Origin of the sequence: Amycolatopsis sp. NPDC051903 (genome assembly GCF_044452505.1) — a bacterium.
GTDB lineage: Bacteria > Actinomycetota > Actinomycetes > Mycobacteriales > Pseudonocardiaceae > Amycolatopsis.
Genome location: NZ_JBITBT010000001.1, coordinates 519,925 through 569,550, shown reverse-complemented (window position 1 = coordinate 569,550; position 49,626 = coordinate 519,925). Strand labels below are relative to the sequence as shown.

At 72.1% G+C, this 49,626-nt stretch carries 45 protein-coding genes (1 of these 45 only partly in view); 18 read left to right on the top strand and 27 right to left on the bottom strand.

Features of this window, described 5'->3' with window-relative positions; genetic code table 11:
* Positions 1 to 581 precede the first annotated feature (581 nt).
* Complete coding sequence (locus tag ACIA77_RS02895; protein WP_395884044.1) at positions 582 to 1,094, top strand: GNAT family N-acetyltransferase; 513 nt, start codon at positions 582 to 584, stop codon at positions 1,092 to 1,094.
* Positions 1,095 to 1,156: 62 nt separating this feature from the next.
* Here ACIA77_RS02895 and purH read toward each other — a convergent pair whose 3' ends face one another.
* The 7 genes from purH to ACIA77_RS02860 form a co-directional block, all read right to left on the bottom strand.
* On the bottom strand, positions 1,157 to 2,719 hold the full coding sequence (purH, locus tag ACIA77_RS02890; RefSeq protein WP_395884043.1) for a bifunctional phosphoribosylaminoimidazolecarboxamide formyltransferase/IMP cyclohydrolase: 1,563 nt from the start codon (positions 2,717 to 2,719) through the stop codon (positions 1,157 to 1,159).
* Positions 2,716 to 3,333, bottom strand: coding sequence for a phosphoribosylglycinamide formyltransferase (gene purN / locus ACIA77_RS02885; protein WP_395884042.1), 618 nt, complete (start codon positions 3,331 to 3,333; stop codon positions 2,716 to 2,718). The genes purH and purN overlap by 4 nt, the downstream gene beginning before the upstream one ends.
* Positions 3,334 to 3,407: 74 nt before the next feature.
* Positions 3,408 to 5,009 carry a DUF6350 family protein gene (locus tag ACIA77_RS02880; RefSeq protein WP_395884041.1) on the bottom strand — a complete coding sequence of 534 codons (1,602 nt, stop codon included), beginning with the start codon at positions 5,007 to 5,009 and terminating at the stop codon, positions 3,408 to 3,410.
* Between the two features lie 154 nt (positions 5,010 to 5,163).
* Positions 5,164 to 5,919, bottom strand: a complete 756-nt coding sequence (locus tag ACIA77_RS02875; protein WP_395884040.1) for a DUF5336 domain-containing protein — start codon at positions 5,917 to 5,919, stop codon at positions 5,164 to 5,166.
* 212 nt (positions 5,920 to 6,131) lie between these two features.
* A complete protein-coding gene (sucD, locus tag ACIA77_RS02870; protein ID WP_395884039.1) occupies positions 6,132 to 7,019 on the bottom strand; it encodes a succinate--CoA ligase subunit alpha in 888 nt (295 codons plus the stop codon).
* Position 7,020: 1 nt separating this feature from the next.
* Positions 7,021 to 8,190, bottom strand: a complete 1,170-nt coding sequence (gene sucC / locus ACIA77_RS02865; protein WP_395884038.1) for an ADP-forming succinate--CoA ligase subunit beta — start codon at positions 8,188 to 8,190, stop codon at positions 7,021 to 7,023.
* A gap of 145 nt (positions 8,191 to 8,335) precedes the next feature.
* Positions 8,336 to 10,837 (bottom strand): hypothetical protein, encoded by a 2,502-nt coding sequence (locus tag ACIA77_RS02860; protein ID WP_395884037.1) that lies wholly within the window; start codon positions 10,835 to 10,837, stop codon positions 8,336 to 8,338.
* A 705-nt stretch (positions 10,838 to 11,542) separates the two neighbouring features.
* On the opposite strand from ACIA77_RS02860, the gene ACIA77_RS02855 reads away from it, so the two are divergent.
* On the top strand, positions 11,543 to 12,226 hold the full coding sequence (locus tag ACIA77_RS02855; RefSeq protein ID WP_395884320.1) for a M23 family metallopeptidase: 684 nt from the start codon (positions 11,543 to 11,545) through the stop codon (positions 12,224 to 12,226).
* 288 nt (positions 12,227 to 12,514) lie between these two features.
* Here ACIA77_RS02855 and ACIA77_RS02850 read toward each other — a convergent pair whose 3' ends face one another.
* Together ACIA77_RS02850 and pcrA are read right to left on the bottom strand one after the other, a co-directional pair.
* Positions 12,515 to 12,880: a hypothetical protein gene (locus ACIA77_RS02850; protein ID WP_395884036.1), complete on the bottom strand. Its 366-nt coding sequence runs from the start codon at positions 12,878 to 12,880 to the stop codon at positions 12,515 to 12,517.
* A 105-nt stretch (positions 12,881 to 12,985) separates the two neighbouring features.
* A complete protein-coding gene (gene pcrA, locus ACIA77_RS02845; protein ID WP_395884035.1) occupies positions 12,986 to 15,397 on the bottom strand; it encodes a DNA helicase PcrA in 2,412 nt (803 codons plus the stop codon).
* 160 nt (positions 15,398 to 15,557) lie between these two features.
* Here pcrA and ACIA77_RS02840 point away from each other — a divergent pair, with 160 nt between their 5' ends.
* From ACIA77_RS02840 to ACIA77_RS02810, 7 genes are all read left to right on the top strand, one after another.
* On the top strand, positions 15,558 to 15,992 hold the full coding sequence (locus ACIA77_RS02840; RefSeq protein ID WP_395884034.1) for a DUF1707 domain-containing protein: 435 nt from the start codon (positions 15,558 to 15,560) through the stop codon (positions 15,990 to 15,992).
* 165 nt (positions 15,993 to 16,157) lie between these two features.
* Positions 16,158 to 16,454 (top strand): chorismate mutase, encoded by a 297-nt coding sequence (locus tag ACIA77_RS02835; protein WP_204091619.1) that lies wholly within the window; start codon positions 16,158 to 16,160, stop codon positions 16,452 to 16,454.
* 63 nt (positions 16,455 to 16,517) lie between these two features.
* Positions 16,518 to 16,823 (top strand): hypothetical protein, encoded by a 306-nt coding sequence (locus ACIA77_RS02830; RefSeq protein WP_395884033.1) that lies wholly within the window; start codon positions 16,518 to 16,520, stop codon positions 16,821 to 16,823.
* A 335-nt stretch (positions 16,824 to 17,158) separates the two neighbouring features.
* On the top strand, positions 17,159 to 18,958 hold the full coding sequence (locus ACIA77_RS02825) for a hypothetical protein (RefSeq protein WP_395884032.1): 1,800 nt from the start codon (positions 17,159 to 17,161) through the stop codon (positions 18,956 to 18,958).
* Between the two features lie 289 nt (positions 18,959 to 19,247).
* Positions 19,248 to 20,141: a hypothetical protein gene (locus ACIA77_RS02820; RefSeq protein WP_395884031.1), complete on the top strand. Its 894-nt coding sequence runs from the start codon at positions 19,248 to 19,250 to the stop codon at positions 20,139 to 20,141.
* Positions 20,142 to 20,353: 212 nt separating this feature from the next.
* A complete protein-coding gene (locus ACIA77_RS02815) occupies positions 20,354 to 21,973 on the top strand; it encodes a serine/threonine-protein kinase (RefSeq protein ID WP_395884030.1) in 1,620 nt (539 codons plus the stop codon).
* 13 nt (positions 21,974 to 21,986) lie between these two features.
* Positions 21,987 to 23,174, top strand: coding sequence for a protein kinase (locus ACIA77_RS02810; protein ID WP_395884029.1), 1,188 nt, complete (start codon positions 21,987 to 21,989; stop codon positions 23,172 to 23,174).
* A 15-nt stretch (positions 23,175 to 23,189) separates the two neighbouring features.
* On the opposite strand, the gene ACIA77_RS02805 is transcribed toward ACIA77_RS02810, so the two are convergent.
* Entirely contained in the window at positions 23,190 to 24,092 is a 903-nt protein-coding gene (locus ACIA77_RS02805) for a LysR family transcriptional regulator (RefSeq protein WP_395884028.1), read from the bottom strand.
* A gap of 104 nt (positions 24,093 to 24,196) precedes the next feature.
* Between ACIA77_RS02805 and ACIA77_RS02800 the strand changes: the two genes are divergently transcribed.
* Positions 24,197 to 25,117, top strand: a complete 921-nt coding sequence (locus ACIA77_RS02800; RefSeq protein WP_395884027.1) for a DMT family transporter — start codon at positions 24,197 to 24,199, stop codon at positions 25,115 to 25,117.
* On the opposite strand, the gene ACIA77_RS02795 is transcribed toward ACIA77_RS02800, so the two are convergent.
* Positions 25,114 to 25,827, bottom strand: a complete 714-nt coding sequence (locus tag ACIA77_RS02795; RefSeq protein ID WP_395884026.1) for a response regulator — start codon at positions 25,825 to 25,827, stop codon at positions 25,114 to 25,116. The two genes, ACIA77_RS02800 and ACIA77_RS02795, sit on opposite strands and share 4 nt — an antisense overlap.
* Positions 25,828 to 25,834: 7 nt before the next feature.
* The gene (locus ACIA77_RS02790; RefSeq protein ID WP_395884025.1) at positions 25,835 to 27,193 is read right to left on the bottom strand and encodes a PspC domain-containing protein; all 1,359 of its coding nucleotides are present in this window, start codon (positions 27,191 to 27,193) and stop codon (positions 25,835 to 25,837) included.
* 125 nt (positions 27,194 to 27,318) lie between these two features.
* Between ACIA77_RS02790 and ACIA77_RS02785 the strand changes: the two genes are divergently transcribed.
* Together ACIA77_RS02785 and ACIA77_RS02780 are read left to right on the top strand one after the other, a co-directional pair.
* Entirely contained in the window at positions 27,319 to 28,626 is a 1,308-nt protein-coding gene (locus ACIA77_RS02785; protein WP_395884024.1) for a PspC domain-containing protein, read from the top strand.
* Entirely contained in the window at positions 28,619 to 28,852 is a 234-nt protein-coding gene (locus ACIA77_RS02780) for a hypothetical protein (RefSeq protein WP_395884023.1), read from the top strand. Before ACIA77_RS02785 ends, ACIA77_RS02780 begins: the two co-directional genes overlap by 8 nt.
* A 64-nt stretch (positions 28,853 to 28,916) precedes the next feature.
* Here the strand turns inward: ACIA77_RS02780 and guaA are convergent, their stop codons facing one another.
* Complete coding sequence (guaA, locus tag ACIA77_RS02775) at positions 28,917 to 30,473, bottom strand: glutamine-hydrolyzing GMP synthase (protein WP_395884022.1); 1,557 nt, start codon at positions 30,471 to 30,473, stop codon at positions 28,917 to 28,919.
* A gap of 119 nt (positions 30,474 to 30,592) precedes the next feature.
* Between guaA and ACIA77_RS02770 the strand changes: the two genes are divergently transcribed.
* Positions 30,593 to 31,141: a DinB family protein gene (locus ACIA77_RS02770; RefSeq protein WP_395884021.1), complete on the top strand. Its 549-nt coding sequence runs from the start codon at positions 30,593 to 30,595 to the stop codon at positions 31,139 to 31,141.
* 79 nt (positions 31,142 to 31,220) lie between these two features.
* Here ACIA77_RS02770 and ACIA77_RS02765 read toward each other — a convergent pair whose 3' ends face one another.
* Entirely contained in the window at positions 31,221 to 31,838 is a 618-nt protein-coding gene (locus ACIA77_RS02765) for a rhomboid family intramembrane serine protease (RefSeq protein WP_395884020.1), read from the bottom strand.
* Between the two features lie 136 nt (positions 31,839 to 31,974).
* Here ACIA77_RS02765 and ACIA77_RS02760 point away from each other — a divergent pair, with 136 nt between their 5' ends.
* A complete protein-coding gene (locus ACIA77_RS02760) occupies positions 31,975 to 33,009 on the top strand; it encodes a zinc-dependent alcohol dehydrogenase family protein (protein WP_395884019.1) in 1,035 nt (344 codons plus the stop codon).
* A 73-nt stretch (positions 33,010 to 33,082) separates the two neighbouring features.
* Entirely contained in the window at positions 33,083 to 34,528 is a 1,446-nt protein-coding gene (locus ACIA77_RS02755) for an aldehyde dehydrogenase family protein (RefSeq protein WP_395884018.1), read from the top strand.
* Here the strand turns inward: ACIA77_RS02755 and ACIA77_RS02750 are convergent.
* From ACIA77_RS02750 to ACIA77_RS02725, 6 genes are all read right to left on the bottom strand, one after another.
* Complete coding sequence (locus tag ACIA77_RS02750) at positions 34,525 to 35,991, bottom strand: FAD-binding oxidoreductase (RefSeq protein ID WP_395884017.1); 1,467 nt, start codon at positions 35,989 to 35,991, stop codon at positions 34,525 to 34,527. The two genes, ACIA77_RS02755 and ACIA77_RS02750, sit on opposite strands and share 4 nt — an antisense overlap.
* 154 nt (positions 35,992 to 36,145) lie before the next feature.
* On the bottom strand, positions 36,146 to 36,706 hold the full coding sequence (locus ACIA77_RS02745) for a hypothetical protein (RefSeq protein ID WP_395884016.1): 561 nt from the start codon (positions 36,704 to 36,706) through the stop codon (positions 36,146 to 36,148).
* Positions 36,707 to 36,758: 52 nt separating this feature from the next.
* A complete protein-coding gene (locus tag ACIA77_RS02740) occupies positions 36,759 to 37,454 on the bottom strand; it encodes a maleylpyruvate isomerase family mycothiol-dependent enzyme (RefSeq protein WP_395884015.1) in 696 nt (231 codons plus the stop codon).
* A gap of 17 nt (positions 37,455 to 37,471) precedes the next feature.
* Positions 37,472 to 39,178, bottom strand: a complete 1,707-nt coding sequence (locus ACIA77_RS02735; RefSeq protein ID WP_395884014.1) for an FAD-dependent oxidoreductase — start codon at positions 39,176 to 39,178, stop codon at positions 37,472 to 37,474.
* A gap of 60 nt (positions 39,179 to 39,238) precedes the next feature.
* On the bottom strand, positions 39,239 to 39,421 hold the full coding sequence (locus tag ACIA77_RS02730; RefSeq protein WP_395884013.1) for a hypothetical protein: 183 nt from the start codon (positions 39,419 to 39,421) through the stop codon (positions 39,239 to 39,241).
* Positions 39,422 to 39,561: 140 nt separating this feature from the next.
* A complete protein-coding gene (locus ACIA77_RS02725; protein ID WP_395884012.1) occupies positions 39,562 to 40,701 on the bottom strand; it encodes a GuaB3 family IMP dehydrogenase-related protein in 1,140 nt (379 codons plus the stop codon).
* A 183-nt stretch (positions 40,702 to 40,884) separates the two neighbouring features.
* On the opposite strand from ACIA77_RS02725, the gene ACIA77_RS02720 reads away from it, so the two are divergent.
* Positions 40,885 to 42,162, top strand: a complete 1,278-nt coding sequence (locus tag ACIA77_RS02720) for an MFS transporter (RefSeq protein ID WP_395884011.1) — start codon at positions 40,885 to 40,887, stop codon at positions 42,160 to 42,162.
* Here ACIA77_RS02720 and ACIA77_RS02715 read toward each other — a convergent pair.
* Both ACIA77_RS02715 and guaB read right to left on the bottom strand, forming a co-directional pair.
* Positions 42,065 to 42,562 (bottom strand): hypothetical protein, encoded by a 498-nt coding sequence (locus tag ACIA77_RS02715; RefSeq protein ID WP_395884010.1) that lies wholly within the window; start codon positions 42,560 to 42,562, stop codon positions 42,065 to 42,067. The two genes, ACIA77_RS02720 and ACIA77_RS02715, sit on opposite strands and share 98 nt — an antisense overlap.
* A gap of 102 nt (positions 42,563 to 42,664) precedes the next feature.
* Positions 42,665 to 44,176 carry an IMP dehydrogenase gene (guaB, locus tag ACIA77_RS02710; protein ID WP_395884009.1) on the bottom strand — a complete coding sequence of 504 codons (1,512 nt, stop codon included), beginning with the start codon at positions 44,174 to 44,176 and terminating at the stop codon, positions 42,665 to 42,667.
* A 128-nt stretch (positions 44,177 to 44,304) separates the two neighbouring features.
* Between guaB and ACIA77_RS02705 the strand changes: the two genes are divergently transcribed.
* Entirely contained in the window at positions 44,305 to 44,700 is a 396-nt protein-coding gene (locus ACIA77_RS02705; RefSeq protein WP_204091640.1) for a DUF5319 domain-containing protein, read from the top strand.
* A 103-nt stretch (positions 44,701 to 44,803) separates the two neighbouring features.
* Here ACIA77_RS02705 and ACIA77_RS02700 read toward each other — a convergent pair whose 3' ends face one another.
* From ACIA77_RS02700 to ACIA77_RS02680, 5 genes are all read right to left on the bottom strand, one after another.
* Positions 44,804 to 45,811, bottom strand: coding sequence for an anti-sigma-D factor RsdA (locus ACIA77_RS02700; protein WP_395884008.1), 1,008 nt, complete (start codon positions 45,809 to 45,811; stop codon positions 44,804 to 44,806).
* Positions 45,812 to 46,384, bottom strand: a complete 573-nt coding sequence (locus ACIA77_RS02695; protein WP_395884319.1) for a sigma-70 family RNA polymerase sigma factor — start codon at positions 46,382 to 46,384, stop codon at positions 45,812 to 45,814.
* Between the two features lie 382 nt (positions 46,385 to 46,766).
* Positions 46,767 to 47,363: a response regulator transcription factor gene (locus ACIA77_RS02690; RefSeq protein ID WP_020662719.1), complete on the bottom strand. Its 597-nt coding sequence runs from the start codon at positions 47,361 to 47,363 to the stop codon at positions 46,767 to 46,769.
* 131 nt (positions 47,364 to 47,494) lie between these two features.
* Positions 47,495 to 48,391, bottom strand: coding sequence for a hypothetical protein (locus ACIA77_RS02685; RefSeq protein ID WP_395884007.1), 897 nt, complete (start codon positions 48,389 to 48,391; stop codon positions 47,495 to 47,497).
* A gap of 9 nt (positions 48,392 to 48,400) precedes the next feature.
* Positions 48,401 to 49,303 (bottom strand): MerR family transcriptional regulator, encoded by a 903-nt coding sequence (locus ACIA77_RS02680; protein WP_395884006.1) that lies wholly within the window; start codon positions 49,301 to 49,303, stop codon positions 48,401 to 48,403.
* Between the two features lie 230 nt (positions 49,304 to 49,533).
* On the opposite strand from ACIA77_RS02680, the gene ACIA77_RS02675 reads away from it, so the two are divergent.
* Positions 49,534 to 49,626, top strand: the beginning of a protein-coding gene (locus ACIA77_RS02675; protein ID WP_395884005.1) for a WhiB family transcriptional regulator. The gene runs 222 nt beyond the window's last position; the window shows 93 of its 315 coding nt (coding positions 1-93); the start codon lies at positions 49,534 to 49,536; its stop codon lies beyond the right edge, outside the window.

The following is a 49,626-nucleotide window of genomic DNA, read 5'->3' as shown; positions in this document are numbered from 1 at the left end:
GTTCGGGTCCGCCGCGTTCCAGCGAACGGGTCGGGTCGCCGCGGTCCGGCAATGGTTCGACTGCCACGGTCCAGCCTGGGTACGGGTCGCCCTTCCTGCAACGGTTCGGGTCCCCACGTCCCAGTGAACGGTTCGGGCCGCCTTCCACACGGTTCGGGTCCGCCGCGTTCCAGCGAACGGGTCGGGTCGCCGCGGTCCGGCAATGGTTCGACTGCCACGGTCCAGCCTGGGTACGGGTCGCCCTTCCAGCAACGGTTCGGCCGCAGCATCCCGGCAAGGATTCGGGCGAGTTGTCCACACCGCAGCCGAGTTGTGGACAATTCCCGCTCCAGAACCTTTCGCCCCGGATTTTGTCGGGGGTGGCCGATAGAATGGACTCGGGGACGCCCCCCTCGGGAGGGCGGGGGCCTGTCCCGGCGGGAGAGGTGACACGCACACCCCAGGGGCACGCGGCCACCGCCGGCCGGCGGACGGTGTCGGTCGGCCCGGAGCGGCGAGGAGCGCAGCGGGGCGCCGGGCGCAGCTCGCCCCTCGCTGGGCGAGCGAGGTGTCACGAACGCGAGGGGACGGAGGAGCTGACCGTGAAGCGCATCGCCCTGCGGCCGTTCGCCGAGGAGGATCTGTCGGTGCTCGATCGGTTCGCGGCGGAGCCCGAGGTGCTCGGCGAGTTCCAGTGGTCCGGGTTCGCGGACCCGAAGGTGCGCCGCCGGCGGTTTGCGGAGGACGGGTTCGTCGGGGACGAGTCGACGGCGCTCGCGGTGACCGTCGACGGTGTGGTGGCCGGGATGGCGAGCTGGGAGGCCGCCGATCGGGGCGGGCCGGCGGGCGGGTGTTTCGAGGTCGGTGTGACGTTGCTGCCCGATTTCCGCGGTCACGGCGTCGGGACGAAGGCCCACCGGCTGCTGGCCGCCCACCTCTTCCGCTTCACGCGCGCCCACCGGCTCGAAGCGTTCACCGACAGCGAGAACGCGGCCGAGCAGCGCGTGCTCGAGAAGGTCGGCTTCCACCGCGAAGGCCTGATGTGCCAGGTCACCTGGCGCGACGGCCGCTATCGCGACGAAGTCGTGTACGCGCTCCTTCGCGGCGAGGCCTGAACACGAGGCCTGAAAACCAGGCCTGAACGCGGGGCCGGCCCGAAAGCCGGCCCCGCGGAACGTCAGTGCGCGAAGTGGCGCGTCCCCGTCAGGTACAGCGTGATGCCCGCCTTCTCCGCGGCCGCGATCACCTCGGCGTCGCGGATGGACCCGCCGGGCTGCACGACGGCGCGGACGCCGGCCTCCAGGAGCACCTCGAGCCCGTCCGGGAACGGGAAGAACGCGTCGGACGCGCCCACGGAACCCTTCGCGCGGTCACCGGCGCGCGCGACCGCCAGACGCGACGAGTCGACGCGGTTGACCTGGCCCATGCCGACGCCGACGGTCGCGCCGTCGTGCGCCAGCAGGATCGCGTTGGACTTCACCGCGCGCAGCGCGCGCCACGCGAACTCGAGGTCCGCCAGCGTCTGCGAGTCGGCGGGCGCACCCGTGGCGAGCTGCCAGTTGGCCGGGTCGTCGCCGGGCGCGTCGATCGCGTCGACGGACTGCACGAGCACCCCGCCGGAGATCGGCCGGAGCTCGACGGGCGCCGGGTTCTCGATCGCGGGCAGCTTCAGCAGCCGCACGTTCTTCTTGCGCTGCAGGATCTCCAGCGCCTCCGGCTCGAAGTCGGGCGCCAGCACGACCTCGGTGAACACCTCGGCGATCTGCTCGGCCGCCTCGACGCTCACCGGCCGGTTCGTGGCGATCACACCGCCGTACGCGGAAACCGGGTCGCACGCGTGGGCCTTGCGGTGCGCCTCGGCCACGTCCGTGCCCACCGCGATGCCGCACGGGTTGGCGTGCTTGATGATCGCGACGGCCGGCTCGTCGAAGTCGTACGCGGCCCGGCGCGCGGCGTCGGTGTCGACGTAGTTGTTGTACGACATGGCCTTGCCGTGCAGCTGCTCCGCGTGCGCCAGCCCCGGCTGCGCGCTGCGGTACAGCGCCGCCTTCTGGTGCGGGTTCTCGCCGTAGCGCAGCACGTCGGCGCGATCCCAGGTGGCGCCGAGGAAATCGGGGAAACCGGAGTCGTCCGCGGGCGCGTACACGTTGGCGAACCACGAAGCCACGGCCGAGTCGTACGCAGCCGTGTGCGCGTACGCCTGCGCCGCGAGCCGCTTGCGGTCGGCCAGCTCGAAACCGCCCGCCACGACCTGCTCCAGCACCCACGCGTAGCGCGCGGGGTCCACGACGACCGCGACGCTGCCGTGGTTCTTCGCGGCCGCGCGCACCATGGCCGGGCCGCCGATGTCGATGTTCTCCACGCAGTCTTCGGCGCTCGCGCCCGACGCGACGGTCTGCGTGAACGGGTACAGGTTCACCACGAGCAGGTCGAACGCGGCGATCTCGAGCTTCCGCAGCTGCTCGACGTGGTCGGGGTTGTCCTGGTCGGCCAGCAGCCCGGCGTGCACGCGCGGGTGCAGCGTCTTCACCCGGCCGTCGAGCGACTCCGGGAACCCGGTCACCTGCTCGACCGGCGTGACGGGGACCCCGGCGTTCGCGATCACCTTCGCGGTGCCGCCGGTCGACACGATCTCCACGCCCGCGGCGTGCAGCCCGGTCGCGAGCTCGAGCAGGCCGGCCTTGTCCGAGACGCCGATCAGCGCGCGCCGGACCGGGCGTCGTCCCTCTGCAGTGCTCACGAAAACCTCACCTTTCGTCCGTCCACGGTGCAGCCACCACGGCCGAGTCGCTCGATCGTTCCAACCAGCAGCCTGCGTTCCACGGCCTTGATCCGCTCGTGCAGGACGTCTTCGGTGTCGTCGGCCTCCACGACCACCGCCTCCTGGGCGATGACGGGGCCGGTGTCCACGCCCGCGTCGACGAAGTGCACGGTCGACCCGGTCACCTTCACGCCCGCCGCCAGCGCGTCGGCGACCGCGTGCATCCCGGGGAACGACGGCAGCAGCGCCGGGTGCGTGTTGATCACGCGGCCGCCGAAGCGCGCCAGGAACCGCGCGCCGAGGATCTTCATGAACCCCGCCGACACGACCAGGTCGGGTTCGTACGCGGCGACCGCCTTGGTGAGCGCCTCGTCCCACGCGTCGCGGTCGGAGTGGTCGGCCACGCGCACGGTGAACGAAGGCACTCCGGCTCGCTCGGCGCGGGCCAGCGCCTCGATGCCGGTGCGGTCGGCGCCCACGGCGACGACCTGCGCCGGGAACGCGGGCTTCGCCACCGCGTCGAGCACAGCCTGCAGGAGCGTGCCCGACCCGGAAGCGAGCACGACGATCTTCACCGGGGTGGGCAAGTCCAAGCGGCTGGCCAGAACGGGCTCCTCGCACAGCGGCACGCCTCGGGCGCACCGCGCTTCACCAGGTCACCCCAACCCTAACGGTCGTCGTCGCGGCGCTCGTCCGCACCGGAGCCGTCGGTGGACTCGGTCACAGCGCCGGCGTCGCCGCCGTCGGGCTCCGGCTGGTCGAGCGGGACGTCTTCCGGCAGCTCGAGGCCCAGTTCGGCCTCCGCTTCGGCGTCGAAGTCGTCGTACTCGGGCTCGGCGACCGGCTCGGGTTCGACCGGCGGCTCAGGTTCGACTGCGGTGTCGTCGGCGGCTTCGTCGGCGGCTTCGTCGGTTTCGTCGGCTTCGGTGAACTCGGCCTCGAACTCGTCGGTGTCGATCTCCTCCGGGTCGACGTCCTCGATGACCTCGTCGGGATCGACCTCCGCGGCCTCGTCGACGTCCTCCTCACCGGCCTCGTCCTGCTCGGCGTCCTCAGCCGCCGCTTCCTCGGCTTCGAGCGGTTCCGGCGGCGCCGCCGGCTCGTGCGCGCCCGCGAAGAACGCCACGAACCCGCCCGGGATCACGATCCAGCAGAACGCCACGATCGACGCCACCCCGACCGGCACGCTCACGGGGTCGAACGGACCGTCGGCGAGCCGCCCGCCCGCCAGCGTCCCCAGCACCACGCAGCCGAAACCGACCACGGCGCCCGCGACGGCCACGATCCGGATCCGCGCGGCCGGGTCGTCGTCGACGTGCCGCACCGACCAGCCGACGAGCGCGCCGACGGCCGCGGGCAGCACCAGCAGCGCGGGCCACCACGCGGCGGCGTGCTCGGGGATCCCGCCGAGCAGCGGCACGGCCGGCACGGCACCGCCGCGGTAGCCGACGAGGCTGACGTCGAGCGACCCGATCGTGAACCCCGGCCCGGCGACGAACGAGAGCGCCGCGACCACCGCGTTGGGCAGGTACAGCACGGAAAGCAGGAACAGCCCGAGGCTGTTGCCCAGCGACGGCTCGAACAGGTCGTCCACAGTGGACACCGAAAGCACCGTGGCGGCCGCGAACACGATGGCGCCCACCGCCAGCAGCGCCGCGAGGCCGAGCGCCCCCGCGCGCAGGCCGCGGACCGCCACCGGGTCGAGCCGGTCGGCGAGGGCGGCGGGCACCCCGCAGCGGCGCACCACCCCCGCGGTGGCCGCCGCCGCGCCGAACGCGCCGGGCACCACGAACGCGAGGATCGGGTTCACCCGCACCGGCTGGCCGAGCGACAGCAGCCCGATGAGCAGGCCGAACAGCGCGTGCGAAGCCGCGAGCACGGAGATCAGCGGCACGGCTTGGCGCAGCGACGCGTACCCGAGGCGCAGCGTCGCGCCCGACGCCGTGCGGGCGACGAGCACCACGGCCCCGATCGTCGGCAGCAGCGGCAGCACCCCCAGCGGGTGGCCCCCGATGCCGAGCTGCACCTGGTACGCCGCGAGCCAGCCCGGCCCGGCCGAGAGCAGCACGCTGCCGGCGGAGAACACGGTGCTTTCGGCGGTCAGCGCGACGAGGGCGAGCAGGGTCGCGACCACGGCGTACTGCGTGATCAGCGAACCGAGAGCGGCGGTGAGCAACACCCGCACCCGGGTGGCCGGAGCGAGGTACGCGTCGGGCTCGACGGTGTCCTCGTCACCCGGCGGGCGTGAAGAACTGGTGAGCACCTGCATGCCTCGCACCATGACATCCGCGCTGGTCCGTCCGGGTGAGGCACGCCGCTCCGCGAGGCGCGGCGAACTTAACCCACCCGGTCGGGGGCACGACTCCAACGGAAAACACCCGCTGTGACACGGAGAGTCACAGCGGGTGTTTTCGCGAGGTAGGTCAGCTCTGCTGGCCGAAGCCACCGGGCGGCGTGCCCGGGTTCTTGCCCTGTTCCGACGACGGCTGCTGGAAGAACTGGCCCTGCTGCGGCGCGTACGTCGTGGCCTGCTGCCCGGGCGGCTGCTGCCCCGGCGGCGTCGAGCCGGGCTGCTGGTACTGGCCGGGCTGCGGCGCGAACGGCGACGACTGTTCACCCTGCTTCGGTTGCTGCGACGAGAACGGGCCTTCCTGGCCGTACTGCGTCGGCTGGTACTGCGGCACAGCCGGCTTCGGCGCCGGCGGCTTGAGGATGCCGTACTCCATCAGCAGCGCGCCGACCGAGACCAGCGCCTGCACGATGCCGAGGATCAGCACCACCGTGACGATGCCCGGCGTCGACTGCTCGGCCACCACCGTGTCGAGCGCGCCCAGGGCACCGACCACGCTGAACAGCGCGGCGAACGGCAGCACCTTCGGCGCTCTTGGCAACGCGTGCAGCGCCGAGAGCAGACCACCGGCGAGGAGGAAGATCGTGTCCTGGCCGACGTCACCGGCTTCGTCGGAGAAGCCGAGGAAGTACTGGACGACGCCCAGCACGGTCACCACGAGCGCGAGCACGAGCGGGAGGTTCTGGGGCAGCGCCGGGCTCGCGCCGGGAGGCGGTCCCTGCTGCGGCTGCTGGTGCGGGAACCCGCCCGAGGGAGGCGGTCCCTGAGGGGGCTGCTGCTGGCCGCCGCCCTGCTGGGGGTAGCCAGGCCCGCCGCTGGGGAAGGTCATCGGAAGCTCTCCTGTCGTTCGCCGGCAACTCAGGGGGATGTTCGGCGCCCGGACGACACACGCGACGCCTGCGTTGGCGGAACGCTAGCGCATCCGGCGCTCCCCCGTCCGCGCCGTTGGACGCGCGGGACACGCGATCGGTTGCCGAAGGATACGCCGCGGGCCGGGCACCACGGTGGGTGCCCGGCCCGCGTGAACCGCGTTTCCGCAGCTCAGAGGTTGTTGTACAGCTCGCGCGCCAGGACGGCGGTTTCACTCGGGGTCTTGCCGACCTTCACGCCGGCAGCCTCGAGGGCCTCCTTCTTCGCGGCCGCCGTACCGGACGAACCGGACACGATCGCACCCGCGTGACCCATGGTCTTGCCCTCGGGGGCGGTGAAGCCCGCGACGTAGCCGACGACCGGCTTGGTCACGTTCTCCTTGATGTAGGCCGCGGCCCGCTCCTCGGCGTCGCCGCCGATTTCGCCGATCATCACGATGACCTTGGTGTCGGCGTCCTTCTCGAACGCCTCGAGGGCGTCGATGTGGGTGGTGCCGATGACCGGGTCACCGCCGATGCCGACAGCGGTGGAGAAACCGATGTCGCGCAGCTCGTACATCATCTGGTAGGTCAGCGTGCCCGACTTCGACACGAGGCCGATCGCGCCCGGGCCGGTGATGTCGGACGGGATGATGCCGGCGTTGGACTTGCCGGGGCTGATCACGCCCGGGCAGTTCGGGCCGATGATGCGGGTCTTGTTGCCCTTGGCCACCGCGTGCGCCCAGAAGTAGGCCGAGTCGTGCACCGGGATGCCCTCGGTGATCACGACGGCCAGCGGGATCTCGGCGTCGATGGCCTCGAGCACCGCGTCCTTGGCGAACTTCGGCGGCACGAAGATGACCGACACGTCGGCGCCGGTCTCCTTGATGGCCTCCTCGACCGTGCCGAACACGGTGAGGTCCTTGCCCTCGATGGTCACCGTCTGGCCGGCCTTGCGGGCGTTGACGCCACCCACGATGGTGGTACCGGACTTCAGCATCTTGATCGCGTGCTTCATGCCTTCGGAGCCGGTGAGGCCCTGCACGATGACCTTGCTGTTCTCGTTGAGGAAGATCGACATCTCACGCACCTGCCGCGGCGAGCTCGGCGGCCTTGTCGGCCGCGTTGTCCATAGTGTCCACCACGGTCACGAGCGGGTGGTTCGCGTCGGCGAGGATCTGGCGGCCCTCGACGACGTTGTTGCCGTCCAGACGGACGACCAGCGGCTTGGTGGCCTCGTCGCCCAGGATCTTCAGCGCCTCGACGATGCCGCGGGCGACCTCGTCGCACGCGGTGATGCCGCCGAAGACGTTGACGAAGACGCTCTTCACGTCGGTGTCGTTGAGGATCACGTCGAGACCGGCGGCCATGACCGCGGCCGACGCGCCACCACCGATGTCGAGGAAGTTGGCGGGCTTCACGCCGCCGTGCTTCTCACCCGCGTACGCGACGACGTCCAAAGTGGACATCACGAGCCCGGCGCCGTTGCCGATGATGCCGACCTGGCCCTCGAGCTTGACGTAGTTGAGGTTCTTGGCCTTGGCCTTCGCCTCGAGGGGGTTCTCGGCTTCCTTGTCCACCAATTCTTCGTGGCCCGGCTGACGGAAGTCGGCGTTCTCGTCCAGGGTGACCTTGCCGTCGAGGGCGATGATCTTGTCCTGGGGGTCGCGCACCAGCGGGTTGACCTCGACGAGGGTGGCGTCCTCGGAGACGAAGGTCTCCCAGAGCTTCACGACCACGTCGGCGGCCTCGTCGACGACCTTCTCCGGGAACTTGCCCGCGGTGAGGATCTCGACGGCCTTCGCCTTGTCGACGCCGGCGATCGCGTCGACCGGGATCTTCGCCAGTGCGTCGGGGCGCTCGACGGCGAGCTGCTCGATCTCCATGCCGCCCTCGGCCGACGCCATCGCCAGGAAGGTGCGGTTGGACCGGTCGAGCAGGAAGGAGAAGTAGTACTCCTCGGCGATGTCCGAGGCTTCGGCCACGAGCACGCGGCGCGTGGTGTGGCCCTTGATGTCGAGGCCGAGGATGGCTTCCGCCTTCTCCTTCGCCTCGTCCGGCGTCTGGGCCAGCTTGACGCCGCCCGCCTTGCCGCGACCGCCGACCTTCACCTGCGCCTTGACGACGACCTGGGTGCCGATCTGCTCCGCGGCGGCCTTGGCTTCTTCGGGGGTGTTTGCCACCGAGCCCGGCAGAACCGGTACTCCGTGGGCGGCGAAGAGATCCCTCGCCTGGTACTCGTAGAGGTCCACTACTCCAGTCTCCTGACGACACGCCACTGTGGTGGTTCGAACCCGGGTGGTCTGAATTCGAACCGCGCTGTCGGACCAGTCGAGGTTAGCGACCAGCGTGAACGCGCGGGCCGCCGCACCTGGTGAAGTCGGTCACCGTATGCGGTCAAGCGGTGTGAGAACGCACACCGGCGGGCGTTTTCGCGCCCGCTGCGGCGGTCGCGGCCGCTGTTGCCGTTGCGACAACAGCGGCGACGCCGAGCCAGAAGCCGAGCGCCGGACTGCGGCCCGGGAGGTCCACGAAGAACAGTTGCGAGACGTGGAGCGCCAGGAGGAGCGTGGCCCCGGCCAGCGCGGCCGCCGCGGCGCCCGGACGGGAGCGGACGCTCAAGGCGAGCACGCCCAGCACCACGAGCACAGCGGTGAGCAGACCCCACGACGGAGTGTCGAAATCGGACCAGAGCCCGGGCGTTGCGTAGTCGGGCGCGGAGAACACGGGCGTGCCGAAGGCCGCGACCGCGAGCACCGCCGCGGCGACGACGGGGAGCAGCACCCGGGGACGCGGGTCCTCGGTGCCTTCGTCGTCGCGTTCGACCACGCCCGTGACGACGGCCGCGAGCGCCGTGAGCCCGGCGAGTCCGAGCGCGATCGCGGTGAACACGGCGCCCGCGCCGAGGCGGTAGGTGATCGCGCCGCCGAGCCCGCCGCCCAGGCCCGTCGCCGCCGACGCGGTGAGGGCGGTGCTGAGCACGGCCGTGCCCGCGAGCACGACACCGGCCCACAGCACGGCGACGAGTCCGCGCGCGGCCTTGTACTTGAAGAGGAACGGTGTGGGCAGCACGACGAGGATCGCCGCGGCCAGGAGCAGCCAGCGGGCGGGGCTCTCGGTGGCGAGCCGGGCGTCCAGCTGCGGTGCGAGCGCCCCGATGGCGGCGGCCACGGCGGTGAGGAGTGCCGCCAGCGCCGTGACGCCGCGCCACAACGTGAGGCTGGGGACCCGCGCCTCGCCCGCGAAGTCGGTGCGTTCCGCGCGCGCCTGCTGCGGCGTCGTCCGCGGCGCGAGGAAGAGCACGACCAGCATCGCCACGATGGCCATCACCGGCCCGAACGCGAGGTGCAGCCCGCCGACGGCCAGCCCGCCGACCACCGCCGGCAGGGCGAGCGCGAACGTCGCCGCGGCCACGCCGCCGAGCGTCCCGCGCACCACGCCGTCGGCAGCCGCGCCGACCCCGAGGACCACGGCGAGCAGCAACGCCCCTGCGACGACGACGTAGCCCGCGAGCGCCACGCCCGGACCTTCGAAAGCCGAGTAGGCCGGCAGGTACGGGTTGTCCGAGACGACGGGCGCCATCAGCAGGCCGACCGCGCTCACCACCGCGAGCAACGGCACGACCAGCCGCCACCGCCGCCGGCCGTCGTCCTCACCGGCCACCTCGTTGACCTCCCGCGCGACCCGCGCGGCGACCACCCCGGCGACGATCGTGACGACGTGCCCCGCCACCAGCAACCAGAACCCGGCGCCGACGGCGCTGCGGTCCAGCAGCCGGTCCGGCAGGAAGAGCTCGGGCCGGATGGTCTTGGAGGCGTGCGCGAAGAACTGGAAGTCGAGCACCAAGCGGCCGGGCGCCAGCGCCGCCAGCCCGACGGTGAGGCCCGCAGCCAGCCCGTGGCGTCCGCTGTACGCCGCCGCGTTCGCGACGCCGGCGGGCACCAGCGCGAGCAACGCGAGCAACGGCCAGGACAGGTACCCGGGCCCCGCATCGGGCGACACGGGCAGGATCGCGCCGGCGGTGAGCGCGACGGCCCCGACGGCGAGGAGGGTTACGGCGGTCTTGAGCCGCGGCGACGGAGCTCGGTCGGTCAGGTCGCCGAGGCCGGCGAAACCGCCGCCCTCCTCCCGCCCGGCGCGCGCAGACCGCGGCTCGATCCGGGTCGGCGCGGCGGTGTTCCGGGGTTCGGTACTGCGGCCGCTTCGCACACCGGCGCCGGACTCGTGGCCCGAGCCGACCGCGGTCTCTTGATCGCCCGGGCCGCGCGCAGCGCCGCCGAAGCCTCGGGCCGGGTCATCGACCGCCCTTCCGGCACCTGGCTGAGCGGCGCCGTGACGCACCCCGCCGCCGTTCACGTCGAGGCCGGAGACGGCGGTGTCAGCGCCCGCGCCTCCACGGCTTCCGGCCGGATCGCCGGCTGCGCTGCCGGCATCCGGTTCGCCCGCGTTTGCCGCATTCGGGCGGCCACTGTCTTTGGCGCCGTACCCGCCGGCGCGCTCCGCACCGACGCTCGAGTCGCCGGGGGGCGGCCCGGCGCCGGGTTTGCCGAGGCCGGAGTCCGGGGTGTCGGTGGCCGCCGGGGCGCTGGTTGGCACGCCGGGGTTGGTGGGGCGGTCGCGGCGTGAAACTTGACCGGAGTCGGTGCTGCGCGGCGCTGGTGCGTCGCGGCGGGAGGTGGGCTCGGCGGTGGCGTCGGCCGGGCGGGAGGAGACGCCGCCGGGTGCGGAGTCGCGGTCGCGCGCGGCGGTGGTGCCGCGGCGGGCGCGGTCGCGGGCGGCGGCCTTGCGTTCGGCGAGAGTGGGGCGGCGGGGGGTGGACCGGGGGGCTCCGTTGTCCGGATCGGAACCGGAACGGGCCGGGGAGGAGTCCCCGTCGTGGGGTCCTTCGGACGAAGTCATCGGGGCGACGCTAGCAAGCCGGGCGCGGGTGGGGGTGGCGCAGTGGGGCCCGGCTGGCGCCGGTGAAGACGAACGGAGGGGCCCGGTCCGCGGAGAAGAGTGCGGTGGTGGCGCGGTGTGAACGCGGTCGACCAGGGAATCAGCCGATGGGGGCGTAATCGGACAGCCCGCGGAGACGGTGCGTGACCCGGGCCACACGAAAGAGGGTTGAATGCCCTTCAACAGCGGGCCGCAAACGTTTATTTCACCGGTTGCGCCGTTCGGCGGCCTCCGGTGGGCCCGTTCGGGGGTCCGACCGTCCGAAAGTCGTGTAAGGGAGATCACACTGATCGGAGTAGTTTCAGCTTAACTTTGGGTAATCTCCACAGCTAGCCGCGTGATGGCAAGCCCTCGTTCGGCCGAAACGGCGGGGGCACCTTGCCGAGAACAGTGCCCCTTCGTTACTGTCCCCCGGTCCCCATTACAGTCAGGTCACGAAGCGCGACGCCGAGCGAACCACCCCCCGAGGTCGCTCACGGGTTCCCCCGCCCGAGTCCGCGAAGGCCCGGCTCCCCGACGATGGAAGGCCCTGTCTTGGCTTCACACCGCTCCCCCGGCGGCCAAGCCCCTTCCCCGGCGCTGAAGGACGCACTGGACGGTGCGGTCATCCGCGTGCGGGGTCAGCACCGCATCGCCCCGCCCTCCTCCGCCCTGCGTGGGCGGGTCGTGGTCGCCGCCGTCGCGGCCGGCGCGTTCGCCGCTGCCGCCGCGGGCCAGACCCTGAAGACCGTGACGGCCGACTCGGACGCCCCCGTCACCCCGCTCGCCAACGCGCAGGACGCGAGCGCCTCGTTCACCCTCGGCAGCGCGGGTTCCGGGGGAGCCCCCGAGCTGCTGCCCGTCGGCCACTCGTCGGACGCCTCCGCCGAAGCGGCCCGCATGGCCGACAGCCAGAAGGTCACCGACGCCCGCGAGAAGGCCGAAGCCGACGCCGCGCGCAAGGCCGCCGAAGAGGCCGCCCGCCCGAAGACCTGCCTGCCGGCCCACGGCACGTTCACCTCCGGCTTCGGCGCCCGCTGGGGCAGCAGCCACCTCGGCATCGACATCGCGAACTCGATCGGCACCCCGATCTACGCCGCCTCCGACGGCACTGTCATCCAGGCCGGCCCCGCCAGCGGCTTCGGCCTGTGGGTCCGCGTCCAGCTCGACGACGGCACCATCCAGGTCTACGGCCACATGAACAGCTTCTCGGTCCACGAAGGCCAGAAGGTCAAGTGCGGCGAGCAGATCGCCGAGATCGGCAACCGGGGCGAGAGCACCGGCCCGCACCTGCACTTCGAGGTCTGGCAGAACGGCACGAAGAAGATCGACCCGCGCCCGTGGCTCGCCGCCCGCGGCATCGTCGTCTGATCCTCCTTGCGCACCAAGCCTTGTAGCCGGGCTTCGTGGTCAGCCAGTACCTCCTGACTTCATCTCTCAGCTCCTCCTCCGCCACGGCAGCGTCCCCGCTCCCGTGGCGGTGTTCATTTCAGGCATTGTCCGATTGAGACGGTGCCGCACAACCGGCGGCGACCAACGGCAGTGTCCTTTTCGGACCGCCGCACCCGCCAACGCGTCCCCCGACGACGCGCTTCCGGATTCTTGGCGACGGACGCCCGCCGCTCACGGCACGGTCCGAGTCAGCCCCCGATCGGCCGCTCACCTCTCCCCGTTCGGCAACCGCCGGATGAAGTACGCGACGGCGACCTGCCACACCGTGCACAGCCCCGCCTGAGGACGCCGCACCGGCCACCACCCCAACCGCATCAGCCAGGAGACCCGCGCCCCGAACCCCGGTCCGGTGGCCGCGACGGCGTCCCACGGCGACCGCGCCACCCAGCGGCCCCTGCCGCAGCACTGACAACGGCCGTCGTGGCCGAGCGAGTGCTGGTGCAGCAAGGCCCGCCACGCCGCAGCCAACCGCCGGGCTTCCCCCGAGCCGGCCCCCGGAGCCGGCTCGCCGAGAACTCCTCGCAGGTACTCCTGGACCCCACCGGCCAGTACTCCGAACAACACCGCGTCCACACCCTCGTCCTCCCCTTCCGGGGTGCCGGCGCGAGCACCAGCTTACCCCACTTCTTCGAACTTGTGTTCGATGGAAGTGAGCTTAGGTGAGGGGTACGACAAAAATCAGAGCTTCACCATCGGGACGCTCCCGATCAGCATCAAGCGGACCTTCCCGGACGCACCGAAGTCGATGGTGGCCGTGGCGCGGGGGCCGACGCCGTCGCACGAGATGACGGTGCCCAGCCCGTACTTGTCGTGGCTGACGCGGTCGCCGACGTCGAGCTTGAGGGCCACCGTGTCCTTCCAGCCCTTGCCGAACGGCGACGTCGAGGCAGTCGAGGACGACGAAGACCGCCGGCCCCACGTCGTCGCCGCGCGCGGACCCGACGAAGAAGAGCCCGAGGACCCGAAGTTCCCGAAGCCGGGCGACGACGGCTCCAGCCGCCGCCAGTCGACGAGGTCGCCGGGCAGCTCGTCGAGGAACCGCGAAGCCGGGTTCATCTGCGGCTGGCCCCAGGCCGAGCGCACCAGCGCCCGCGAGACGTACAGCCGCTGCCGCGCGCGCGTGATCGCCACGTACGCGAGCCGCCGCTCTTCCGCGAGCTCCGTGGGGTCACCCAGCGCGCGCATGTGCGGGAAGACCCCGTCCTCCCAGCCCGTGCAGAACACCACCGGGTATTCGAGGCCCTTCGCCGTGTGCACCGTCATCAGCGTGACGACACCGGCACCGCCGTCGCCCTCCTCACCGCCGTCGGGCGACGGGATCGAATCGGCGTCGGCGACCAGCGACACGCGCTCCAGGAACGCCGCCAGCGAGCCCGGCGCGGGCACCCCGTCGTCGAGCACCAGCTCCGCGTTCTCGTCCTGCGTGACCTCGGTGGTGAACTCGGTGAACTCGCGCGCGACCGTGACGAGCTCCGTGAGGTTCTCGACGCGCGACGCGTCCTGCGGGTCGTCGGACTCCTCCAGCTCCGCGCGGTACCCGGTGCGCTCGAGCACGGCCTCCAGCAGGTCGTGGACCTCGGTACCCGACGTCACGAGCTCACCCAGCCCGTCGAGCAGCGCCACGAAACCCGTGATCGCCTTGGCCGAGCGCGGGTTGAGCAGCGCCACTTTGCCGTCGACGGCGTCGCGCAGCGCGGCCGCGAACGAGATGCGCTCGCGCTCCGCGTGGGTCGCCACCACGGCCTCGGCGCGGTCGCCGATGCCGCGCTTGGGCACGTTGAGGATGCGGCGCAGCGACACCGTGTCCTCGGGGTTCGACAGCACGCGCAGGTACGCGAGCATGTCGCGCACCTCGCGCCGCTCGTAGAACCGCACACCGCCCACGACCTTGTACGGCAGGCCGAGGCGGATGAAGATCTCTTCGAACACCCGCGACTGGTTGTTGGTGCGGTAGAAGACGGCGACGTCGGAGTACTCCGCCTCGCCCTTCTCCGCCAGCGCGTCGATCTCGCCCGCGACGAACGCGGCTTCGTCGTGGTCGTTGTCCGAGACGTAGCCGACGATCTTCTCGCCGTCGCCCGAGTCGGTCCACAGCCGCTTGGCGCGCCGGTTGGGGTTGCGCTCGATCACGGCGTTGGCGGCCGAGAGGATCGTCTGCGTGGAGCGGTAGTTCTGCTCCAGCAGGATCGTGTGCGCGTTGGGGAAGTCGCGCTCGAACTCCTCGATGTTGCGGATCGTGGCGCCGCGGAACGCGTAGATCGACTGGTCCGCGTCACCCACCACGCACAGCTCGGCCGGCTCGATCCCGGTGTCGGTGGTCTCCGTGCCGGCGAGCACGCGCACGAGCGTGTACTGCGCGTGGTTCGTGTCCTGGTACTCGTCGACCAGCACGTGGCGGAACCGGCGGCGGTAGTACTCCGCGACGTCCGGGAACGCCTGCAGCAACGACACCGTGCGCATGATCAGGTCGTCGAAGTCGAACGCGTTGGCCGCCTCGAGCCGCCGCTGGTACTCGGCGTAGACCTCGGCGACGCGGCGCTCCAGGTCGTTCGCCGCGTTCGCCGTGGCGGCATCGGGGTCGACGAGCTCGTTCTTGAGGTTCGAGATGTGCACCGCGAGCGTGCGCGCGGCGTACTTCTTCGGGTCGATGTCGAGGTCGCGCGCCACGAGCGTGATGAGCCGCTTCGTGTCGTCGGAGTCGTAGATGGAGAAGCTCGACGACATGTCGAGCGTCTTGGCTTCGCGGCGCAGGATCCGCACGCACATCGAGTGGAACGTGGACACCCACATCGCGTTGGCGCGCCGGCCCACGAGCGACGAGACGCGCTCGCGCATCTCCGCCGCGGCCTTGTTGGTGAACGTGATCGCCATGATCTCGCCGGGGTGCACGCGCCGCTCCGCCAGCAAGTACGCGATGCGCCGCGTGAGCACGCGGGTCTTGCCCGACCCGGCACCGGCCACGACGAGCAGCGGCCCGCCGGCGTGCGTGACCGCTTCGCGCTGCGCCGGGTTGAGGTCCTCGAGCAGCTCGGCGGCCGCCTTCCGGGCAGGCGCGCGCTTTTCTGCGGGGAGATCGAAGAGGGTGTCCATCGTCTGTCCACGCTACCCCTGGGGTACGACAGGGACCGAACAGGCAGAGCGTGTCCCGCGGCGAACTCGAGCGCGCGTACGCGTGCGCTCACCGACGTACGCCGCGTTGTCGCTCCGCGCCCGACGCGCACCGGCGCTCCGGCGCGGAGCATCGAACGGTATGGACGACAAGATCCCCGCCCGGTTGAGGGCATCCGACACCGATCGCGAACGCGTGGCCGCGATCATCCAGGCAGCCGGCTCCGAAGGCCGGCTCACGCTCGAGGAGGTCGAAGACCGGCTCAGTACGGTCTACGCGACCCGCTACGTCGACGAGCTCGGCGAGCTCACCACCGACCTGCCCCGGCCCGAGCCCGTCCGCCGTCCCGGCGCCGGCTGGCCGCTCACCCGCGCCGCGCTGCGCGAGCACCCCGCGCTGCGGGTGCACCTCGCCGTCGTGGTCGCGGTGGCCGTGCTGCTGATCGTGCGGTGGGCCGTGCTGGGCGCCGGGTTCTTCTGGCCGGTGATGCCGGTGTTCTGGCTGTTCGTGACGCTCGTGGTCCACGCGCGCGTGCGGAGTTTCCGGCGGGGCCCGCAATCCCCTGTGCCATACTGACCTCGTGCGGCACAGCAGCGAGCGATTTTTCTACGGGACCCGGACTCCGGCTCCCGTGATCGCGTAGTGCCCCACCCGCCATCACCAGCAGCCCCGGAGTCCAGCGGACCCGGGGCTTTCGCCGTCCCAGGGGCCGCTGGGGGTCCGGTTTCCAGAGAGGTCCCGATGAACGCGCAGACGCAGAACGCCGACGGCCAGCCCGCGGAGGACACCCCGACCGGCGAGGACATTTCCTCGCTGCGCCAGGAGATCGACTGGCTCGACGCCGAGATCCTGCGGCTCGTCAAGCGCCGCGTGGAGGTGTCGAAGACGATCGGCGCCGCGCGCATGGCCGCCGGCGGCACGAAGATCGTCTACAACCGCGAGATGGACGTGCTCGCGCGCTACCGCGAACTCGGGCCGGAGGGCCGGCAGCTCGCCATGGCGCTGCTGAACCTCGGCCGCGGCCGCCTCGGCCGATGAACTTCCGGCCACATCGGGGACTTCCCCGATCCGCCGGTCCGCGAAAACGGGCAGACTGGACCCATGATTAACGTCATCGCCGTCATCATCGCGATCGCGAGCGTCTTGGCGGCACTGGGTCATGTCGGGTACCTGGCGCTGCTCAACAACGCCGCGGGCAAGCGGGCCGGCGGTGCGCCTGTCGCGCAGTACGTGCGCAGCCGCTGGGCGGTCGCCGGTGGTACCACCGCGGCATCACTGTTCGCCTGGTTGCTCACTTTGGGGGGAACCGGGGCCGACGTCATCGCCATTGTGATTGCTGTGGGTAGTGGTGCAGTGGCGACGAAGGCGTTGCAGTCGACCCGGGAGAAGTACCGCAGCGGAGGGTGACCGACCCCGCTTGCCGCAATTGCACTGCGTAGCGTGACCCCATGCCCGTTCGGTCGAGCCCGACAGGGTGAAACCTGTGCAAGTTGCAATCAGCCCCGAGACTTTCGACTGGCGGTTTCCTAGTCTGGGCTCGTGAGGACCCCTGCGTCTGGGTCGGGCGACGCCCGGAGGATGCGCGGGAGCTGCGGCTCCACGCGCCCACTGCCGCGTGCGCGTGCAGATGCGCGGGACTTCGCAAGTGTGGACGCAGGTGACTCCGCTCGCGCGAGTGCTCCGATCGGGTTGATCGGGATGCCGGTGCCGTCACGCCCACACCGGGGAGGGGTCGGACGGGCATGACGGGAAACGCGATGGGTGGTTCGAGGAACTCGACCCACCCGGACACGGTGACGGCCGCCGAGGTCACGGTGCCGGGCAGGCACCGCGCACGCGGCGGCCCCGGCGCGGAGACGTGGACGCCCGTGGTCACCGCCGATTCCGCCGGTCACCACCGCCACCGGCCCGGAGCCGCCCCGCCGCCACCGAACGGGGCCGCCGAGCTGCGAGCCGGGTACGCGCCCGCGCAGGGCACGCTGCCGGTTCCGTCGGCGGCCCAGTCCTGGCTCCCGCAACCGACGTGGATGCACGAGGAGCGCGGCGCGTTCACCCCCGCCGAACGGGGCCGGACGGAGCTGCCGCAGCCGAGCCGGAGCGATCGCGGCTTCACGGCCGGGCGGCTGGACGAAGCCGCGGTGGCCGCCGCCGGCTGGGGCGGCGAGCTGCCCCAGCCGAGCCGGGGACCCGCGCCGGCGGCCGATCCCGCGGACTTCGCCGACGCCGTTGCCGAGGTCGCCGCGAGCGGCTGGGGCAACGAGCAGCCGGGCACCGCCTTCGCGCCCCCCGACTTCGACGGTGCTGCGGGCTGGGGTGCCGGATCGCGGCCGGGCGCCGAGCCCGCCACGAGCGGGTGGACGCACTCGGGAGACCTCGGCGACCTCGCCGGCGATCCGCTCGGACCGCGGGTGCCGGACGGACACGCCGTGGTGCCGGATCCGCTGCCCGTCAGCGAGATCGACCGCGCGTGGGCCGCGCCGGGGACGACGCGGTCGCTGCCCGACGTGCAGCGCGACCGGCTCGCGCAGCCGCACGCGCGGCGCACCCGCCGCGAACGCGTCGAGGCGACGGCGGCGACGCTGGCGCACGAGGCCGCGGCGCGCGAGAGCGTGGAGCTGAGCGCGGAGCCCGAACCGCCGCGGCGGCAGCGGGTGACGTTGCGCGCGCCGGCCGTCCGGGTGCCCGAGCCGGAGGACGAGGAAGTGCGCGTGTACGCGGCGCCGCTGCTCGACGGGCTCGGGAAGTTCGACCTGGGGTCGGTGCCGGCGTCGGTGACACCGCCCAAGACGTGGCGGAAGGCGGCGTGGTTCGCGACCGGCGCGTCGGGCGCGGTGGTCGTCGGGCTGTTGTTCGCGGGGACGTTCCTGGTCGGCTCGCCCACGACCACGACCACGGCCGACGCGCTCGGCGGCGGCTGGCCGGGCCGGCAGAACGGCGGCAACCCGCTGATCCTGCCCGACCCGTCGCTGGGCCGGCAGGGCGGCACGAGCGGCGACAGCCGCGGCAGCCGCTCGAGTGACCGCGACAGCGAAACCAGTTCGTCGGACGACCCGGACACGCGCCCGCAGAACGCGGCGGGCACGAGCAGCTCGAGCGACCGAGAAACGTCGGCGGCCCCGTCGAGCGAGGACTCGTCGAGCCCCGACACGACCGAGCCGACGTCGACGCCGCCGAGCACGCCGGAGAAGCCGCCGATCACCCCCGCGCAGCGCGAGACCGCGCCGACGACCATCTGGTACAAGACGCCGGCGGACCCCAAGACGATGGGCGACAACACCGAGCGGTTCTTCAACACGGTGACCACCGACCCGGCGGAGGCCTCGGCCGTGACCACGGGGGACCTGAAGTCGGAGGGTCCGCAGGGGCTGCGCCAGCGCTACGCGAAGGTCGCGTACTTCGTCGTCAAGAAGGTGGAGATCGACCCCGACAACAACACGACGGTGAACACCCTCGAAGTGACCCACACCGACGGCACCAAGACCGTCGAACAGCGCACGCTGACCTTCGGCGACGACGAGAAGATCGCCGACGACGGGGCCTGACCAGGCATTATCGTCCGCCGTGCGCGAAACGTTTCATGCAAGTGCAGACTGCCCGTTCCGATGCACGTGCGGTGCGGTAAGCGGTTGTTCCTGCTCCAGGTGGGTGACATAAGCTGCCGCTCGTCGTGTGACGACGGCATTCCGGCGACTGAGCCTGGCGGGTGCCCGTCGCGACAGGGTTACCTGGCGACAACCGGCAAGGACACCGACCACGAATCGGCCGTCCGGACCAGCGGCGTACGGCCGAACGGCCGTACCGCCGTCCCCGAACCCCAGAGCGAGGACATTCGTGCTTGATCGGCAGCGCACACGGCGAGAGGCCCGCGAGGCCACTGCCGTCCGCGTCGAGGACGTGATCCCGCCCGAGCTGCTCGACGGCGTCGGCGACGCGGACCGCGACTACCTCGAGCAGGTCTTCCGCGAGCCGCAGAAGTACCTGCCGCCGCGGTCGCACCGCGCGGAGGCCGTGCGGCCCGCCGAGCCCGCGGAGGAGCCGGAGAGCCGGCTCGCCCGCCGGGCGAAGCAGGTCGGCCTCGTCGGCGCAGGTGCGCTCGTGGCGGGCGCCGTGGTCACCGCGGCCCTGCTGAGCGGCGGCCCGCGCCCGACGACCTCGGTCGCCGAGGACACCATCCCCACCGGCTTCAGCGGCGCCGCCGCACTCGGTGGCGCGGCCGTGCCCGCCCAGCCGGAGCACGGCGCGGGCGGCACCACGTCCGGCCACCACACCGGCACGCCGTCGTCCTCGGGTGCCGGCACCACGCAGCCGACCCAGGACACCGGCGAGAGCCAGCCGCAGACCGGCACCCCCACGTCGGCCACGCCGAGCACCACGCCCGAGACCCAGCACGGCAAGGCGAAGGGCCAGGCGACCACGTCCGCGGCCGAGAAGCTGCAGGCCGTCAAGAAGTTCTACGCGTCGATCGACAAGAACCCCGACAACGCGCTCGCGCTGCTCGCCCCCGGCCTCGCGCAGGGTGAGGTGGGCAGCCTGGTCCGCGCGTGGAGCGCGGCCGACGAGATCGACGTCCAGAGCACCGAGGTGCGCGACGACGGCTCCGTGCTCGCCGTCGCGGTGCTGCGCCAGACCGACGGCACGATGGTCCGCATCACGCAGCTGTTCGACGTCGTCGAGCGTGACGTCATCTCCGAAGCGCGACTGCTCTCGGCCGTCTCTTTCACGTGACCTGCGACGATCCTGTTCCGGGTAGACGATCAGACCGTGCCGAGTGCGTGTGCGCAGAGTGAGCGCCTAGCCTTGTCGCGGGCCGGTCTCGGGAAAACCGGCACGCGGCCCACGACAGGTGCCTACGCTCCGGTGCTGCGGCCGGTTGGTGGTCGCACCTTCGGGGTGGGCACGTCCCGCTCCGGGAAGTCGGAGCCCCAAAGGGAGGTCGCGTGAGCGACGAGGGTCGTCTGGTCGCCGACCGGTACCGGATCATCGGCCGGATCGGCACGGGCGCGATGGGTGCCGTCTGGAAGGCCCACGACGAGGTGCTCGGCCGAACGGTGGCGATCAAGCAGCTGCTGCTGCAGCCCCACCTCGAAGAGCACGACGCCGAAGACGCCCGGCAGCGCACGATGCGCGAGGGCCGGATCGCCGCGCGCCTGCACCACCCCAACGCGATCTCGGTGTTCGACGTCGTCACCGACGACAACGGCCAGCCGTGCCTGATCATGGAGTACCTCAACTCCACGAGCCTGGCCCAGGTCCTGCAGGAACGCGGCACGCTGCCGCCGCTGGAGGTCGCGCGCATCGGCGCGCAGGTGGCCGCCGCGCTGCGCGAGGCCCACGCGGTCGGCATCGTCCACCGCGACATCAAGCCGGGCAACATCCTGCTCGCCGGCAACGGCACCGTGAAGATCACCGACTTCGGCATCTCACGGGCCAAGGACGACGTCACGGTCACCAAGACCGGGATGATCGCCGGCACCCCCGCCTACCTCGCGCCCGAGGTCGCCATCGGCGGTGATCCCGGCCCCGAGTCCGACGTGTTCTCCCTCGGCTCCACGCTGTACGCCGCGTGCGAGGGCCAGCCGCCGTTCGGCCTGTCGGAGAACACGCTGAGCCTGCTGCACGCGGTCGCCGCGGGGCAGATCAACCCGCCGCGCCAGTCGGGCCCGCTGGCCAGCGTGCTCGCCGTGCTGCTGCACTTCGAGGTGCAGCACCGGCCGACCGCGGACGAGTGCGAAGAGCTGCTGGCGGCCGTCGCTCGGGGCGAGACGCCGCTCGGCGGCTCGTCCGACGAGACGATGATGGCGCCGTCGGCCGGCACGCTCGGCGCCGCCGCCGTGGCCGGTGCCGCCGCGACGCACCTGTTCCCCGAAGACGACCTGGACGCCGCGCACTCGGGCACGCTGCTCGACCAGCCCGGCCAGGCGCAGCAGTACTACGACGACGAGGACGAGTACCCCGCCGCCAGCGGCTACCCGGAGAACGACTACGACCGGTACCAGGCCGAACCGCCGCTCTACGGCGACCCGGGCCGCAACGGGCTGGCCGCCACCCGCGCCGTCCCGGTGCCCGACGGCTACCAGGACGACCCGTACGACGACTACCACGACGGGTACGACGAGCCGCCGCCCCCGCGGGGCCGGACCAGCCCGGCCGACGACGAGGACGGCGAGAAGCCCGGCGCGTGGAAGAAGCCGGCGATCATCGGCGGCATCGTGGTCATCGGCCTGGTGGCGCTCGGCGTGTGGCTGCTGAGCTCGAACAACCCGCCGGACGCGTCGCAGCAGCCCGCTCCCCCGAGCACATCGGCACAGGTGGTCCCGACCTCGACTTCGGTTCCGACGACGGAGGAAGCAACCACGAGCTCGGAAGAGACGTCTTCTTCAGAGGAGACCTCTTCACGCGAGAGGACGTCGACGCGCCGAACGTCCGAGCGGAACACCCCGACGCGGGAGACGTCCTCCGACCAAGAGACGCCGACCACCACGTCGAGCTCGAAGACGGTCTCGCCTCCAACCTCGTCGGACGGGCCCTCGGACACGCCGACGACGCCGAACAGCTGATCCAGGGACAGATTTGAGTTCAGAAGGCACCATCGTCGGCGGCCGGTACCGGCTCGACCAGCCGATCGGCCGAGGCCGCGCGGGCATCGTGTGGCTCGCATTCGACACGCGGCTGTTCCGCACGGTCGCGATGAAGCGCATGTACTTGCCCGTCGGCCTGCCACCCGACCGCGCCGCGCAGGCGCGGGCGATGGTGATGCAGGAGGGCAAGGACGCGGCCCGCATCGAGCACACGAGCGCGATCACCGTGTTCGACGTGCTGCCCGACGGACCCGACGTCTGGCTGGTCATGGAGTACATCCCCTCGCGCGGGATGTCGACCTTCCTGGCCGAGCACGGGCGGCTCACGCCCGAGCAGGCGGCGTCGCTCGGGATCATGCTGGGCGACGCGATGGCGACGATCCACGCGGCCGGGATCGTGCACCGCACGCTCGAGCCCGGCACCGTCCTGCTGGCCGACGACGGCAGCGTGAAGCTCACCGACATCGGCATCACCGGCGGCGGGCCCCACCCGGCCTACCGCGCGCCGGAGGTCACGCGCGGTGCCCCGCCTTCGCCGGCGGCCGACGTGTTCTCGCTCGGCGCCACGCTGTACACGGCGGTGGAGGGGGTGCCGCCGTTCGGGGAGGACGGCGACTCGTCCGAGCGGCCGCCGCAGAACGCGGGGGTGCTCACCGGCGCGTTGCGCAAGATGCTGCGGATGGACCCGACGGCCCGCCCGACCATGGCCGACACGGTCGCCGCGCTGAGCGCGATCACCGAGGGCCGCGAGCAGACAGCGTTCATCCCTCCGACGGCGCCCGCGATGCCGACCGTGCCCGCGTCGCGGCCGATCCCGTCCCAGCAACCAGGACAGCAGCAACCAGGACAGCAGCAACCGGGACAGCAGCAGCCCGGTCAGCAGAGTCCGCTCATGCAGCTGCCGGTCCAGAACGTGCCCTACGCGCCGGCCGCGCCGCAGCCCATGCACCACCAGCCGATGGCGCCGATGGCGGCCCAGCCGACGCAGCAGATCCAGCCCCAGCAGCTCCCGCCGGCGGCGCCGACCGCGCGGTTCACGCCGACACCCGCTCAGCAGGCGGCGTCGGCCGAGGTCCTGCGGCAGAAGGCGGCCGCGCGCCGGAAGCTGATCCTCACCGTCGCCGCGATCCTGTGCGCGGTGCTGATCGGGATCGGTGTGTCGGAGCTGTTGTTCGTCTGAGCCCGGCGTCCGGCGTCAGGCGACCTTCGCCGTCGCCTCGCGCATGGCGTCGATCAGCGTCCGCGCGGCCGGGTTCCCGGTGGCCCGCGCGGCGATGGCGGCGTGGATCGTCCGGCACGGCTCGGGGTTGCGGATCCGCCGCACGGCCACGCCGGGGTGCGGCGTGCCGACGCCCAGCTCCGGGATCAGGCAAACGCCGAGGCCGGCCGCGACGAAGCCCTGCGCGGTCTGGTAGTCCTCCGCCTCGACCACCGCGTTGAGGGTGAAACCCGCCGACGCGCAGGCGCCGTTGAGAATCGCGCGGCAGGCGCCCGGCAGCGGGTCCACGCCGACCCACGACTCGTCGGCGAGATCGGCCAGGTCGAGCACGCGCTTGCGCGCCAACGGGTGGTGGCGCGGCAGGACCGCGCGGTACGGGTCGTCGAGCAGGTGGACCATCTCGATGCCCTTCGCGGGTGGCGTGGGCCGGGGCGAGACGACGATCGCGACGTCGGCACGGCCCTCCTCGACTTCGGGCATCGGGTCGTGGGGCTCCGTGAGCTTGAGGTCGAGCCACACACCGGGGTGCTCGCGGCGCACGGCCGCGACGGCGTGCGGGATCACCGAAGCGCCGGCCGTCGCGAAGTAGCGGACGGCGAGCTTGCCGGTGCGGCCCTCCTTGAGCTCGGTGAGCGCGGCCTCGGCCTTGGCGAGCTCAGCGCTGAGCGCTTCGGCGTGCTCGCACAGCAGCAGGCCCGCCGGAGTGGGCCGGATCCCGCGGCCGACGCGTTCCAGCAGGTCGGTGCCGGCCTCGCGTTCGAGCACCGACAGCTGCTGGCTGATCGCCGACGGGGTGTAGCCGAGGTTCCGGGCCGCGGCGGTGATCGACCCGCTGGTGATCACCGCGCGCAGCACCTGCATGCGCCGCACGTCGAGCATGCCCGAATCCTACAGCTGTGCTTAAGCGTTCCTGCAGTTATTTTCGCTTGTCCTTACGTCTGGGCGGCGCCACGCTGGGCGTTGGCCGATAAGGAGGAACTGGGGTGGGCGAGACGAAGACCCTGCTCAGAATCGCCGCGCTGGCGCTGATGTGGGGTTCGAGCTTCTTCTGGATCAAGCTGGGCCTCGCGGCGTTCTCGCCGGTGCAGCTCGTGCTCGCGCGCCTGGTGCTCGGCGCCGTGGTGCTCGTGGCGATGTGCCGGCTCGCCCGGCGCCGGCTGCCGTCGGACAAGCGCACGTGGGGCCACCTCGTCGTGGCCGCGTTCTTCCACAACGCGCTGCCGTTCCTGCTCTTCGCGATCGGTGAGACCACTGTGGACTCCGGGATCACCGGCGTGCTCAACTCGACGACGCCGCTGTGGGTGCTCGTGGTGGCCCCGTTCCTGGGGGTGCGCCACCGCATGACGCTCACGCGCGCGGCGGGCCTCGTGATCGGGCTCGTCGGGATCCTGCTGATCTTCGCGCCGTGGGAGGCCTCGGGCCTGCTCAGCTGGGGCGCGCTCGCCTGCCTCGCGGCGGCCGCGAGCTACGGCTTCGCGTTCGTCTACGAAGGCCGCTACCTGTCGGGCACCGGCGAATCGCCGTACGCGCTCTCAGGTGGGCAGATGGTGCTGGCCGCCGGGTTCCTCGTGCTGGTGCTGCCTTTCGGTGGCCTGTCACCGGTGCACCTCACGCCGCTGGCCGCCGTGGCCGTGGTGATCCTGGGCCTCGGGTCCACGGGCATCGCGTTCGCCTTGAACTACCAGCTGCTGGCGACCGAAGGCGCCGTCGCGGCGTCCGTGGTCGGCTACCTGCTGCCGATCGTCTCGGTGGCGCTGGGCGCCATCTTCCTGCACGAGCAGCTCAGCGTGCGCGTGATCGCGGGGATGGTCGTGGTGCTGGGCGGCGTCGCGCTCACAAGGGTGCAGCGCAAGAAGACCGAGGCGCCCCAGCCAGTCGAGGCCGTGGCGGCCGAACACGTCTAGACGAGGCGACGGTCGGAGGCCCAGCGGGACAGCTCGTAGCGGTTGGACAGCTGGGTCTTGCGCAGGACGCTCGACACGTGCGTCTCCACCGTCTTCACCGAGATGAACAGCTCCGACGCGATCTCCTTGTACGCGTAGCCGCGCGCGAGCAGGCGCAGGACGTCGCGCTCGCGCGGGGTCAGCAGGTCCAGCTCGGGGTCGTTGATGGGAGCCGAGCCGGGGCGGTCGGCGAACGCGTCGAGCACGAAGCCCGCCAGGCGCGGGGAGAACACGGCGTCGCCGTCGGCCACGCGCACGATGGCGCGCACGAGTTCCTTCGACGAGATGGTCTTGGTGACGTAGCCGCGCGCGCCGCCGCGGATGACGGCGATGACGTCTTCGGCGGCGTCGGACACCGACAGCGCCAGGAAGACGACGTCGGGCAGCTCCGGGCGGACGCGGCGCAGCACCTCGGCGCCGCCACCGTCGGGCATGTGCACGTCCAGCAGCACGACCTGCGGTTTCGTGCGCGCGATGCCCGCGACAGCCTCGGCGACCGAACCCGCTTCGCCGACCACCTGCACCTCGTCGGTGATCGAGTCGAGCTCCGTGCGCACCCCGGCGCGGAAGAGCGCGTGGTCGTCCACGAGGAAGACCTTGACCGGCTCCCGCTGGCTCTCCGTCACGACACCGCTCCCTCGCTCGTCCGCTGCTTCCCCCGGCCCGAGCATAGCGAGGTCACGCCGCGCCCTTCGCCGCTTTGAGCGGCATGGCCAGCTGGACTTCCGTACCCTCACCCGGCGCGGTGCGCAGCTTGCACGTGCCGCCGTGGCGTTCCATGCGGCCGCGGATCGAATCGGCGAGGCCGTGGCGGTCGGCCGGGACGACGTCGGGGTCGAAACCCTTGCCGCGGTCGCGGACGAACACCGTGACCTCGGTCAGCTCCACCTCGGCGTACACGCTGACCTCCTCGACGCCGGCGTGCTTGGCCGCGTTGACGATCGCCTCGCGCGCGGCCTGCACGAGCGCGGTCAGCGGCTCGTTCAGCTCGACGTCGCCGACCACGACCTGGTTGACGGAGATCGCGAACTGGTCCTCGACCTCACCACACGCGGTGGCCAGCGCCTCGGACAGCGGAACGGCGCCCTCTTCCTCTTCCTTCGTCTTCTTGTCGCTCGGCTTGCCGTAGCCGCCGGCGCCGTAGAGCCAGCCGCGCAGCTCGCGCTCCTGGCCGCGCGCCAGGCGGGCGACCTCGTGCGGCTGGTCGGCCTGCCGCTGGATCAGGGCGAGGGTCTGCAGCACCGAGTCGTGCAGGTGCGCGGCGATCTCGGCGCGTTCGTCGGTGCGGATGCGCGCGCGGCGCTCGTCGCCGAGGTCGCGGACCAGCCGCAGCCAGAACGGCACGGTCAGCACGGCGACGCCGAACAGCGTCGCGAGCACGGCGAGGAGCGCGAACTTGACCTGGTCGAAGGTGCCGCTCTGGAACACCACGACCCCGATGCCCGTCGCCACCAGTGCCACGCCGGCGAGGATCCGGATGATCGCGGCGCCGCGGCCGCCCTGGCCGACCAGCGCGCCGGTGACCCCGCCGCGCGCGCCCGTGCGCCACCGGCGCCGCTGCGACTCGTCGGCCTCACGCCAGACGACGGCCGCACCGAGCATGGCGATGACCAGGGGCAGGGCGACCCAGCCGCGGATGGTGCCGCTGAGCGTGCCGCTCGCGATGGCGAGGCCGATGCCGAGCGCGATCAGGCCGTACGCCTGCTGGCGCTCCTTGTTCGAGGACTCCGTCTCCGGCGCGTCTTCGGCTCGCTGCGGCACGAAGACCCACAGCAGTCCGTACGCGAGCAAGCCGGCGCCGTTGAGGGCCGCGAGCAGCGCGAACGCCAGGCGCACCCACACGACGGGCACGCCGAGGTGGTCCGCGAGCCCGCCCGCGACCCCGGCCACCGCGCGCCCGTTGCGCCGCCGGTGCATCTTCGGCCGCTCCGGCTGCTCGGCGACGGGCGCCGCCACGGGCGGCACCGGCACACGGGCCGGCGCCGGCGCCGTGGTGGCGTCGAGGTCGAGGAAGTCCTGCACGTCGTCCATCGTCACACGCCGGAGGCCGCGGTGGCATCGGGGAAGCCCCTGATCACGACCCGGATGAGCTCGGCTCTCAGGGGAAACCTCAGGGAACGTCCCCGATGTGGGCGCCTCGGGATTCCCGCATGCTTTGCCGTATGAGTGGTGCGAACGAAGCGCCGGCCCCGAAGTCCAACCCGTTCAACGGCTTCGAGGAGACGGTCAAGGACTTCTGGGTGAGCAGGCCGCGGCGCCCGCACGCCGGGCGGAAGGTCGCGGGGGTCGCGGCCGGACTGGGGAACCGCTACGGCATCGATCCGGTCGTGATCCGGGTGGCGCTCGTCGCGGCAATGGTGTTCGGCGGGTTCGGGCTGGTGTTCTACCTGCTCGGCTGGCTGTTCTTCCCGAGCGAGGGCGACGAGGTGTCGGGCTTCGAGGCGATGATCGGGCGCGGGCAGTCGACGATGTCGAAGGCCTTCGCGGTCGTGCTGTGCGTCGCGCTGATCCCGGTGATCGGGTGGACGTTCGGCAACGGCTGGTTCGACGGCGGTGGCCTCATCGGGTTCGCGCTGCTCACGGCAAGCCTCTACCTCCTGCACCGCAACCGCGGGCAGGACAACCGCCCGGCACCGGTCGTCGGGTACCGCGCGTACCAGACGGCCCAGGCCGCGCCCGGAACCGGAGCCTTCACGATGACGGACACCTCCACCACGGAGCCGACGGGCTCGGCCGCGCCCGGTTTCGACCCGCTCGCGGCCGACCCGGCGGGCTGGGACCTGCCGGACCCGGCCGGGCCGCCGCCCCAGGACCCGTACCGCTACGACTACGACGAGCCCACCACCCCGCCGCGGCAGCCGCGGTCGAAGATCGGCTCGGTGACGTTCGCGGCGGCCGTGCTCGTGGCCGGCCTCGGCGTGGTGCTGAACCTCAACGGCGTGGATTGGTTCTCGGTCAAGCACATCATCGGACTGGTGCTGGGCGTGCTCGGCGTCGGCATGGTCGCCGGCGCGTTCGTCCGCGGCTCGCGGGGGCTGATCGGCCTCGCGGTTCCGCTCGCGATCGTCGGCATGGTGCTGACCACGACCACCTTCACCAACATCGACCTGCGCGGCGGGGTCGGCGACCTGCGCTCGACGCCGCACTCGGTGGCCGAGCTGCAGCCGGTGTACCACCACGCGGCGGGCGACCTCGACCTCGACCTGACGCAGATCCCGCTGTCGGGCCCGATCACCACGTCGGTGAACAACGGCGCCGGCGACACCAAGGTCACGGTGCCCGCGACCGCTGACGTGACCTACACCTGCAAGAACTCCGCCGGCGACGTCGACTGCCTCGACCGCTCGACCAACGGCGTCGGCCAGCCGGCCATCACCGGCACCGACTACGGCACGGACGGCGTCGGCGGACAGAAGATCACGCTCGACGTCACCAACGGCGCGGGCAGCGTGGAGGTGCTCCGTGGCTGACAACCCGTACTCCTACGACGAGCCGGCCCCGGCTCCGGTCCGCCGCCGCGGGGTGGACGTGTTCACCCTGATCGTCGGCATCGCGACCCTGCTGGTCTCGGGCTACGTCCTTTCCGACGGCGCGAGCTGGCTGCCTTCCTTCGACTTCCGCTGGGTCGTCGCGGGCGGCGCGGTGTTCGTCGGTGTGCTCCTGCTGGCGGCTTCGCTGCGGCGTCGCCGGCCTTGACCCCGGAAACGCGAAGGGCCCCCTCGAACTCCGAGGGGGCCCTGTCCCGTTCGCGACCGGGAGGTCACTCCCATTCGATGGTGCCCGGCGGCTTGCTCGTCACGTCGAGCACCACGCGGTTGACGTCGGGCACCTCGTTGGTGATGCGGGTCGAGATGCGCTCGAGCACCTCGTACGGCAGGCGCGTCCAGTCCGCGGTCATGGCGTCCTCCGACGACACCGGCCGCAGGACGATCGGGTGGCCGTAGGTGCGGCCGTCGCCCTGCACGCCGACGCTGCGGACGTCGGCCAGCAGCACCACGGGGCACTGCCAGATCTCGCGGTCGAGACCGGCCGCGGTCAGCTCCTCGCGCGCGATCGCGTCGGCCGCGCGCAGGGTTTCCAGGCGGTCGGCCGTGACCTCGCCGATGATGCGGATGCCGAGGCCGGGGCCGGGGAACGGCTGGCGCTGCACGATCGTCTCCGGCAGCCCCAGCTCGAGGCCGACGCGGCGCACCTCGTCCTTGAACAGCAGCCGCAGCGGTTCGACGAGCTCGAACTGCAGGTCGTCGGGCAGGCCGCCGACGTTGTGGTGGCTCTTGATGTTGGCCGTGCCCTCACCGCCGCCAGATTCGACGACGTCGGGGTACAGCGTGCCCTGCACCAGGAACTTGTAGTCGCCCTGCGCCTTGAGGTCGCGCTCGGCCTGCTCGAACACGCGGATGAACTCGCGGCCGATGATCTTGCGCTTCTCCTCGGGGTCGGTGACGCCGGCGAGCGCGTCGAGGAACCGCTCGCGCGCGTCGATCGTCACGAGCTTCACGCCCGTGGCGGCGACGAAGTCGCGCTCCACCTGGGTGCGCTCGCCCGCGCGCAGCAGGCCGTGGTCCACGAACACGCACGTGAGCCGGTCGCCGATCGCGCGCTGCACCAGTGCCGCCGCGACGGCCGAGTCGACGCCGCCGGACAGGCCGCAGATCGCCCGGCCACCACCGATCTGGTCGGCGATGTGCGCGACCTGCTCGTCCACGATGGACGACGTGGTCCACTGCGGCTTCACGCCCGCGATGTCGTAGAGGAAGCGCCGCAGCACCTCCTGGCCGTGCGGTGAGTGCGCGACCTCCGGGTGGTACTGCACCCCCGCGAACTGCCGGTCGACGTCCTCGAACCCGGCCACGGCCGCGCCGTCGGAGCTGGCGGTGACGACGGAGCCCTCGGGCGCCTTGGTGACGCTGTCGTTGTGGCTCATCCACGCCGTCTGGTGACCGGGCAGGCCGGCGTGCAGCACGCCGCCCTCACCGATCACGCGCACGTCGGTGCGGCCGAACTCGCGCACGCCGGTCGGCTCGACGACGCCGCCGAGCGCCCGCGCGAGCAGCTGGTGGCCGTAGCAGATGCCGAGGATCGGCACGCCGGCTTCGACCAGCTTCGCGTCCATCGCCGGGGCGCCCTCGGCGTAGACGCTCGACGGGCCGCCGGACAGGATGATCGCCGCCGGGTTCTTGGCCAGCAGGTCCTCGGCGGTCGAGCCGGACGGCACGACCTCGGAGTACACCTGGGCCTCGCGCACGCGGCGGGCGATCAGCTGCGCGTACTGCGCCCCGAAGTCCATGACGAGTACCGGACCGGTGGGATTGGCCACCTACGACCTCCAGGCGAATGAGCGCTTTTGCCACCATCGTCCCAGGTGGGCTGGGTCACTGCGCACCTGGCTCCGGAACGAGGACCGCCCCTGTCCGCGAAGCGTCTTACGGTGCTCGCATGACTGTCGCATGGACCACCGAACTCCACGACCAGCTCGACTGGCACTGGCAACACCACGTGCGCTCGCGCCTCGACGGGATCACCGACGACGAGTACTTCTGGCAACCGGTACCGGACTGCTGGACCGTGCGCCCGCGCGCCGAGAACCCGGAGGGCCCCGGCAGCGGTGACTTCACCGTCGACTTCGCCTACCCGGAGCCCGTGCCGCCGCCGGTGACGACGATCGCCTGGCGGCTCGCGCACGTCATCGTCGGGGTGCTCGGCATGCGGGCCGCCTCGCACTTCGGCGGGCCCGCGATGAGCTACGAAACCTTCCCGTACGCCGGCACCGCGGCCGAGGCGCTCGACCAGCTCGACTCGGCGTACGCGAGCTGGATCGGCGGCGTGAAGGCGCTCGACGCCGATGCGCTGGCGCGCGCGGTCGGCCCGGCGGAGGGGCCGTTCGCGGAGTACCCGATGGCCGCGCTGGTGCTGCACATCAACCGCGAGACCATCCACCACTGCGCCGAAGTGCTGCTGCTGCGGGATCTCTACCGCAACCGGTGACCAGACGACGGCCCGGCCCGGTCCCCCGACCGGACCGGGCCGTCGTACCCCCGGCGCCCCCGAGTCGGCGCCCCCCGGTTCAGGAAGCCGGCCGGACCTTCGGCAGCAGCAGGAAACCCAGCGCCATCCCCAGCAGCGCCGGCATTCCGTGGTTGTCGTGCAGCACCGTGTCGAGCACCGCAAGCGGCGCGACGAGCACCGGCACGACGAACACCTGCCCCGGCAGCTGCACGCCGTGTCGCGCCGGCGCCCGCAGCAGCGCCACGGCGAGCGCGCCGATGAGCCCGGCGACGCACATCGAGTTGCCCGCGCCGACCGGCTGCAGCCAGACGTAGCTGAGGAACTGGCCGAACAGCCCGCAGCCGAAGTACAAGGCGATCCACCGGGCGCGCCCGAAGTAGCTCTCGGCGAGCGTGCCGAAGACGGCCAGGACGGCCAGGTTGAAGATCCCGCCGACGAGCCCGCCGTCCTGGAAGAACATGCCGGTGAGCAGCCGCCACCACTGGCCGGCGTCGATGGCCGTGCCGTCGCGGCGCACGTGCTCGAGCAGCCCCGGCACCGCCAGCTGCGCGACGAGCGCCGCCGCCGTGACGAGGAACACCGCCCCCGTGAGCACGGGCAGCCGCCGCGGGCCGATGCGGTCGAAGACGGCCACGAACGGGTTGCCGTGCCAGCGAGTCAAGCCCGGATTGGTCATGATCCGAACGTAGGCGGACGGGTCCGTGAGTACCCCCGACATTTGTCACGTGAGCACCGGGGCATGCGTCACGAGGAATGAATCCCGCCTCGGACGACTCGGAACTGGTGACCGCGAAAAGCTGGAAAGGACCTTCATGCGAGCGACACTCATCTACGGCGCCGGCGACGTCCGCGTGGAGACGCGCCCGGATCCGAAGGTGGCGGCGCCCACGGACGCCGTGGTCCGGGTCGTGCGCTCCTGCATCTGCGGCAGCGACCTGTGGCCGTACGGCGGGATGCCCGCGCAGGAGCACGGCCGCCCGATCGGCCACGAATTCCTCGGCGTGGTCGAGGAAACCGGCTCCGACGTGGTGCACGTGCGCAAGGGCGACCTCGTGATCGCGCCGTTCGTGTACTCCGACAACACGTGCGAGTTCTGCCAGGAGGGCCTGCAGACCTCGTGCCTGCACGGCGGCAACTGGGGCGTGAACGGCGTCGACGGCGGCCAGGGCGAGGCCGTGCGCGTGCCGCTGGCCGACGGAACGCTGGTGCCGGTGCCGCACACCGAAGACCGCGACTTGCTGGCTTCTCTGCTGACACTGTCGGACGTGTTCTCCACCGGGCACCACGCGGCCGTGACCGCGGGCGTCGCGCCGGGCAAGACGGTGACCGTGATCGGTGACGGCGCGGTGGGCCTGTCCGCCGTGCTGGCCGCGAAGCGCCTCGGGGCCGAGCACGTCGTGCTGATGGGCCGCCACCAGGCCCGCACGGACCTGGGCCGCGAGTTCGGCGCGGACGACGTCGTCGCCGAGCGCGGCGAGGAGGGCAGCACGCGCGTCCGCGAGCTGACGGGCGGGCGCGGCACCCACGCCGTGCTGGAGTGCGTGGGCACGCTGCCCGCGTTCGAGATGGGCCTCGGCGTGGTGCGTCCCGGCGGTGCGCTCAGCCGCGTCGGCGTGCCGCAGTACCCGCAGGGTCCGATCGGGCGGCCGGTGTTCACGCAGAACATCACGATCACCGGCGGCGTCGCGCCGGCGCGGAAGTACATCCCGGAGCTCCTGCCGGACGTGCTCGAAGGCCGCTACCAGCCGGGCCGCGTGTTCGACCGCACCATCGGCCTGTCCGACGTGCCCGCCGGGTACCGGTCGATGGCCGGCCGCGACGCGCTGAAGGTGCTCATCGAGCCGTGAGCGACGCGCCGCGTGAACCCCGTAAGGGTGGGGGTTCACGCGGCGGACACCACGCCCGCATACCTTGGTACGCATGGACATGATCACCCCGGAACCGCGGCCCGCGTGGATCGCCGGCCGGGCGGAACAGGGCGCTGAGACGATCGTCGTGCGGCACCCGTTCGACGGCAGCGAAGTGGCGACCGTGGCGGTGCCCGGCGCCGATCAGGTGGAGCGCGCGGTGGCGGCCGCCGCGGGTGTCGCGCGGGAGTTCCGCCGCACGCCGGCCCACCAGCGGGCGCAAGCGCTCGAGCACGTCTCGCGCGGGTTGTCGGCGCGCGCCGAAGAGATCGCCGAGGTGATCACCGCGGAGAACGGCAAGCCGCTCAAGTGGGCGGAGGCCGAGGTGAGCCGTGCGGTGTCGGTGTTCCGCATCGCCGCCGAGGAAGCCCGCCGGTTCAGCGGCGACGTGCAGCGCCTCGACGCCGACCCGTCCGGCGACGCGCGGCTGGCGTTGACCCGGCGCGTGCCGCGCGGGCCCGTGCTCGGGATCGCGCCGTTCAACTTCCCGCTGAACCTGGTGGCGCACAAGGTCGCGCCGGCGTTGGCGGTCGGGGCGCCGATCGTCGTGAAGCCGGCGCCGCGCACGCCGTTGTCGGCGCTGATCCTCGGTGAGCTCCTGGCCTCGGCGGATCTTCCCGAAGGCGTGTTTTCCGTGCTGCCGCTGGGGAACGAGGCGACGCAGGCGCTGGTGGCGGACCCGCGGCTGCCGGTCGTGTCGTTCACCGGCTCGGGCCCGGTCGGCTGGTCGATCGCCGACGCGGCGCCGCGCAAGCACGTGGTGCTGGAGCTCGGGGGCAACGCGGCGGCCGTGGTGCTGCGCGACTGGCCGGACCCCGAGGGGGCGGCGCAGCGCATCGCGACGTTCGGCAACTACCAGGCCGGGCAGTCGTGCATTTCGGTGCAGCGCGTGATCGTCGACGCGGCCGTGGCCGAGGAGTTCGTCCCCGCGCTGGTGGAGGCCGTCCAGGCGCAGCACACCGGTGACCCGTACGACCGCAACACCGACGTCGGCCCGGTCGTCGACGAGGCCGCGGCCGAGCGGATCATCGCGTGGGTCGAGGAGGCCGTGGCCGCGGGCGCGAAGGTGCTCACGGGCGGCACGCGCGAGGGCACGAACGTCGCGCCGACGCTGCTCACCGACGTGCCGCCGGCCACCAGGGCGTGGTCGGAGGAGATCTTCGGCCCGGTGCTCGCGGTGTCCGTTGTGGACGGTGTCGACGAGGCGTTCGTGGCGGTCAACGATTCGGCCTACGGGCTGCAGGCCGGCGTGTTCACCAGCGACGTGCAGCTGGCCTTCCACGCGTCCGCCGAGCTCGAGGTCGGTGGCGTGATCATCGGCGACGTGCCCTCCTACCGCGCCGACCAGATGCCCTACGGCGGCGTGAAGGGCTCCGGGGCCGGGCGCGAAGGCGTGCTGTCGGCGATGAACGACCTCACGGAGGAGCGCGTGACCGTGTTCACCGGGGTGGATCTCTAGGCCTGGGCGGACTGGGCGAACTTGAGGACGCCGTCCGGGTCGTAGGTCTTCGCGACCTGCTCGAGCCGGGCGGCGTTGTCGCCGTAGTAGGCGGTTTTCCAGTCGGGCATCGCCGGGTCGACGTAGTTGACGTAGCCGCCGCCGGCGCCCGCGTCGGCGAGGCCACTGACCACAGTGGACACGTTCTTCGCGACACTGCTGTGGTTGCCCGTGGTCGCGGGTGCGTAGATCTGGATGCTCGCGAGCGCCTTGCGGTGCGGGAACGCGGTGTCCGTGGGCGCGACGTCGGCGACGGCGCCGCCGAGGCCGTCGATGAGCAGGTCCATGCCCTTGTGGCCGGCCGCGAGGTCGCTGACCTTCGCCCCCCGGACGGGATCCGTGATGATCCGCGACGACGCCACGAACGTCTGGCGCGCGGAGCTGCCGGAGAAGTAGTTCATGGCGCCGCCGTAGCTCAGCGACTTCATCGTGCGGCTCGACGGGCTGGCGCCCAGCTTGCCCAGCAGCGCGGTCAGGTCGCCCGAGCTGCCGACGAACGCGCCGCCGACGCGGCACGCGACCGGCGAACCGCCGGAGACGACCAGGTTCGACCACAGCTCGGGCGGGGTCGTCGGGAGCCACTGCTGCCACGCGTCGAGCACGTCGCCGGCCGAGCCGCCGGGGAAGTGCAGGGAGAACACCGTGATGTCCGGCGCCGGGTCCGTGCGGAAGGTGAACGACGTGACGATGCCGAAGTTGCCGCCCCCGCCGCCGCGCAGCGCCCAGAACAGGTCCGGCTCGGAGTCGGCGCTCGCGGTGCGCAGCTTGCCGTCGGGGGTCACGACCTGCGCGGAGACGAGGCGGTCGCACGTCAGGCCGTACTTGCGCGCGACGACACCGATGCCACCGCCGAGCGTGAGGCCCGCGATGCCCACGGTCGGGCACGACCCGGCGGGCAGGCACCGGCCGGCCTTGGCGAGCGCCGCGTAGACGTCGCCGAGCCGCGCGCCCGCGCCGATCACGACCTGCTCGCCCTGCACCTGGACCTGCGACATACCGCCCACGTCGACGATCAGGCCACCGTCCGGAGTGGAGTACCCGGCGTAGCTGTGCCCGCCGCTGCGCGCGGCGATCGGCAACCGTTGCGCGGCCGCCTCGAAGCAGGCCTGCACGTCCCCGGGCTTCGCGACCTTCGCCACGGCGGCCGGGGTGTGGCCGTCGAACAGCGGGTTGAAGCCGTGCCGGGCGGTGGCGAACCCGCCGTCACCGGGCAGCAGCAGGTCACCGCTGAGCTTGCTCCTGAGGGCAGTCCAGTCCGGCGGCCCACTCGGCTTCGCGCTGGTGGACGGCGGGGGTGTCGGTGTCGTCGGCGTGCTTGCGGACGGTTGCCGCGGCGGCGCGGAGTTCGGCGCGCAGGCGGCGGCCACCGCGCCGAGGGTGGTCAGGCCGGCGGCCCGCAGGAACGTCCTTCTCCCGACAGTCATACTTGATCAGACGTTCCGGACAGCGAGGTGGTTCATCGCGTCGCCCGGGCGAGCTACGAACACACGAGTGCGTCACGTCAGGCGAACTCCGGTGCCGGTGCTCAGAGAAGACAGCCGGCCCGCCTCGAAAACCGCCGCGCCGGACTGGCCTCGCTCACGAGCAGACCGGGTGATCACGCACGAACCGTGCGGTACCCGGTTCGGCGGCGAGGACCTGCCGCGCGGCTTCGAAGGACGTGTGGACCTGGCGCGCATCGGTTTCCAGCTGGGGCCCGAAGGTCGCGGCGGCCGCGGGCGAGAGGGCGGTAACGCGCTGCCGGCTGCGGGCCAGGTCGTCCTGCAGCTGGGTGTAGACGGTGGTCAGGCGGTCGCGCGTGGGGCTCGGCGAGGCGCCGCTGACGTGGGCTGCGTTGCTTTTCACGACCGTGAGCAGGGTCGCGAGGTTCTGTTCGGCGTCCCGCTGGGCCTTCTGGCGTTCGGCGAGGGTGGCGTCGGCCATGGCCGCGTACGGGATCGCGTCGTAGCCGGTGTTCTTGAGCGCGAGCAGCGCGGCTGAAGGGCCGCTGCAGAACTCGCCGACCCAGTGGTAGGCCTCGCTGTCCGCCGGGGACAGCGCCGGCGACGAGGCCGGCGAAGGCGCAGGAGCGGGCGGGGGCGCCGAGCACCCGGAAACTCCAGCTACGAGCAGCACGGCCACGATCGGCAACCTGCGCACGCGTCGTCCCTTCCCCAGAACCCGGCAAGCCAAGCACAACGGGAAACCCGCGTCACACCAGGGACGTGAACTCCGGCACCGGGCCGTCGAGCGCGTCGCCGGAGCCGCGGCCGGAGACCCACGCCAGGACGGCGCCGGGGGTGCCCGACACGAGGCCGCCCGAGCCGTCGGCCATGGTCCAGGTGTGGGTGCCGTCGGTGAGGCGGATCGGCGGCAGGGGTGCCGTGTACATGCGGATCATGTTGCCCACCACGGCTTCGATGTGGTCGCCCAGCAGCGCCGTGGCGGAGGCGAAGTCGTGGCCGCGGTCGAGGTCGGCGAGGTGGATGGTGGTTTCGGCCAGGCGCAGGATCAGTGCGTCGGCACCGGTGATGGGCTGGCCGGCGCGGCCGCGGACCGGCGCGCTCCAGGCGTGGTCCGGCAGGGACGCGGCGAGGTCGACGAGCCGCTCCCCCGACGCGACCACGTCGGCGAGGATCTCGGCGACAGCACGGGAAGCGCCGGCGTTGATGGCGTCGTCGCGGGCGGTGCCGGGGCCGTACATGGGGGTTTCGACGCCGGTGGACGCCCAGGTCAGGAGGTTGCCGACGGCGTCGGCGTTGCGGGCGAGGTGCGTGAGCAGGTGCCCGCGCGACCAGCCGGGCAACGCGCTCGGCGCGCGCACCGCTTCCTCGTCGAGAGAGCCTGCGGCCAAGGCCCACTCGTCCTGCAGTTCCCGGATGCGGGCCAGCGCCGCGTCGGTGCTCACGCGGCCGATCCTAGGAGCTAATGCTTCAACGCGGCAGGTGCACCGGAGGGAACGGCGGGGTTCTTCGGCGCCACCGGCTCCAGCCGCGCGTACGGCGTGCCCTGGCCCGGGCGCTGATCGGCCTCGCCCTTGTTGGGCCACAACGCGAACGCCCGCTCGGCCTGCGCCGTGATCGTGAGCGACGGGTTCACTCCCAGGTTCGCTGTGATCGCGGAACCGTCCACAACGGACAAACCCGGATAGCCGTAGACGCGGTGGTACGGGTCGATCACGCCGGTGTCGGAACTGTCGCCGATGGGCACACCGCCGATGAAGTGCGCGGTCAGCGGGATGTCGAAGATCTCGCCCCACGTGCCGCCGGGCAGCCCGCCGATGCGTTCGGCCGTGCGTTCGTTCGCCTCGTGCCCGGCGGGGATGAAGCTGGGGTTCGGCTCGCCGTGGCCCTGTTTCGACGTGTACTTGCGGCGCCCGAACAGGCCGGGGCGCGTGTAGGTGGTGATGGAGTTGTCGAGGCTCTGCATCACGAGCAGGATCACGGTCCGCTCGCTCCAGCGGTAGCCGTTGAGCAGCTTCGCGGCCTGCACCGGGTGCTTGAGCAGGAACGTCACCGCCTGCCGCCACCGCGGCACCGGCGACGCGCCGTCGGTCGCGACGGTCTGCAGCAGGCTCATCGCGTTGCTGCCCTTGCCGTAGCGCACGGGCTCGATGTGCGTGTTCTCGTCGGGGTGGATCGACGACGTGATCGCCACCCCGCGGCTGAAGTCCCGCGCCGGGTCGACCGACGTGCGCGCCGCGCCGATGATCGCTTCGGAGTTCGTGCGCGTCAGCTCGCCCAGGCGCCGCGACAGCTTCGGCAGCGCGCCCGTGTCCTTCATGCGGTGCAACAGGTTCTGCGTTCCCCACGTCCCGGCGGCGAACACGACCTGCCCCGTGGTCACGGTGGTGCGGAAGCGCTTCGACCGCGTGCCCGTCTTCTGCAGCGTGACGCGGTAGCCCTCGCGCGCCGGCTCCACGGACGTGACCGTGGTGAGCGGGATGACCTTCGCGCCGTCCTGCTCGGCGAGGTACAGGTAGTTCTTGACCAGCGTGTTCTTCGCGCCGACTCGGCAGCCCGTCATGCACGAGCCGCACTCGGTGCAGCCGACGCGCTCGGGCCCGGCACCGCCGAAGAACGGGTCGCGCACCGTCTCGCCCGGCTTGCCGAAGTACACGCCGACCGGCGTCGGGTGGAAGGACTCACCCACGCCCATGTCCTTCGCGACGTCACGCATCACCTCGTCGGACGGCGTCAGCGTCGGGTTCGTGACCACCCCGAGCATCCGGCTCGCCTGGTCGTAGTGGGGCGCGAGCTCCGCCTCCCAGTCGGTGATGTGCGACCACTGCCGGTCGGTGTAGAACGGCTTCAACGGGCGGTACAGCGTGTTGGCGTAGACCAGCGACCCGCCGCCGACACCCGCACCGGCCAGCACCATCACGTCGTTGAGCATGTGGATGCGTTGGATGCCGTAACAGCCGAGCTGCGGGGCCCACAGGTAGCGCTTGAGGTCCCACGACGTCTTCGCGAACTCGTCGTCCGCGAACCGCCGCCCCGCCTCCACCACCGCGACGCGGTAGCCCTTCTCCGTGAGCCGCAGCGCCGCCACGCTGCCCCCGAACCCGGACCCCACGACCACGACGTCGTAGTCGGGACCCGCCTGCGCTGTGGTGGTGTTACTGGCAGTCACCCGTAGGAGGGTAACCCGGGGGTTTCGTTCTGACCAGAGGTAAGTTACTCGTCGGTTAGGTCACTTGATCCGCCGCCGCGGGGTGAGTCGGAACAGCTCGCCCAGCGCCCGGATGATCGCGGGCCGCTCCTGCGGTTTCGTCCCGCGCAGCGCCACGACCAGCGCGAGCAGCCGGATCAGCAGGCTCGCCGCGATGACCCCGCCCAGCCACCACGTCGCGGCGGACTCCCCCAGCACCGACATCCGCTCACCTTCCAGGTGGCCATTATGATAACGAAATCATAACGGACGGGGTGCCGGAAAGCGCCACGGCGGCACCGAAAAGCCGCGGCAGCGAAAAGCCCCCGCGTCCGGGCGGACACGGGGGCTTCGGCGGCAAGACGTCAGCGGCGAACCGTCAGCCCGACCCGCTGGAACTCCTTCAGGTCCGAGTACCCGGTCTTCGCCATCGCGCGGCGGAGGGCGCCGAAGAGGTTCACCACGCCCTCGGCGTCCGAGGAGGGGCCGAAGAGCAGCGTTTTCAGGTCCACGGCGTAGTCGGAGTCCGGGCCGGCGACCACGCGCGAGCGCGGCAGCGACGGGTGCGCCGCGGCGGCGGTCCAGTACAGGCCCTGGCCGGGGGCGTCCGAGGCGGTGGCCAGCGGCGCGCCGAGCATCACGGCGTCGGCGCCGCAGGCGATGGCCTTGGCGAGGTCGCCCGAGGTGGTCATGCCGCCGTCGGCGAGGACGTGGACGTAGCGGCCGCCCGTTTCGTCCAGGTAGTCGCGGCGGGCGGCGGCCGCGTCGACGATCGCGGTGGCCATGGGGACGCCGATGCCGAGCACGCGGTCGGTGCTGGTGACGCCCTCGGTGTAGCCGTGGCCGACGATGACGCCCGCGGCGCCGGTGCGCATGAGGTGCATGGCCGTGCGGTAGTCGCTCACGCCGCCGGCGATCACGGGCACGTCGAGGCGGCCGATGAACTCCTTGAGGTTGAGCGGTTCCGCGTCGCGCTGCACGTGTTCGGCCGAGATGATCGTGCCCTGCACCACGAGGATCTCGACGCCGGCGGCCAGCAGGTCGGGCGTGAGCTCCGCGGCGTGTTGCGGGCTCACACGCGCGGCGACCGTGACGCCCGACTCGCGGACGGTCTTGATCGCCTCGGTGAGCAGGTCGAGCCGGATCGGTGCGGCGTGCAGCTCCTGCAGCTCGCGCACGACGGCCGTCGGGTCCTCGGCGTCCTCCGCGGCGCGGACGAGCCGGAAGATGGCGTCCTCGACGTTCGCGTGGCGCGCCCACAGGCCCTCGGCGTTGAGCACGCCCAGCCCGCCGAGTTCGCCGATCGCGACGGCCGTGCCCGGCGACACGATCGCGTCCGTCGGGTGCGTGACCAGCGGCAGGTCGAAGCGGTAGGCGTCGATCTGCCACGCGGTCGACACCACCGACGACGACCGCGTGCGCCGCGACGGGACGATCTCCACGTCATCGAGGTCGTACGCCCGCCGCGCGGTGCGACCCATCCCGATCTCGACCAGATCCCGCACGTGATGTCCCTTCTCGCACCGACGACAACACCGTCCATTGTCGCTAGTCCGCGTGGGTGATGAACGCACGGGGGCCCCTTCGTGCACTGACAACCGCAGGTTGTGGCCCGCGCCACGAGGTTGTTTGCCACCCGCGCGCCCGCCGCTGTTGGATTTCCCCGATCGACGACAGGGGGAGCACGAGTGGCACTGGGGCAGGACTTCCGGAGGCTTTGGGTCGCGTACGCGACGAGCGCCGCGGGCACGTGGCTCGCGCTCGACGCGTTCCCGTTCATCGCCGTGACGGTGCTCCACAGCAGCACCACGCAGGTGTCGGTGCTCGCGGCGGCGGGGCTGGCGGTGGGCTCGCTGCTCGCGGTGCCGCTCGGGCCGTGGCTCGAGTTCCGGCGCAAACGCCCGGTGCTGGTCGCGATGGACGCCGTGCGGTTCCTCGTGCTGCTCACGCTGCCGCTCGCGTACTGGCTGGGCGGGCTCACGTTCGGGCACCTGCTGGCGGTGTCGGTGGTCGTGGCCGCCGCGGACATCGTGTTCACGGCGGGCAGCGGCGCCTACCTCAAGGGGATCGCGACGGGCGAGGACCTGCTGGCCGCCAACGCCCGCTTCGAGACGACGCAGTGGACGGCCACCGCGGTCGGCCCGCCGTCCGGCGGCGCGCTGATCGGCGTGTTCGGTCCCGTCACGACGGTGCTGATCGACGGCGTGAGCTACCTGCTCTCCGCGCTCGCCATCGGCTCGATCCGCACGCCCGAGGCGCGGCCGGCCGCGCACCCGGAGAAGGTCCGGACCACCGAGATCCTCGACGGCTGGCGCTACATCCTCGGCCACCGGCGCCTGGCCGCGCTGTTCTTCAACACCGCTCTCGTGAACGGCCTGATCATGGCGACGGCGCCGCTGCTCGCCGTGCTCCTGTTGCGGGAACTGGGGTTCTCGCCACTCGAGTACGGCCTCGCGTTCGGCGTCCCGTGCCTCGGCGGGCTGATCGGCTCGCGGCTCTCGCGCCGCGTCACGGCGCGGCTCGGTGCCGAGCGCGTGCTGCTGTGGTTCGGCACCGGTCGCGCGTGCTGGCCGGTCCTGCTGGCGTTCACGCCGCACGGGGCGTTCGGGCTGGGGTTCGTGATGCTCGTCGAGTTCGGGCTGATCCTGACCATCGGCGTCTTCAACCCGGTGTCGGCGACGTACCGGTTGCAGGAGACGGAGACCTCGCGCGCCGCCCGCGTGCTCACCGCGTGGGGCATCACGACGGGCGGGACGCGCGCCGCGTTGATCCTCGCGTGGGGCGTGCTCGGCGCGTGGCTCGGCACGCGGGAAGCGATCGGGCTCGCGGGCGTGTTGCTGCTGCTCACTCCCGTGCTGCTGTGGCAGGTCAGAACAACGTCGCGCCCGCCACGGCCCCCGCGATCGCGGACAGCACGCCGACCGCGATCGACAGCGGCAGCGTCCGCTTCCCGCCCCGCGCCATGAGCCACCCCGCGTACCCGAGCACGACGAGGCCGATCAGCCCGCCCCACACGGGCCCGATCAGCGACGACGTGCGCACGCCGACGACCTCGTCACCGCGGCGCACCTCGCGCACGGCACCGGAGCGGTCGGCCCGCGTGAGTTCCACGGCCGTCCCGACGCCGGAGTCCAGCCCGGGGTCCGAACCGGACACCTCAACGGCTTCCCCTGCTGTGGTCAGGAAATTCACGATGTAGCGGGTCGCCGGGTCGGTGGCGGCACTGACCTCACGACAGCTCACGACGCGGGCCGCTTCCACGTGGGCGGGCCCGGTCAGCTCCACCACCACCCCCGCGCCGACGGCCGCCGGCACGGCGAACCCGACGACGACCACGAACAGCTCGGCGAGACGATCCGCTTTCACCGCACCACTCAGCCGCATCCGCGCCGGCGCCGCGACGGGACAAATGCCCGGCCGGGCCGCGGAACCCGTGTTGCGGCACGGATTCCGCGGCGGCTGCGTGAACTACCGCGTGGTGTAGTTCGGCGCCTCGACGGTCATCGTGATGTCGTGCGGGTGGCTCTCCTTCAGGCCCGCCGCCGTGATGCGGACGAGCTGCGCTTCCTGCATCTGCGGGATCGTCTCGGCCCCCGCGTAGCCCATGCCCGCCCGCAGGCCGCCGACGAGCTGGTGCACGACGTTGGCGAGCGGGCCGCGGAACGGGATGCGGCCTTCGATGCCCTCGGGGACGAGCTTGTCCTCGTTGAGCACGTCGTCCTGCGCGTAGCGGTCCTTGGAGTACGACTTGCCCTGGCCGCGCGACTGCATGGCGCCCAGCGAGCCCATGCCGCGGTAGACCTTGAACTGCTTGCCGTTCACGAGGATCAGGTCGCCGGGCGATTCGGCGGTGCCGGCGAGCAGGCTGCCGAGCATCACCGTGGACGCGCCGGCCGCGATGGCCTTCGCGATGTCACCGGAGTACTGGATGCCGCCGTCGCCGATCACCGGGACCCCGGCCGGGCGGCAGGCCTGGTCGGCCTCGTAGATCGCGGAGATCTGCGGCACGCCGACGCCCGCGACGATGCGCGTGGTGCAGATCGAGCCCGGCCCGACGCCGACCTTCACGCCGTCGACCCCGGCGTCGACGAGCGCCTGCGCGCCCGCGCGCGTGGCGACGTTGCCGCCCACGATGTCGACGGCGTCGCCGAGTTCCTTCTTCAGCAGCTTCACCGTCTCCACGACGGCGCGCGAGTGGCCGTGCGCCGTGTCGACCATGAGCACGTCGACGCCCGCCTCGGCCAGCGCCATCGCGCGTTTGTGCCCGTCGGCGCCGACGCCCACGGCCGCGCCGACGATGAGGCGGCCGTCGGTGTCCTTGGTGGACTTGGGGTACTGCTCGGTCTTCACGAAGTCCTTGACCGTGATCAGGCCGCGCAGCTTGCCGGCGCCGTCGACGATCGGCAGCTTCTCGATCTTGTGCCGGCGCAGCAGGCCGAGCGCGGCGTCGGCCGTGACCCCGACCTGCGCGGTGATCAGCGGCGGCTTCGTCATGACCTCGCTGACCAGGCGCGTGTGGTCCACCTCGAACCGCATGTCGCGGTTGGTGATGATGCCCACGAGCGCGCCGGACGCGTCGGTGACCGGGACGCCGGAGATGCGGAAGCGGGCGCACAGGGCGTCGACCTCGGCGAGGGTGGCGTCGGGTGCGCAGGTGACGGGGTCGGTGACCATGCCGGCCTCGGATCGCTTCACGACCTCGACGGCGGCGGCCTGCTCGTCGATCGGGAGGTTGCGCTGCAGCACGCCGATGCCGCCCTGGCGGGCCATGGCGATCGCCATGCGCGCCTCGGTGACGGTGTCCATCGCGGCGGAGACCAGCGGCACGTTGAGCGTGATGTTGCGCGTGAGCTTGGTGCTGGTGTCGACCCCGCTCGGCACCACGTCTGATTCGGCAGGCAGCAGCAGCACGTCGTCGAAGGTCAGGCCCAGCATCGCGAACTTGCTGGGCACGGGGGAGGTGATGCTTTCGCTGGTCATAGCGGGCGAAGGGCCTTCCTGGCTGGGGTGAGCGGTGTGGCCGGGGGCTGGCTGAGCCTTCCCCTCATGATATCCGGGGTCCGCCCCTGACCCGGGTGGGTGGGGACGGGCGCCACAGTGCGGGTACCGTGCAGGCCGTGCCGCACGACGTGTTGCCTCCCGACCCCTTCGCGGACGACCCGGACGATCCGGCCCGGGCCTTCCTCGACCCCGAAGACCAGCTGGACGAGCCCATCAGCTCGGACGAACGCACTGAACTGCTGGCCGACCTCTCCGACCTGGCGGTTTACCAGGCCCTTCTCGAACCCCGCGGGGTCCGCGGCATCGTCGTCGACTGCGGCGAATGCGACGAACCCCACTACCACGACTGGCACCTGCTGCGCGCGAGCCTGGAGCAGCTGCTGTCGGACGGACGCATGCGCCCGCACGAACCGGCGTTCGACCCGAACCCCGGCGACTACGTGAGCTGGGACTACTGCCGCGGCTTCGCCGACGGCGTCACGGCGAACGAGAGCGCGTACTAGTTTTCCGAGCGAACGGCCCTGGTGAGAGCGATCGCCAGGGCCGTTTTCGTGCCGGAAAGAGAAACGCCCCGGCGGTGGGCCGGGGCGTTCCGCGGTGCCCGGGTCAGGAGCCCGAGGGCGAGATGTTCTGGCTTCCGCTGCCGCTGCTGCCGCTGACTCCGCCGCTTTGCGAGGACTCGTTGGACTCGTTGCGCGGGCTGTTGCCACTGCTGCCGCTGCCCGGGTCGTTGCCCGTGACGTCGGTGGGCGTGGTGGGCGGCGGCGAGGTGGCGCTCGTCGTGTCCGGCGGCGGCGGGGGCGGCAGCACGACGCTGGTCGTGTCCGGCTGGCTGGTGCTGCCGGAGCCCGTGCCGGGCAGGGACGTCGGCTGCCCGCTCGCCTGCTGCGACGCCGGGTTGTTGCCCGGGTTGTTGGCCGGCGGAGGCGTCGACGGGTTGTTCGGCGGGTTCTGGCCCGTGGTCGGCGAGGTCGGGCTGCCGAGCTGCGCAGCGAGCTGGCGGTGCTGCTCGATCAGCTGGTCGCGGTTCTCGTCGTCGGTGACCTGGTTCAGGGCGGCCTGCGCGTCGTCGAGGGCCTTGCGGGCGTCGGCGAGGCGGTTGTCGGCCAGCGCGAGGTTCGCCTTCTCGAGGTCGAGCTTCGCCGCGGCGGCGGCTTCGACCGAGCGGGCGTGGTCGGCGTAGAGGACCTTCGTGAGGCCCCACAGGGTGTCGCCGGGCTGCGCGTCGCGCGCGGCGAGGCCGGTGCCGGTGAAGGCGATGGCGGCGGCCGCGCAGGCGGCGGCAACCGGCACCAGGATGCGGCGACGGCGGCTGCGGCCCGAGCGCTTGCGGGCGAGCGAGGCGGTCTTGACCGTGGTCACGGCGGTGTCGACGTCGACGAGCTCGGCGAGCGGCTCGCTGTCGATGTCGCGGCGCCACGCGAGCAGCAGGGCGTTGAGCTCCTGGTCGCCCAGGCCGTCGGCGATCGCCGGGTCGGTGCCGCCGAGTGCGTCGAGCAGCGCGTCGTCGGCCTGGATGGCCGTGAGGTCACCGTCGGCCTCCGCCTCGAAGGCGGTCATGCCACTCGCGAACGAGTTCGGCGACAGGTCACGATCGTCGTCGTGATCGCTCACTCAGATCACCTCCTCGGCGGCGAGCACCTTACGCAAGCGCGCGAGCGCCCGGTGCTGGGCCACCCGGACGGCGCCCGGAGTCGACCCCACGGCTTCGGCGGTTTCCTCCGCCGACAGCCCCACCACGACCCGCAGCACGACGATTTCGCGCTGCTTGTCGGGGAGCACCTGCAACAGCTGCGCCATCCGCTCGTTCAGCTCGCCCTGCAACGCGCGCTGTTCGGGACCGACCCCGCCCTCGATCTCGTCGGGGACTTCGGCGACCGGCTCCGCACGGTTGCGGGCCGCCGCGCGGTGCGCGTCGGCGACCTTGTGCTGGGCGATTCCGTAGACGAAAGCCAGGAACGGGCGGCCTTGTTCACGGTACGAAGGCAATGCCGTGAGCACCGCGAGACACACCTCCTGCGCAACATCGTCTGCCGAAGCGAACGAACGCTCCTGCCTGCCAACTCGAGCGCGGCAATACCGCACTACCAGGGGGCGGATGGCCGCCAGCAGCCGATCGACTGCCTGGGGGTCTCCCTCCACGGCAGCGGCGACCGGCTCATCCAATCCGTCCCCCACATTGGCCATCGCAGACAACAGTCCCAGTGTTACGTGTAGGCGTGCAAAGAATCCGGCGCGTGGTCATCGTGCCCCGCCCGCCGGTGACAGTTACCGTACCGTCGGCTACTTCCCGGACAACCGTCAGAGGTCGCCTCCGGCGTGCCGCGGTGTGCTCCACCTTCAAGGACGCGTGAACTCGCTAAAAGTTCAACGATGGGCTGACCTGCGGGGTACGGATCGCTGAGCGAAGCGCCGGCGCCGGCCGGCTGCGTGCCCGAGCGGTGGGGACGGAGGTGACGAACGTGATCGGCGACACAGGTACGGGCCAGGGCAGAACCCTGGCCCGTCGTCACCGTGGCGTCAGATCGGACTACCTGTCACGCAGAGCGTGAACCGTGCTTTCGGGAGTTCAGGACACCAGACCGCGGCGGAAGCCGTGGGCGACGGCCTGGGCGCGGTCGCGGACGCCGAGCTTGCGGAACAGCCGCCGCGCGTGCGTCTTCACCGTGTCTTCGGACAGGTACAGCTCACGGCCGATCTGGCCGTTGCTCTTGCCCTGGCTCATGCCGCGCAGCACCTGGAGCTCGCGCTCGGTGAGCTGCACGCCCGGGTCGGACGGCTGGCGCGGAGCCGGCACCGAGGTGCTGGCGAGGGTGTGCGCGAGCGCGGCGACGAGCTCGGGGCGCGACGCGTCCCAGCGCAAGTAGCCGCGGGCTCCGCCGGCGATGGCGGCGGCGATGCTGCCGGCGTCGTCGGGCGCGCCGAAGACGATGACGTTCGCCTGGGGGTTCGCGGAGACGAGCCGGCGGGTGGCTTCGACGCCCGTCGGGACCGCTCGCTGCGTCCCGACCAGCACGACGTCGACCGGCTGACGGGTGTACCGGGCCAGCAGCTCGTCACCGTGCGCTACGCAGTCGATGCGACTGACCCCTGGGACCGCGGACATCACACGGGTGAGCCCTTCGCGGACACTGCGTCGGTCGTCGCAGATCAAGACCGTCGTCACGGGGTTTCCTTCCTGCAGCCGGGTGACATTCCACTTCCCCTATCGGACGCTTTAGCCCGAACCTTGACACGATCCGGTGGCTTTTTTTGAAGTTTCTTAGCCCGGATGCCGGAACGGCGATTCCAGGAGGCTCAACCCGGCCCCGTGGGTACCCACGGCGATTCAAGTGCGATCCGCATCACGCAAGGATCTGCGCGTCGTAACACTGCGTGCAACACTTCACGGCTTCTGAATCGATACTTCTCGGCGTGTCCGGCCCCCAGATCGGCCGCGACGCGCGTTGCGACCCAAATAAGTGAATGTAGTTCGTATTTCTCGGCGTCGACGGCGGCATTTGTGACGACCTCGATCGCCCTCGTCCGTTCGGCCGGATCGCCGGCGGTCGCGAGCGCCACTCCGAGCACGATGTCGGATTTGACGATGTGCCGGCGCGCGCCGCGCGCGCGAGCCGTTTCCGCAGCTCGCCGCGCGGGCGCCACGGCCTCGCCCGGGCGGCCGGCGGCCAGTTCGATCTCGGCACCCACCCAGCCGCCGCGGACGGTCGCGCGCCACCGGTCGTCGGCCTGGGCCGCCCGGGCGGCGAACCGGCGGGCGGCGGTGAGGCGGCCGAGGGCGAGGTTGTCGGCGGCGAGGCCGAGAAGGGCGTCGGCCCGGGCGCCGGTGGCGTCGAGGCCGTCGGGGTCGGAGCCCGGAGGAGGCTCGGTCGTTTCCGCGCCGACCTGGGCGTCTTGCACCGGGTTCGCGAGCGCGGCCAGTGCCTCGCCGTCGAGCGCCCGGGCCGCGACGTGACCGCCGAGCTGACGGCGGTGGGACGCGAGGGCGCTGGCCGCCAGCGAGGCCAGCACGGGGTCGCCGCCGCGGCGCAGGCCGGCCAGCGCCGTGGTCGCGGCGGCGTAGCGGCCCCGGGCACCCAGCACGATCGCAGCCAGCAGCCGCTGCCGCGGCGGGGCCCAGCGCGGCGCCGTGACCGGCTCCGGCGGCGGGACGAGATCGCCGAACGCGAGCTCGGCGAGGGTGGACTCCTGCACGGGACCTTTCTAGCGCCCCGCCCCGACGAGAACGTGCTCGACGCGGTCGGCGGCGGCGGGCAGGTCGGCGAGCAACTCCACCTTGTCGGGCAGCGCGGCGGGGTCCCAGCCGGGCCCGCACGCGAACAGGCGGCTGCGTTGCCGCCCGCGGGACACGCGCGCGAACAGCCGCGGATCCGCACCCGCACGCCGGTGCGCCCACAGCACCAAGGCGGCGGGCGCGCTGCGCCGCACGGCCACCGCCAGCACCTCCGCGGGCAGCGGGACCCCGAACAGCTGCGCCCCGATCCGCCGGCCGGCCAGCGCGGCGGCCAGGGCGTACACGGGCATGGTGTCGCGTTCGTCCGGCACGCAGGCGACCAGCACGGGCCGCAGGTTGCGGGGCACGTCGAGCACGGGAGTCGAGCGCACGAGGGCCGCGTACACGCATTCGGCGAGCAGGTACTCGACCTCGGCACCGGCGCTGACGCCGCGCCAGCGCGCGCCGAGAGCAGTGAGCACGGGTTCGATCACGCCGGACCACGCCGGGAGCACACCCAGTTCGCCGAGCGCTTCGGCGAGCATGCGCTGCACGGCGCCGACGTCCATCGCCAGCGCGGCCGTGCTCAGCCGGCGGGCCAGGCGGGTCGGGACCTCCCCGTCGCGGGGCGCGGGTTTCGGCGGCGCGGCGAGTTCTTCAACGGGCGGCTCGGCGTCCGTCCGCGGCAGCTGTTCGAGCGCGTATCGGGCGGCTTCGGCGGTCGAGGCGCCGCGCAGCAGGGCGCGTTGCATGAGCTCGAGGCGGTCGATGTCGGAGCTGCCGTAGCGGCGGTGGCGGCCGTCGGTGTGCCTGCTGGGGCCCAGGCCGTAGCGGCGATCCCAGGTTCGCAGGGTCGACGGGGCGACCCCGAGCCGGCGAGCGACCGAGGCCACCGGCAGGGTGGGTTCTCCTTCACGCGTTCCGGATCCCACGCGGCCCAATATCCAGGGCCTCGACAGTGACGGCAACCGGAGCCAAAACCCCTGCTCACCATTCCGGGGGATGCCTAACGGCTGAATCGTCCCGAACCTCTTGAACAACCTTTGGCGCGCTTCTAACGTTACCGCCGTTGCACCGAATGGAGTATCGGCACCACAGCAGAGCAGCTAATGGCATCGACCGGATGACGGAGGCGGTCAGGATGGCAGACACGCGCAGGCTCCCCGGCCCCAATGCGGACATGTGGGACTGGCAGCTGGAGGGGTCGTGCCGGGGG

Bases quoted from the DNA above. Each gene is read 5' to 3' on its own strand.
- ACIA77_RS02880 (WP_395884041.1), bottom strand. From the start codon at position 5,009: ATGCAGGTGCTCACCAGTTCTTCACGCCCGCCGGGTGACGAGGACACC.
- ACIA77_RS02875 (WP_395884040.1), bottom strand. From the start codon at position 5,919: ATGACCTTCCCCAGCGGCGGGCCTGGCTACCCCCAGCAGGGCGGCGGC.
- sucD (WP_395884039.1), bottom strand. From the start codon at position 7,019: ATGTCGATCTTCCTCAACGAGAACAGCAAGGTCATCGTGCAGGGCCTC.
- ACIA77_RS02860 (WP_395884037.1), bottom strand. From the start codon at position 10,837: ATGACTTCGTCCGAAGGACCCCACGACGGGGACTCCTCCCCGGCCCGT.
- pcrA (WP_395884035.1), bottom strand. From the start codon at position 15,397: ATGGACACCCTCTTCGATCTCCCCGCAGAAAAGCGCGCGCCTGCCCGG.
- ACIA77_RS02840 (WP_395884034.1), top strand. From the start codon at position 15,558: ATGGACGACAAGATCCCCGCCCGGTTGAGGGCATCCGACACCGATCGC.
- ACIA77_RS02835 (WP_204091619.1), top strand. From the start codon at position 16,158: ATGAACGCGCAGACGCAGAACGCCGACGGCCAGCCCGCGGAGGACACC.
- ACIA77_RS02830 (WP_395884033.1), top strand. From the start codon at position 16,518: ATGATTAACGTCATCGCCGTCATCATCGCGATCGCGAGCGTCTTGGCG.
- ACIA77_RS02825 (WP_395884032.1), top strand. From the start codon at position 17,159: ATGACGGGAAACGCGATGGGTGGTTCGAGGAACTCGACCCACCCGGAC.
- ACIA77_RS02805 (WP_395884028.1), bottom strand. From the start codon at position 24,092: ATGCTCGACGTGCGGCGCATGCAGGTGCTGCGCGCGGTGATCACCAGC.
- ACIA77_RS02795 (WP_395884026.1), bottom strand. From the start codon at position 25,827: ATGCTCGGGCCGGGGGAAGCAGCGGACGAGCGAGGGAGCGGTGTCGTG.
- ACIA77_RS02785 (WP_395884024.1), top strand. From the start codon at position 27,319: ATGAGTGGTGCGAACGAAGCGCCGGCCCCGAAGTCCAACCCGTTCAAC.
- ACIA77_RS02770 (WP_395884021.1), top strand. From the start codon at position 30,593: ATGACTGTCGCATGGACCACCGAACTCCACGACCAGCTCGACTGGCAC.
- ACIA77_RS02765 (WP_395884020.1), bottom strand. From the start codon at position 31,838: ATGACCAATCCGGGCTTGACTCGCTGGCACGGCAACCCGTTCGTGGCC.
- ACIA77_RS02760 (WP_395884019.1), top strand. From the start codon at position 31,975: ATGCGAGCGACACTCATCTACGGCGCCGGCGACGTCCGCGTGGAGACG.
- ACIA77_RS02755 (WP_395884018.1), top strand. From the start codon at position 33,083: ATGGACATGATCACCCCGGAACCGCGGCCCGCGTGGATCGCCGGCCGG.
- ACIA77_RS02750 (WP_395884017.1), bottom strand. From the start codon at position 35,991: ATGACTGTCGGGAGAAGGACGTTCCTGCGGGCCGCCGGCCTGACCACC.
- ACIA77_RS02730 (WP_395884013.1), bottom strand. From the start codon at position 39,421: ATGTCGGTGCTGGGGGAGTCCGCCGCGACGTGGTGGCTGGGCGGGGTC.
- guaB (WP_395884009.1), bottom strand. From the start codon at position 44,176: ATGACCAGCGAAAGCATCACCTCCCCCGTGCCCAGCAAGTTCGCGATG.
- ACIA77_RS02695 (WP_395884319.1), bottom strand. From the start codon at position 46,384: ATGGCCAATGTGGGGGACGGATTGGATGAGCCGGTCGCCGCTGCCGTG.